General features: G+C 71.6%; 51 protein-coding genes and 1 pseudogene (1 of these 52 only partly in view). 25 read left to right on the top strand and 27 right to left on the bottom strand.

Annotated elements, in window-relative coordinates:
• From ACTYVM_RS13115 to ACTYVM_RS13085, 7 genes are all read right to left on the bottom strand, one after another.
• Positions 1–1,685 carry the 5' portion of an SCO1167/SCO6262 family helicase gene (locus ACTYVM_RS13115; RefSeq protein ID WP_445526115.1) on the bottom strand. Its footprint begins 1,279 nt before the window's first position, so only the first 1,685 of its 2,964 coding nucleotides appear in the window; it begins with the start codon at positions 1,683–1,685; the stop codon falls past the left edge of the window.
• 103 nt (positions 1,686–1,788) lie between these two features.
• Positions 1,789–2,370 carry a sugar kinase gene (locus ACTYVM_RS13110; RefSeq protein WP_445526114.1) on the bottom strand — a complete coding sequence of 194 codons (582 nt, stop codon included), beginning with the start codon at positions 2,368–2,370 and terminating at the stop codon, positions 1,789–1,791.
• Entirely contained in the window at positions 2,367–3,515 is a 1,149-nt protein-coding gene (locus ACTYVM_RS13105) for an ROK family glucokinase (protein WP_445526113.1), read from the bottom strand. Before ACTYVM_RS13105 ends, ACTYVM_RS13110 begins: the two co-directional genes overlap by 4 nt.
• 142 nt (positions 3,516–3,657) lie before the next feature.
• Positions 3,658–4,449, bottom strand: a complete 792-nt coding sequence (locus ACTYVM_RS13100) for an ATP-binding cassette domain-containing protein (RefSeq protein ID WP_445526112.1) — start codon at positions 4,447–4,449, stop codon at positions 3,658–3,660.
• On the bottom strand, positions 4,446–5,510 hold the full coding sequence (locus ACTYVM_RS13095) for an ABC transporter permease (RefSeq protein ID WP_445526111.1): 1,065 nt from the start codon (positions 5,508–5,510) through the stop codon (positions 4,446–4,448). Before ACTYVM_RS13095 ends, ACTYVM_RS13100 begins: the two co-directional genes overlap by 4 nt.
• Positions 5,507–6,511: a sugar ABC transporter substrate-binding protein gene (locus ACTYVM_RS13090; RefSeq protein WP_445526110.1), complete on the bottom strand. Its 1,005-nt coding sequence runs from the start codon at positions 6,509–6,511 to the stop codon at positions 5,507–5,509. The genes ACTYVM_RS13095 and ACTYVM_RS13090 overlap by 4 nt, the downstream gene beginning before the upstream one ends.
• A gap of 236 nt (positions 6,512–6,747) precedes the next feature.
• Complete coding sequence (locus ACTYVM_RS13085) at positions 6,748–7,497, bottom strand: GntR family transcriptional regulator (RefSeq protein WP_400027712.1); 750 nt, start codon at positions 7,495–7,497, stop codon at positions 6,748–6,750.
• Positions 7,498–7,614: 117 nt separating this feature from the next.
• Between ACTYVM_RS13085 and ACTYVM_RS13080 the strand changes: the two genes are divergently transcribed.
• From ACTYVM_RS13080 to ACTYVM_RS13065, 4 genes are all read left to right on the top strand, one after another.
• Positions 7,615–8,637: a Gfo/Idh/MocA family protein gene (locus ACTYVM_RS13080; RefSeq protein ID WP_445526109.1), complete on the top strand. Its 1,023-nt coding sequence runs from the start codon at positions 7,615–7,617 to the stop codon at positions 8,635–8,637.
• An 86-nt stretch (positions 8,638–8,723) separates the two neighbouring features.
• Positions 8,724–9,689: an NADPH:quinone reductase gene (locus ACTYVM_RS13075; protein WP_445526108.1), complete on the top strand. Its 966-nt coding sequence runs from the start codon at positions 8,724–8,726 to the stop codon at positions 9,687–9,689.
• Between the two features lie 260 nt (positions 9,690–9,949).
• The gene (locus ACTYVM_RS13070) at positions 9,950–11,449 is read left to right on the top strand and encodes a M48 family metallopeptidase (protein ID WP_445526107.1); all 1,500 of its coding nucleotides are present in this window, start codon (positions 9,950–9,952) and stop codon (positions 11,447–11,449) included.
• Positions 11,446–12,426, top strand: coding sequence for a hypothetical protein (locus ACTYVM_RS13065; protein WP_445526106.1), 981 nt, complete (start codon positions 11,446–11,448; stop codon positions 12,424–12,426). The genes ACTYVM_RS13070 and ACTYVM_RS13065 overlap by 4 nt, the downstream gene beginning before the upstream one ends.
• 147 nt (positions 12,427–12,573) lie before the next feature.
• Here ACTYVM_RS13065 and ACTYVM_RS13060 read toward each other — a convergent pair whose 3' ends face one another.
• From ACTYVM_RS13060 to ACTYVM_RS13040, 5 genes are all read right to left on the bottom strand, one after another.
• On the bottom strand, positions 12,574–12,969 hold the full coding sequence (locus ACTYVM_RS13060) for a guanyl-specific ribonuclease (RefSeq protein ID WP_445526105.1): 396 nt from the start codon (positions 12,967–12,969) through the stop codon (positions 12,574–12,576).
• A gap of 165 nt (positions 12,970–13,134) precedes the next feature.
• The gene (gene alc / locus ACTYVM_RS13055; RefSeq protein ID WP_445526104.1) at positions 13,135–14,250 is read right to left on the bottom strand and encodes an allantoicase; all 1,116 of its coding nucleotides are present in this window, start codon (positions 14,248–14,250) and stop codon (positions 13,135–13,137) included.
• 5 nt (positions 14,251–14,255) lie between these two features.
• Positions 14,256–15,602, bottom strand: a complete 1,347-nt coding sequence (allB, locus tag ACTYVM_RS13050; protein ID WP_445526103.1) for an allantoinase AllB — start codon at positions 15,600–15,602, stop codon at positions 14,256–14,258.
• Between the two features lie 208 nt (positions 15,603–15,810).
• Entirely contained in the window at positions 15,811–16,536 is a 726-nt protein-coding gene (locus tag ACTYVM_RS13045) for an aspartate/glutamate racemase family protein (RefSeq protein WP_400027388.1), read from the bottom strand.
• Positions 16,537–16,617: 81 nt separating this feature from the next.
• The gene (locus ACTYVM_RS13040; RefSeq protein WP_445526102.1) at positions 16,618–18,102 is read right to left on the bottom strand and encodes an NCS1 family nucleobase:cation symporter-1; all 1,485 of its coding nucleotides are present in this window, start codon (positions 18,100–18,102) and stop codon (positions 16,618–16,620) included.
• 235 nt (positions 18,103–18,337) lie between these two features.
• Between ACTYVM_RS13040 and ACTYVM_RS13035 the strand changes: the two genes are divergently transcribed.
• Positions 18,338–19,141, top strand: a complete 804-nt coding sequence (locus ACTYVM_RS13035) for an IclR family transcriptional regulator (protein WP_445526101.1) — start codon at positions 18,338–18,340, stop codon at positions 19,139–19,141.
• Between the two features lie 108 nt (positions 19,142–19,249).
• Here ACTYVM_RS13035 and ACTYVM_RS13030 read toward each other — a convergent pair whose 3' ends face one another.
• Entirely contained in the window at positions 19,250–19,969 is a 720-nt protein-coding gene (locus ACTYVM_RS13030) for an ABC transporter ATP-binding protein (RefSeq protein WP_445526100.1), read from the bottom strand.
• Positions 19,966–21,000, bottom strand: coding sequence for an ABC transporter permease (locus ACTYVM_RS13025; protein WP_445526099.1), 1,035 nt, complete (start codon positions 20,998–21,000; stop codon positions 19,966–19,968). The genes ACTYVM_RS13030 and ACTYVM_RS13025 overlap by 4 nt, the downstream gene beginning before the upstream one ends.
• 135 nt (positions 21,001–21,135) lie before the next feature.
• Here ACTYVM_RS13025 and ACTYVM_RS13020 point away from each other — a divergent pair, with 135 nt between their 5' ends.
• Both ACTYVM_RS13020 and ACTYVM_RS13015 read left to right on the top strand, forming a co-directional pair.
• Positions 21,136–22,323: a sensor histidine kinase gene (locus ACTYVM_RS13020; protein WP_445526098.1), complete on the top strand. Its 1,188-nt coding sequence runs from the start codon at positions 21,136–21,138 to the stop codon at positions 22,321–22,323.
• Entirely contained in the window at positions 22,320–22,958 is a 639-nt protein-coding gene (locus ACTYVM_RS13015; RefSeq protein WP_445526097.1) for a response regulator, read from the top strand. Before ACTYVM_RS13020 ends, ACTYVM_RS13015 begins: the two co-directional genes overlap by 4 nt.
• A 94-nt stretch (positions 22,959–23,052) precedes the next feature.
• Here the strand turns inward: ACTYVM_RS13015 and ACTYVM_RS13010 are convergent, their stop codons facing one another.
• On the bottom strand, positions 23,053–23,367 hold the full coding sequence (locus ACTYVM_RS13010) for a DUF5955 family protein (RefSeq protein ID WP_445526096.1): 315 nt from the start codon (positions 23,365–23,367) through the stop codon (positions 23,053–23,055).
• A gap of 191 nt (positions 23,368–23,558) precedes the next feature.
• On the opposite strand from ACTYVM_RS13010, the gene ACTYVM_RS13005 reads away from it, so the two are divergent.
• Together ACTYVM_RS13005 and aceB are read left to right on the top strand one after the other, a co-directional pair.
• Positions 23,559–24,158, top strand: coding sequence for a nucleotidyltransferase family protein (locus ACTYVM_RS13005; RefSeq protein WP_445526095.1), 600 nt, complete (start codon positions 23,559–23,561; stop codon positions 24,156–24,158).
• A gap of 223 nt (positions 24,159–24,381) precedes the next feature.
• Positions 24,382–26,007 carry a malate synthase A gene (gene aceB, locus ACTYVM_RS13000; RefSeq protein WP_445526094.1) on the top strand — a complete coding sequence of 542 codons (1,626 nt, stop codon included), beginning with the start codon at positions 24,382–24,384 and terminating at the stop codon, positions 26,005–26,007.
• Between the two features lie 61 nt (positions 26,008–26,068).
• Here the strand turns inward: aceB and ACTYVM_RS12995 are convergent, their stop codons facing one another.
• The gene (locus tag ACTYVM_RS12995) at positions 26,069–26,980 is read right to left on the bottom strand and encodes a HipA family kinase (RefSeq protein WP_445526147.1); all 912 of its coding nucleotides are present in this window, start codon (positions 26,978–26,980) and stop codon (positions 26,069–26,071) included.
• Positions 26,981–27,370: 390 nt separating this feature from the next.
• Between ACTYVM_RS12995 and ACTYVM_RS12990 the strand changes: the two genes are divergently transcribed.
• Together ACTYVM_RS12990 and ACTYVM_RS12985 are read left to right on the top strand one after the other, a co-directional pair.
• Complete coding sequence (locus tag ACTYVM_RS12990; protein WP_445526146.1) at positions 27,371–28,525, top strand: FAD-dependent monooxygenase; 1,155 nt, start codon at positions 27,371–27,373, stop codon at positions 28,523–28,525.
• Between the two features lie 43 nt (positions 28,526–28,568).
• Positions 28,569–28,979: pseudogene (locus ACTYVM_RS12985) on the top strand (Dps family protein); the annotation flags it as partial.
• Here the strand turns inward: ACTYVM_RS12985 and ACTYVM_RS12980 are convergent.
• Entirely contained in the window at positions 28,960–29,997 is a 1,038-nt protein-coding gene (locus ACTYVM_RS12980) for an amidohydrolase family protein (protein ID WP_445526093.1), read from the bottom strand. The pseudogene ACTYVM_RS12985 and the gene ACTYVM_RS12980 overlap by 20 nt on opposite strands.
• A 540-nt stretch (positions 29,998–30,537) precedes the next feature.
• On the opposite strand from ACTYVM_RS12980, the gene ACTYVM_RS12975 reads away from it, so the two are divergent.
• Positions 30,538–31,116, top strand: coding sequence for a TetR/AcrR family transcriptional regulator (locus ACTYVM_RS12975; RefSeq protein WP_445526092.1), 579 nt, complete (start codon positions 30,538–30,540; stop codon positions 31,114–31,116).
• Positions 31,117–31,136: 20 nt separating this feature from the next.
• Positions 31,137–33,101: an oxidoreductase gene (locus ACTYVM_RS12970; protein ID WP_445526091.1), complete on the top strand. Its 1,965-nt coding sequence runs from the start codon at positions 31,137–31,139 to the stop codon at positions 33,099–33,101.
• A 117-nt stretch (positions 33,102–33,218) separates the two neighbouring features.
• Here ACTYVM_RS12970 and ACTYVM_RS12965 read toward each other — a convergent pair whose 3' ends face one another.
• Positions 33,219–35,693: a DUF8508 domain-containing protein gene (locus tag ACTYVM_RS12965; protein WP_445526090.1), complete on the bottom strand. Its 2,475-nt coding sequence runs from the start codon at positions 35,691–35,693 to the stop codon at positions 33,219–33,221.
• Between the two features lie 499 nt (positions 35,694–36,192).
• On the bottom strand, positions 36,193–37,698 hold the full coding sequence (locus ACTYVM_RS12960; RefSeq protein WP_445526089.1) for an IucA/IucC family protein: 1,506 nt from the start codon (positions 37,696–37,698) through the stop codon (positions 36,193–36,195).
• 111 nt (positions 37,699–37,809) lie between these two features.
• Between ACTYVM_RS12960 and ACTYVM_RS12955 the strand changes: the two genes are divergently transcribed.
• The 8 genes from ACTYVM_RS12955 to ACTYVM_RS12920 all read left to right on the top strand — a co-directional run bounded on the left by ACTYVM_RS12955 (position 37,810) and on the right by ACTYVM_RS12920 (position 45,874).
• Positions 37,810–39,342 carry an IucA/IucC family protein gene (locus ACTYVM_RS12955; protein ID WP_445526088.1) on the top strand — a complete coding sequence of 511 codons (1,533 nt, stop codon included), beginning with the start codon at positions 37,810–37,812 and terminating at the stop codon, positions 39,340–39,342.
• Between the two features lie 9 nt (positions 39,343–39,351).
• Positions 39,352–40,617: a VWA domain-containing protein gene (locus ACTYVM_RS12950; RefSeq protein ID WP_445526087.1), complete on the top strand. Its 1,266-nt coding sequence runs from the start codon at positions 39,352–39,354 to the stop codon at positions 40,615–40,617.
• Positions 40,617–41,438, top strand: a complete 822-nt coding sequence (locus tag ACTYVM_RS12945; RefSeq protein ID WP_445526086.1) for a hypothetical protein — start codon at positions 40,617–40,619, stop codon at positions 41,436–41,438. Before ACTYVM_RS12950 ends, ACTYVM_RS12945 begins: the two co-directional genes overlap by 1 nt.
• Before the next feature lie 213 nt (positions 41,439–41,651).
• Complete coding sequence (locus ACTYVM_RS12940; protein WP_445526085.1) at positions 41,652–42,524, top strand: hypothetical protein; 873 nt, start codon at positions 41,652–41,654, stop codon at positions 42,522–42,524.
• Between the two features lie 158 nt (positions 42,525–42,682).
• Positions 42,683–43,000, top strand: coding sequence for a hypothetical protein (locus ACTYVM_RS12935; protein ID WP_400027347.1), 318 nt, complete (start codon positions 42,683–42,685; stop codon positions 42,998–43,000).
• 2 nt (positions 43,001–43,002) lie between these two features.
• Positions 43,003–44,319, top strand: a complete 1,317-nt coding sequence (locus ACTYVM_RS12930; RefSeq protein ID WP_445526084.1) for a putative T7SS-secreted protein — start codon at positions 43,003–43,005, stop codon at positions 44,317–44,319.
• Entirely contained in the window at positions 44,319–44,996 is a 678-nt protein-coding gene (locus ACTYVM_RS12925) for a hypothetical protein (RefSeq protein ID WP_445526083.1), read from the top strand. The genes ACTYVM_RS12930 and ACTYVM_RS12925 overlap by 1 nt, the downstream gene beginning before the upstream one ends.
• Positions 44,993–45,874, top strand: a complete 882-nt coding sequence (locus ACTYVM_RS12920; RefSeq protein ID WP_445526082.1) for a hypothetical protein — start codon at positions 44,993–44,995, stop codon at positions 45,872–45,874. The genes ACTYVM_RS12925 and ACTYVM_RS12920 overlap by 4 nt, the downstream gene beginning before the upstream one ends.
• 2 nt (positions 45,875–45,876) lie before the next feature.
• On the opposite strand, the gene ACTYVM_RS12915 is transcribed toward ACTYVM_RS12920, so the two are convergent.
• On the bottom strand, positions 45,877–46,122 hold the full coding sequence (locus ACTYVM_RS12915) for a hypothetical protein (protein ID WP_445526081.1): 246 nt from the start codon (positions 46,120–46,122) through the stop codon (positions 45,877–45,879).
• A gap of 138 nt (positions 46,123–46,260) precedes the next feature.
• On the opposite strand from ACTYVM_RS12915, the gene ACTYVM_RS12910 reads away from it, so the two are divergent.
• The gene (locus ACTYVM_RS12910) at positions 46,261–46,866 is read left to right on the top strand and encodes a histidine phosphatase family protein (RefSeq protein WP_445526080.1); all 606 of its coding nucleotides are present in this window, start codon (positions 46,261–46,263) and stop codon (positions 46,864–46,866) included.
• 96 nt (positions 46,867–46,962) lie between these two features.
• Positions 46,963–47,595, top strand: coding sequence for a hypothetical protein (locus ACTYVM_RS12905; protein ID WP_445526079.1), 633 nt, complete (start codon positions 46,963–46,965; stop codon positions 47,593–47,595).
• A 151-nt stretch (positions 47,596–47,746) separates the two neighbouring features.
• On the opposite strand, the gene ACTYVM_RS12900 is transcribed toward ACTYVM_RS12905, so the two are convergent.
• The 7 genes from ACTYVM_RS12900 to ACTYVM_RS12870 all read right to left on the bottom strand — a co-directional run bounded on the left by ACTYVM_RS12900 (position 47,747) and on the right by ACTYVM_RS12870 (position 53,614).
• Positions 47,747–49,168, bottom strand: a complete 1,422-nt coding sequence (locus ACTYVM_RS12900; RefSeq protein WP_445526078.1) for a nucleobase:cation symporter-2 family protein — start codon at positions 49,166–49,168, stop codon at positions 47,747–47,749.
• A gap of 232 nt (positions 49,169–49,400) precedes the next feature.
• Entirely contained in the window at positions 49,401–50,786 is a 1,386-nt protein-coding gene (locus ACTYVM_RS12895; RefSeq protein ID WP_445526077.1) for an 8-oxoguanine deaminase, read from the bottom strand.
• Positions 50,787–50,955: 169 nt separating this feature from the next.
• Positions 50,956–51,903 carry a factor-independent urate hydroxylase gene (pucL, locus tag ACTYVM_RS12890; protein ID WP_445526076.1) on the bottom strand — a complete coding sequence of 316 codons (948 nt, stop codon included), beginning with the start codon at positions 51,901–51,903 and terminating at the stop codon, positions 50,956–50,958.
• A gap of 6 nt (positions 51,904–51,909) precedes the next feature.
• Positions 51,910–52,350 (bottom strand): hydroxyisourate hydrolase, encoded by a 441-nt coding sequence (gene uraH, locus ACTYVM_RS12885; RefSeq protein ID WP_445526075.1) that lies wholly within the window; start codon positions 52,348–52,350, stop codon positions 51,910–51,912.
• A 22-nt stretch (positions 52,351–52,372) separates the two neighbouring features.
• Positions 52,373–52,882, bottom strand: a complete 510-nt coding sequence (uraD, locus tag ACTYVM_RS12880) for a 2-oxo-4-hydroxy-4-carboxy-5-ureidoimidazoline decarboxylase (RefSeq protein ID WP_445526074.1) — start codon at positions 52,880–52,882, stop codon at positions 52,373–52,375.
• A gap of 121 nt (positions 52,883–53,003) precedes the next feature.
• Positions 53,004–53,363 carry a helix-turn-helix domain-containing protein gene (locus ACTYVM_RS12875; protein WP_445526073.1) on the bottom strand — a complete coding sequence of 120 codons (360 nt, stop codon included), beginning with the start codon at positions 53,361–53,363 and terminating at the stop codon, positions 53,004–53,006.
• Positions 53,363–53,614, bottom strand: coding sequence for a YkoF family thiamine-binding protein (locus ACTYVM_RS12870; protein ID WP_445526072.1), 252 nt, complete (start codon positions 53,612–53,614; stop codon positions 53,363–53,365). Before ACTYVM_RS12870 ends, ACTYVM_RS12875 begins: the two co-directional genes overlap by 1 nt.
• 170 nt (positions 53,615–53,784) lie before the next feature.
• Here ACTYVM_RS12870 and ACTYVM_RS12865 point away from each other — a divergent pair, with 170 nt between their 5' ends.
• Together ACTYVM_RS12865 and ACTYVM_RS12860 are read left to right on the top strand one after the other, a co-directional pair.
• Positions 53,785–54,624 carry a TIM barrel protein gene (locus tag ACTYVM_RS12865; protein ID WP_445526071.1) on the top strand — a complete coding sequence of 280 codons (840 nt, stop codon included), beginning with the start codon at positions 53,785–53,787 and terminating at the stop codon, positions 54,622–54,624.
• Positions 54,625–54,691: 67 nt separating this feature from the next.
• Complete coding sequence (locus ACTYVM_RS12860) at positions 54,692–55,585, top strand: 2-hydroxy-3-oxopropionate reductase (RefSeq protein WP_445526070.1); 894 nt, start codon at positions 54,692–54,694, stop codon at positions 55,583–55,585.
• The last annotated feature ends 560 nt before the right edge of the window (positions 55,586–56,145 follow it).

Raw genomic sequence — 56,145 nt, 5'->3', positions numbered from 1 at the left:
TGCAGGGCGATGACGGTGACCGTCTTGCCGAGGCCCATGTCGTCGGCGAGGCAGCCGCCGAGGCCGAGGGAGGTCATGAGATCGAGCCAGGCCAGGCCGCGCAGCTGATAGTCGCGCAGGGTGGCGTCGAGGCCCGGCGGCGGTTCGGCGGGGCGTACGCCGGCCGTGAGCCTGTCCCGCAGGGTCGCCAGCGCGCCGACGGGCACCGCCTCGATCATCTCGCCGTCGACTTCCGCGGTGCCGGTGAGGGCGACGGAGAGCGCGTCGACCGGGTCGAGCAGTCCGAGGTCGCGCTTGCGGGCCTTGCGGACGAGGGCCGGGTCGACGAGCACCCAGCGGTCCCGCAGCCGCACCACCGGGCGGTGGGCCTCGGCGAGCGCGTCCATCTCGGCGTCGCTGAGCGGGTCGCCGCCGAGCGCCAGCTGCCAGCGGAACCGCAGCAGGTCCTCGCTCTCGAAGAAGCCGGTGCCGTCCTTGGCGGAGCCCGGCGCGGGGCGCACCACCGCGGTTGCCGTGAGGTCCTGGGCCAGGTCGCGCGGCCAGTGCACGGCGACGCCCGCCGCGGCGAGCCGGGTCGCGGCCACGCCGAGCAGGTCGCTCACCTCGCTCTCGGAGAGGGCGAGGACGTCGGGCACCTCCTGTTCGGAGAGCCGGTCCAGCGGGGGCCAGACGCGGGCCGCGCGCCGTACTGCCAGGGCGGCGTCCACGCGTGCGCGTGGGCCGAACGCCAGGTCCGCCTCGCCCGCCCACAGGGCCGCCGCGTCGGCGACGAGGGTGGGGTCGGCGAGACTGTGCACCTGGACGATCGCCGCGCCCGCACGGCGGGCCGCGCCGTCCCCTTCGTCGGCGGCGTCGGCGTCGAACAGGCCGTGCGCGGGCAGGTCCAGGCGGAGTGAGACGCGTACGCCCGCGTCCATGCCGGCGGCGACCTCGGCCGCCCAGTCGTGGGCGTGCGGCAGGCTCTGCGGTGCGTGGGCGGCGAAGGGTTTGCCGCAGGTGTGGGGCGCGGCCGGGGTGCGGGGCAGGGTGTCGGCGACCGCGTCGAGGAAGGTGCGCAGCAGCGCCTCCGGTTCGGGCAGCCGGAGCGGGCCCGGGCCGGGCAGCGGGGCCGCGTGGCCCTCGTGGGGCAGGGCGGCGGCGATCGCGCGCAGGTGGGCGATGTCGTCCGGGTCGAGGGGCCCCGCGCGCCAGGCGTCGTGCCCGGTGGCGGTCAGACCGGGCAGCAGCCGTCCACGGGCGACGAGCCGCAACGCGTGCAGGGCGGCGGCGCCCCAGCAGGCCGCGGCGGGATGCGCCGCCGGATCGTGCCGTGCCCGCACGAGGTGCGGCAGCGCGTCCTCGACCGGCAGCGACAGCGCGGGCACGCTCCTGCGCCGGACCACCGCCCCGTGCCGCCGCACGACAGTGAGCTCCGTGCGCAGGGACGTGTCGCCGCCCGGGTGCGGCCCGGGCGTGGTCGTCATCCCCTGACCGGCGCGCTCCGAACGGGCGCCGGTCGTTCGCCCGGTGCCGTCCGCGGGATCGGCGGCGGGGGCGCCCCCCGCCCATACGTCGCCGCTCGGGTCCCAGAAGGCGATGCGGCTGTCGCGGGGAAGGGGGGCGGGGAGGAAGACGGCGGCGAGGCGCGGGGACACGGACTCCGTGTGCGCCGCGCTGTCCGTCGCTTCGACCGCCGTGTCGCTCATACGTCCTGTCACCTCCCGCTCGTCGTCCGGCCCAGTCGTCCTCGACTGTACGGGCGGGGTCTGACAATCGGCTCCGGCGGCCCGGGCGGGGCCACGGTCGGCATCAGGGGACGGTGCGGGAGACGACGTAGACCATCGGCAGGACCGGGTTGGACAGGTTCACGACCACGTCCTGCGTGGGGGCGGGGTTCTTCTGGCTGTGGGTGAGACCCCACCAGGGGCCGGAGCTGGTGAAGGTCCAGCCGGTGGTCTTCTTGTCCCGGACGCCGACGGTGACGGCGCCCTCCTTCAGGTCGCTCCGGTTGGCTCCCATGGCCTCCAGGAAGGAGGTGAGGCCCGGTTCGGTGGTCCGGAACTGGACGTAGAGACGGCTGGTCTTCCAGTTGTTCGTCTCGTAGGAGGAGACCATGTCGGCCGGGTGCGGGATCGGCACCTGGTAGAGGCGGCGCTGGACCTTGGACGGGTAGCCGGGCGCGAGGCCCTTCGCCGCGTAGCGGGCCTCCTTGTCCTTGCCGCTGTCGCGGCTCTGGTTGGCGGAGATCACCAGGTAGCCGGCCGGGACGCCGATGAGCAGCCCGATGATCAGCAGCGTGAGGGCCCTGCGGCGGTTGCGGCGCCGGCGGTCCTCAACCCGTGGGGGCCGTCCGTCCGGCGGCGCCGCCTGCCGCGGCAGCGACATCGTCACAGCGCCTCCTGGGCCGCGCGCCGCGCCTGCGCGTACCGCTCGTAGCGCTCGTACCGCTCGACCCGGCGCCGCTTGGCGCGCCGGAAGCGGCGGGCGACCAGCCGGGCGAGGTCGGCGGCGCCGACCATGCCCGCCTCGGGGCCCAGCTGGGCGCGTGCGATACGGGCCTCGGGTCGGTAGCCGCGGCCGGTGAGGTGCCGTTTGAAGGCGTCCCGCGCGGGGCCGATCAGCAGGTCGTCGGCCGCGGAGACCCCGCCGCCGATGACGAAGCAGGACGGGTCGAGGGCGGCGGCCAGGTTGGCGATGCCGACGCCGAGCCACTGGCCGATGTCCTCGAGCAGTTCGACGCACATGGCGTCGCCCTCGCGGGCCAGCTCGGTGATCATCGGCCCGGTGATGTCGGCGATGTTCCCCTTGACGTGCTCGATGATCCCGTAGGCGACCGGGGAGTCGGCCGCGGCCAGCTCCCGCGCCTCCCGCACCAGGGCGTTGCCCGAGCTGTACTGCTCCCAGCAGCCGCGGTTGCCGCACGGGCAGCGGTGGCCGCCGGGCACGACCTGCATGTGGCCGAACTCTCCGGCGACACCGAATTTCCCCCGCTTGACCTGGCCGTCCTCCAGGATCGCGCCGCCGATCCCGGTGCCGAGCGTGATCATGACGAGGTGGTCCTCGTCGCGGCCCGCGCCGAAGCGCCACTCGGCCCAGGCGGCGGCGTTGGCGTCGTTGTCGACCAGGACAGGCACGGACAGGCGTTCGGAGAGGCGGTCGCGCAGGGGTTCGTTGCGCCAGGACAGGTGGGGGGCGAACAGCACGCGGTTGCGGTCGGCGTCGACCCAGCCGGCCGCGCCGATGCCGACCGCGTGCACGTCGTGCCGGTCGGACAGGTCCAGGACCAGTTCGACGATGGTGTCCTCGACGACCCGCGGGCTCTTGGACTTGTCCGGGGTCTCCGTGCGGAGCCGCTCCAGGATGTTGCCGTCGGCGTCGACGACGCCCGCCATCACCTTGGTGCCGCCGATGTCGATGCCCACCGTGGGGACGCGGGGTGCGGTCAGGTGGGAGCGCCGCTCCCGGGTACCGACCGTGCGCAGTACGGGGGCGCGGCGGGAGCCGATGGGAGCGGTGAGGTCGCGGTAGGTGCTCATCGGGCCCGATTCTGCCGCACGGTGGGTAAGGGCTTCGTACGGGGCACCGAGGGGCCGGTGCCCGGTTTGTACGGGATGCTGACGTGTGGGGTTCGTCGCGCCCGCGTTGCGGAGCGGCATGATGCCACAACCCCGCGGGCCCTCACTCCCCTTGCAGCTCATGGCGTAGATCGTCCAGGTCGCTGCCGCCGGCCATCTGCCGGGTCAGCTCGTCCAGGGTGATCGCGTCCCGTGTGTGGTGGCCGACCATGGTGCCCCGCCTCAGCAGGACGAATCGGTCACCTACAAGGTACGCGTGATGCGGGTTATGGGTGATCAGCACCACACCCAGCCCCTGGTCCCGGGCCGCCGCCACATACCTCAGCACCACGCCCGACTGCTTCACGCCGAGCGCGGCGGTCGGCTCGTCCAGAACGAGCACCTTCGCGCCGAGGTACACCGCGCGCGCGATGGCGACGCACTGGCGTTCGCCACCCGACAGGGTGCCGATGGGCTGGTCGACGTCGCGCAGGTCGATTCCCATCCGCAGCAGTTCGGCCCGTGCCGTCCTGCGCATGAGGTCGACGTCCAGGCGCTTGAAGGGGCCCACCCCCTTGCGGGGCTCGGAGCCGAGGAAGAAGTTCCGCCAGACCGGCATGAGGCCGACGACCGCCAGGTCCTGGTACACCGTGGCGATGCCCCGGTCCAGCGCGTCGCGCGGCGAGGTGAGCCGGGTCTCCTCGCCCTCGACGCGCAGGACACCGCCGTCGTGCTGGTGCAGTCCCGCGATGATCTTGATCAGGGTCGACTTGCCGGCGCCGTTGTCGCCCAGGACGCAGGTGATCTCCCCGGCGTGGACCTCCAGGCCGACGTCCCCCAGGGCACGGACACCGCCGTAGCGCTTGCTGACGCCGGACAGCTCCACGAGTGCCGTGCGTGCTTCGCTCCGCGTCACTTGGTGGCCTCCGCCCGCCTGCGGACCCAGGTGTTGAGCAGGGTCGCGAGGAGCAGCATCGCTCCGAGGAAGAACTTGAACCAGTCGGGGTTCCACTCGGCGAAGACGATGCCCTTGCTGGTCATGCCGAACAGGAGAGCTCCGACCGCCGAGCCGATGGCGCTGCCGTAGCCGCCGGTGATCAGGCAGCCACCGATCACGGCGGCGATGATGTAGATCAGCTCGTTGCCGACGCCCTCGCCGGACTGCACCGCGTCGAAGGAGAAGAGCAGGTGCTGCCCGCAGATCCAGGCGCCGAGGCCCACGCCCATGTAGAGCCCGGTCTTGGTTCCGGTGACCGGTACGCCGACCGCGCGGGCCGCGTCCTCGTTGCCGCCGACCGCGAAGATCCAGTTGCCGGTGCGGGTGCGCAGCAGGATCCAGGAGGCGAGGGCGACCAGTCCGAGCCACCACAGGATGGTGACCTTGATGTCGACGCCGCCGACGGTGAGCGTCGAGGCGAACACCGCGCGGGCGCTGGAGAAGCCCTCCATGTCGCCGATCGTCTTGGTGGAGACGGTGCCGTCGATCAGCTTGGTGAAACCGAGGTTCATCCCGGTCAGCATCAGGAAGGTGCCCAGGGTGACGATGAAGCTGGGCAGCCGGGTGCGGGTCAGCACGAAGCCGTTGAAGGCGCCGATCGCCAGGGTGACCAGCAGCGACACGCCGACCCCGACCCAGACGTTCGCGGTCGTCTGGTAGCTGAACATCGAGGAGACCAGCGCGGAGGACGTCACCATGACGCCCGCCGACAGGTCGAACTCCCCGCCGATCATCAGCAGCGCGACCGGGACCGCCATGATGCCGATCGTCGAGGACGCGTACAGGACGGTGCTGAGGCTGGAGGCGCGCAGGAAGCCGTCGGCGGCGCAGGCGAAGAAGACGAGGACGGCGATCGCGCCGACGACCGAGCCGAGCTCGGGGCGGGTGAGCAGTCTGCGCAGCGCCGGGGTCGGCAGAATCGTTTCAGCAGCGGGGGTCTCGGCGTCGGCGGCGGGCCGGTCCGTACTCGTCCCGCTCATCGGGTGCCCCGCTTCGTGTACTCCTCCAGCGCGGCCGCCTGGTCCTTGGTGACGATCTGCGGGCCGGTGAGCACCGGCCGGCCTCCGCCGAGGACGTCGCCGTTGTACTTGTAGAGCCAGAGCAGGTCGACGGCCTGGTAGCCCTGGAGGTAGGGCTGCTGGTCGACGGCGAAGCCGAGCGTGCCGTCCCTGAGCTCCGCGGCGACCTTGGCGTTCAGGTCGAAGGTGTCGACCTCGGCCCTGCTGCCGGCGTCGGCCCTCGCCTTGACGGCGGTGTCCGCGTACGGGGCGCCGAGCGTCACGACCGCGTCGACGGACTTGTCCGCCTGGAGCTTGGCGCCGATCGTGGCCTGCACGTCGGGCATGTTGGTGCCGTTGACGTAGAGGTTGTCGACCGTGCCGGAGAAGGTCTTCGCCACCCCGGCGCAGCGCTGCTCGTGCCCGACGTTGCCCTGTTCGTGCAGGACGCAGAGCACCTTCTTCTTCCCGCGCTCGTTCAGCTCCTGCCCGACGGCCTCACCGGCGAAGGTCTCGTCCTGGCCGACGTGCGTGAGGGCGCCGTACGCCTTGGACTGCGCCGATCCGGAATTGACCGTGATCACCGGGATACCGGCCTTCTCGGCGCGGGCCACGGCGGCCTTGAGCGCGTCGGGCTTGGCGAGGGTGACGATGATGCCGTCGACCTTCTTGTCCACCGCGGCGTCCACGAGCTGCGCCTGCTGCTGGGCCTCGGCGTCGTGCGAGTACAGGAAGTTGATGTTGTCCTTGACCGCGGCCTGCTTGGCACCGCTCTGCACGATGTCCCAGAACGTGTCACCGTCCCCGGAGTGCGTGATCATCGCGAAGGTCCAGCGGGGGGTGTCCACCGCGGCCCCGCCCTGGGCCGCCGCGGCCTTGCGGGCGTCCTCCGCCCGCTTGCCGCCGGTGCTGCTGCATCCCGCAAGCGACAGGGACAGTGCCCCTGCCAGCGCGATGACTACCCAGGTTGGAAACCGTGCCACGAGGCCGTGCCCTTCTCGCTGTGCCCGAACGTACGCGAGGGGCCGATGGCGATCCCACCAGCCCCGAACGTTCCATTATCGGACACCGGAATCCTTGGTTCCGCGGGCGGGGAGCGGTGACGGGTCACATTGTCCGGACATGACGAGGGGCGGCCGGAGCGCACCGGTGCCGCCGGGGGCGGGGCGGGGGCGGGGCGGTCAGGGTCGTACGGGGAGGCCAGGGACGTACGAAGGGGTCAGGGACGTACGAGGAGCTGGAACTCGAAGGAGTAGCGGGAGGGCCGGTAGGTGTGCGTGCCGTACTCCACCGCGCGGCCGGTGTCGTCGAAGGTGGTGCGCTGCATGGTGAGCAGCGGGGCGCCCTCGGCCTCGGCGAGCCGCTCGGCCTCCGCGGGCTCGGCGGCGCGGGCGCCGATGCACTGGCGGGCGCTGTGCAGGGTGATCCCGGCGGCGCGCATCAGCCGGTACAGGCCGGTGGCCTCCAGCTGGCCGGTGTCCAGGTCGAGCAGTCCGGGCGGCAGGTAGTTGGTCATGTACGCCATCGGCTCGCCGTGGGCCAGGCGCAGCCGTTCGACGCGGTGGACCTCCTCGCCCTCGGCCACCCCGAGGGCTGCGGCGACCTCGGGGGAGGCCGGGACCACCGTGTTGACCAGGACCTTCGTCGCCGGAAGCTGCCCGGCCGCCTCCAGGTCGTCGTAGAGGCTGCTCAGCTCCAGCGGGCGCCTGACCCGGCTGTGCACGACCTGCGTGCCGACACCGCGGCGGCGTACCAGGAGGCCCTTGTCGACCAGCGACTGGATGGCCTGGCGGACCGTGGGCCGGGACAGGCCGAGCCGTGCGGCGAGCTCGATCTCGTTGCCCAGGAGGCTGCCGGGGGTGAGGCTGCCGTGCTCGATCGCGGCCTCGAGCTGCTGGGACAGCTGGAAGTACAGCGGTACCGGGGAACTCCGGTCCACATGAAGCTCGAGTGGGACGGTGGGGTCCACTTCTGGTTTCGGCACGGCCCGAGCGTAGCTCCGCGGCCCGTTGACGGGAAGTCGTGTAGTCCGATTGTCCGGACAAGCGGATTGACAGGGTCCGGGGTCCGCCCTCACTTTGTTTCCATGCGCATCGGGGTCATCGGAACGGGCCGCATAGGCACCATCCACGCGAACACACTCAGCCGGCACCGCGAGGTCGGCTCACTGATCCTCACGGACGCCGATCCGGGGCGGGCACAGGCGCTCGCCCTGCGGCTCGGCGAGACGGCGGCCCCGGGGGTGGACGAGATCTTCACCTGGGGCGTGGACGCGGTCGTGATCACCACGGCGACCTCGGCCCACGCCGAACTGATCGGCCGGGCGGCGCGGTCGGGGCTGCCGGTGTTCTGCGAGAAACCGATCGCCCTGGATCTGCCGGGCACGTTACAGGCGCTCGCCGAGGTCGAAGCCGCCGGCACGGTGCTTCAGATGGGCTTCCAGCGCCGCTTCGACACGGGCTACGCGGGCGCGCGCGAGGCGGTGCGGTCGGGACGGCTCGGCCGTCTGCACACGGTCCGCGCGCTCACCTCCGACCAGGCACCGCCGCCGCCCGAGTGGCTCCCGCTGTCCGGCGGGCTGTTCCGGGACACCCTGATCCACGACTTCGACGTGCTGCGCTGGGTGACGGGCCGCGAGGTCGTCAGCGTGTACGCGGCCGGGTCCGACGCGGGCCCCGCGATGTTCCGCGCGGCGGGCGACGTCGACACCGGTGCGGCAGTGCTCACCCTCGACGACGGCACGCTCGCCACCGCCACCGCGACCCGCCTCAACGGCGCGGGCTACGACGTGCGCATGGAACTGGCCGGGGAGCGGGACCAGATCGTGGTCGGCCTCGACGACCGCACGCCGATCGCGTCCACCGAGCCGACCGGCCCACCGGCCGCGGACAAGCCGTGGCCCGACTTCCTGGAACGCTTCGGCCCCGCCTACGAGGCCGAACTGGCCGCGTTCGTACAGGTGCTGCACGGTGAGCGCCCCAACCCGTGCGACGGCCGCGAGGCCCTGCAGGCCCTGCGCATCGCCGAGGCCTGCGAGATCTCCCGCCGTGAACACCGCCCGGTGAGCCTGGCGGAGATCCCGGGCGGCGACCGGGCGATCTACCGGTGACGGACCGACAGCCACGTTGACCGCCACCCGTCCGCAGGCGCCGCCGCCGACAACCCCCGGCCCGTCCAGTGGAAGAATCGGCGATCATGCGTGCCGCCTATGTCGAACAGCTGGGGTCACCCGACGTCATCCGCTTCGGTGAGTTGCCCGCTCCCGTGCCGGGGCCGGGTGAGGTGCTGGTGGACGTGGTGGCCACCACGGTCAACCCGGTGGACACCTTCGTCCGGTCGGGGCTGTTCCGCACACCGCTGCCGTTCCCGTTCGTGGTCGGACGCGACCTGGTGGGAACGGTGGCGTCCGCGGGCTCCGGTTTCGCCGTCGGCGAGACGGTGTGGTGCAACAGCCTCGGCCACGACGGCCGGCAGGGAGCGGCCGCCGAACAGGCCGTGGTGCCCGCCGACCGCCTCTACCGGCTGCCGGCGGGCGTGCGCCCGGAGGAGGCGGTGGCCGTGTTCCACCCCGCCGCGACCGCGTATCTCGCCCTCTTCACACACGGCGGACTGCGCCCCGGCGAGACGGTCCTGGTCGGCGGCGCGGCCGGCAACGTGGGCGGCGCGCTGGTGGAGTTCGCGTACCGGGCGTACGCGCGGGTCCTCGCCACGGCCGCGCCGCACGACCACGAGCACGTCCGGTCCCTGGGCGCGGCGGAGGCGGTGGACTACCACGCCCCCGACCTCGCGGTGCGGCTGACGCGGCTCGCCCCGTCCGGCGTCGGCGTCCACGTCGACACCTCGGGACGCAACGACCTGAGGACCGCGGTCGACCTCCTCGCCCACCGCGGTCGCATCGTCGTCCTGTCCGGCGCCCGCGACGAGCCGACCCTGCCGGTCGGCCCGCTCTACATGAAGGACGGCTCCCTGCGCGGCTTCGCCATCTCCAACGCCACGGCCGCGGAGCTGGCCGAGGCGGCGGCCGCCGTCAACGACCTCCTGGCCTCCGGCGGACTGCGGCCCCGTTCGGTCGAGTACCACCCCCTGAGCGCCGCGGCGGAGATCCACCGGCGCATGGAGTGGGGCGAACTCCACGGGCGGCGTGCGGTGCTCCGTCCCTGACCGGAGCCGCCGGGCGCCCATCACCGGGATGGGGTGGCGGACCACGACGGCCTCCCCCGGCCCGATGAAGCAGACGCCGCCAGGACGGTCCGAGGCGCCGCCGCCAGAGCAACCGTCGGGGCCGGCACGACGACCCCGGCACCGCGAGGGAACCCCGCACGCCAGTTCACCCACCGCCCACTCCTTCTCCACCGGATGCCCACAAGCTTGACCTGGCTATGACAGAATCCGCCGACACCTCACGGCGCCACAGGAGTGCGATGGACGGTCGTATACCCGCAGGACCGCAGGTCTCGGCGGTCCGCACCTGGCTGCTCGTCGCGGCCATGTCCGCTCTCGCCCGGCTTCCTCTGTTCGGCCCCGTTCTCCTGATCGCGGCCGCGGGGGTGGCCTGGGGGTTCTGGCAGTTGGCCGCACTGTCGGTCCTGTGGATGCTGCCGGCCCTGCGCCAGGTCCTCCTGCCCGACGCCCTGCCGGGCAGGGCGGTACAGCCGGACGACCAGCCGGAACTGGCGGCCCTGGTACGGGACGTGGCCGCGCGGACCGGATTCGGTGCTCCGCTGCTGGTGCGGATCCTCCCGGAGCCGGTGGTGCTCACGTGCCGCGTGCGGGTCACGGGGGGACACGCCTACGCGCTGCTGCTCGGGCTGCCGCTGGTCCGGGCACTCTCGGCCACCCAACTGGCCGCGGTGATCGCGCACGAACTGGCCCACCAGCGCCACTTCGACGACCGTCGCTCCCGTGCCCTGCTCGCGGCACGCGGTGCGCTCGCCGAACGGCTGGAGTGGCGCGTGCGGCCGCCGGCCCCCTTGGCCGTTCCCCTGCTGCGGGCGACCCAACCATGGTTCTGGCAGGTGGAGTTGTCGGCCGACGCCGAGGCCGCTCGGGTGGTCGGCGGTACGGCGGTGCGCGAGGCCGTCGAGCAGGTCGCCGTGATCGAGACGGCTTTCGGCGGGATCGCGCAGGACTGGGTGGAGGACCTGGTCGAGGACGGCACGTACCCGGTGGACCTCTACGAGGCGTTCGACCTCGCCCTCCAGGATCCGCTGGTGCGGGGCCGGGCCGTCCACGAGGACGCCGAGGACCAGGCCCTGGACGTCCACGCGGCGTCCGCCCACCCGCCGTCGGCCGTGCGGATGGCCGCGCTGCCGCACTCCGGCAGTCATGCGGGGTACGGCTCGGCTCCGCTCGGCCTGCGGGACGCCGAGGCGGTCGCCCGGTGGTGCGTCCAACGCCTGGCCTGCGCGGACGGACCCGGTGGGACGCTCCAGGAGGGCGGCGGCGTCCGGGGCAGCGCTCTGCGGCCCGAGGACCTGAAGCCCGTGCGCCTGCTTGAACTCGACCCCGACAGGTTCCGCCTCCCTGCCGACGGCGGCCCCGGCGCGGCCGCGCTGCGGGCCGCGACCGGGCGGTCCTCCCCCGTCCGGGCCCTGCACGCGGCGCTGGACGCCGTCGCCGCCGCCGACTGGTACCGCCTGGCCCGCCGGATCGACTCTGGACTTCGGTGGCGGCCGGCCGCCGTGCGCAAGGCGGTCGGCCGCCAGGTCCTGGCCGGTGCCATGGGAGCGGCCCTGGCGCCGTTGCTGCTGGAGGCCGGCTGGTCCTACGCCGGCCGTTGGATGAGCACCGTGCTCAGGGCGCCGGACGGCGCGGTCGTCGACCTGTACGAGGTGCTCGTCACGGCCGTGGACGGCGGCGACCCGGCGCCCGTCCACGCCCTGCTGGAGAAGGCCGGGACCCAGAAGGCGGAGAGAACATGAGACGCCCCGGCCCCGCCCTGCGCGTCGCCCTGCTGGGCGTGACGGCCACCCTGACCGGATTCGCCCTGCTCGCCGGCTGGCTGGGTTTCCACGCGTACGCCTACGACAAGGCTCGCGAGCGCGCCACGGCCCGCACCACCGGCGTGGTCGTCGAGGACGGTATCGGGCAGGACGAGGACATCCGGGTGCGCTGGAGGGACCGCACGGGCCGGGAACACGTGCAGCGCTTCGGAATCTACGACACCGACCGCTACGCCAAGGACCGTGACTTCGCCGTCGTCTACGACCCGGACGAGGCGAACCCGCGGGGCTTTCCCGGCGACCCGGAGGAGACGTCCGCCGAGGACGACCTGCTCGTCCCCATCCTGCTCGCCGGGATCGCGGCCGCCGTGCTGTGCTCGGTGTGGGCCCGGCGTGGGGTGCGGTTCCGGCGGGCGGCGCGGCGGCCGGGCCGCCCGATGACCGCGACGGTGCACTTCGGTGTCCGGCCCGTCTCCGCGCAGGCGCTGTCGGAAACCCTGTGGCTGGCGCTCACCGAGGCGGGCGGGAGCGACCGGCCGAAGGCCTGGCAGCGGATCATGTGGCATCCCGCCCTCGACGATCTCCGCGGCCCGGTCGAGGTGAGCGCCCATCACCGAGCGGGCTCGCGCGGGGCGGTGGTGGTGCGGCTGCCGGACGGCACCCGGCTGGTGCCGCTGGGGCGCCTGCGGCGCCGTGCGCCGCGGCGCGTGTTCCTGGACGAGTACGCGGCGGTCCGTACGACGTTGAAGGACTCCTTCACCCCAGTCGACACCGCGGCGCTCTCCGCGCGGCCCTGGTGGTGGACGGGTGCACAGGGGGCCGCCGGCGGACTCGTCATGGGCGGCGTGGCGGGGGCCTTCCTCATCGGCGGGACCGCGGTGGCCGCCGTGGGCATGGCACTGTGCGCGGCCACGCTGCTCGCCGCACTGTGGGCGCTGAGCGCTCCGCTTCCCTGACCCGCACCGCCACCGGCGGCACGCACGACACCCACGGCGGCCGCCTGGCACACCCGCCCCGTCCGGGGCGGGTCCGGGCAGCAACTCGCCCCGCGGCCGGTGTGCGAGGGGGGTCCGCGGGGCGAGGGTGTGCGGTGGACGCGTGGTTCAGCAGCCGAAGTTGACGAGCTTGAACGTGACGTAGTGGTCCGCGGTGTAGTAGTCCTCCCGGGTCTTCTGGCCGGTGACTATGCGTCGGGCGCCACGGTCGGAGGCGCCGGGGGTGACGACCGTGTACTCGTGGTAGTACCCGTTCGACTGCTGGGGCAGGACACCTTCGCGGTTCTGGAAGACGACGCCGTCCTGGGAATACGGGAACGGACCGCCCTTGTCGATCAGACGGAGCGTGTCGTACGCCTGGGAGGGCAGCGCGCTGTAGCAGATGCTGCCGACCGCGGTCGCGGCGGCGTCAGCCGGGGCGGCGGCGACGGTACCGCCGACGAGGAGGGCGGACAGGAGGGCGCCGGCGGCGCCGATGCGGGTGCTGCGTGGGGGGAATCTCATGCGCCCATCATGACGCGCGTAGACACGGACATGTCAATGACAGGTTCATGGAATTCACCGTCAAGTTCGGTGAATTCGCGGGACGTTAATCCAGGCACGAGCCCTGCCTGGGGCGGGCGGGGCGTGCCGGTCCGTGCGGCCGGCCCGCCCCGCGGGTACGGACGGTCAGCCGCCCAGTTCCTGGTGGCGGGCCGCCAGAGCGGCCGCGCCCTGCTCGGTCAGCGCGCCGAACAGGCGGAGCCGGGAGATGCCCCCGTCCGGGAAGATGTCCACGCGCGCGTGCGTGCCGACGGCCACCGCGGGCAGCACGAAGCGGTGGTTGGTGTCGGGCTGGAGCCGGGTGCGCGGCAGGATCTCCGTCCACTCGCCGTCCTCACTGTCCTTGACAGAGACCGACGCCCAACCCGCGCTGTTGCCCTTGAGGTAGGCGGTGTCGATCTCCAGGGCGCGGATCCCGGTGTGCCCGGCGAGGCGGTAGCTGATCCAGTCGTGGCCCCGGTCACGGCGGCGGCGGGTCTCCCAGCCGTCGTCCATCTTGCGGGAGCGGCCCGGCTGGATGGTGTTGGTGGCGGGCGAGTAGAAGAGGTTGGAGGCGTCCTCGACGCTGCCGCCGTTCTCCAGCGCCACCACGTCGAAGGTGCCGAGCGCGGCCAGCCACGCCGGGTCGGGCACGACCTCGCCGTACACCCGCAGGCGCGCGATGCCGCCGTCGGGGTGCTGCTTGAGACGAAGGTGCGTGAAGCGCTGCTCGGCGTTCACCTCGAAGCCGTTGGCCGCGTGGCCGCCGACCTCGGTGCGCGGGACGAGGGTCGTCCACTTGACGTCGCCGGCGAGGAGTTCCTCGGGCGTGGGGGCGCCGTCGACCGAGGTGCCCTCGACGGAGACGGCCTGCGGGTAGTTGCCGCGGAAGTGGGCGGTGTCCACGACGACGCCGCGGACGACGCCGGGCGCGCCGAGCCGGATCAGCGCCCAGTCGTGGTCGTCCTCGGTGGGCCAGGGGTGCTCGGCCGACACACCGCGCCGGCGACGGGTCTCCCAGCCGTCCATGACCTTGCCCTTGTGCCCGAAGTCCTCGGGGTCGAACTCGGCGCGCTCGGGCACCAGCAGGTTCTCGCGCTGGGCGAAGAACTCGTCGTTGGCGGCGATGACGCCCGCGCCGAGCCGGCGGTCGGCCAGGTTGGCGTGCCTGGCGAAGGGAAGGTCGGTCGTACGGTAGTCGGCGTAGGGGTCGCCGCCGCCGTAGGGGTTCGCGTCGCCGGTGAAGCTCAGGGTCGCCGTCACGGTGATCAGTTCGTCCTTTCCAGGAGTCGGCCGGTGGGTTCGGTGAAGTGGTCCTCGAGCGCGGGGTCGTAGACGCGTTCGCCGCGCAGCCAGGTGGATTTCACGACGCCGCGCAGGGTCCTGCCCGCGTACGCGGTGATGCGGTTGCGGTGCTGGAGCGCGGCGGGGTCGACGGTGAAGGTCTCGTCGGTGGCCAGGACCGCGAAGTCCGCGTCCCGGCCGGGCGCGATGGCGCCCTTGCGGTCCAGACCGGCGAGGTGCGCGGTGCGTTCGGACATCCAGCGGACCACGTCCTCGATGCCGTGCCCGCGCCGGGACGCTTCGGTCCAGATGGCGGACAGGCTGAGCTGGAGCGAGGAGATGCCGCCCCAGGCGGTGGCGAAGTCGGAGGTCTTGAGGTCCACGGTGGACGGCGAGTGGTCGGTGACGACGCAGTCGATGGTGCCGTCGGCGAGCGCGGCCCAGAGCAGGTCCTGGTTGGCGGCCTCGCGGATCGGCGGGCAGCACTTGAACTCGCTGGCCCCGTCGGGCACTTCCTCGGCGGTGAGGGTGAGGTAGTGCGGGCAGGTCTCGACGCTGAGACGGACGCCCTCGCGCTTGGCGGCGGCGATCAGCGGCAGCGCGCCGGAGGAGGACAGGTGCAGGATGTGGACCCGCGCGCCGAGCCGGCCGGCCAGGGCGACGAGACCCTCGATGGCGCTGTCCTCGCAGGCCTGGGGGCGGGTCCGGAGGAAGTCGGCGTACTTCGGGCCGCTCAGCCGGGGGGCGATCCCGAGTTCGTGCGGATCCTCCGCGTGCACGATGAGCAGCCCGCCGAAGCCCGCGATCTCCGCCATGGAGGCGGTCAGCTGGTCGTGGTTCAGCTCGGGGAACTCGTCGACCCCGGACGGGGACAGGAAGCACTTGAAGCCGAAGACGCCCGCGTCGTGCAGGGGCCGCAGGTCCTTGACGTTGTCCGGGAGCGCGCCGCCCCAGAACCCGACGTCGATGTGCGCCTTGCTGCGGGCCACCTCCCGCTTGACACGCAGATGTTCGACGGTGGTCGTCGGCGGCAGCGAGTTGAGGGGCATGTCGACGAGGGTGGTGATGCCTCCGGCGGCGGCCGCCCGGGTGGCGGTCCAGAAGCCCTCCCAGTCGCTGCGCCCGGGGTCGTTCACATGGACATGGGTGTCGACGAGGCCGGGCAGCAGCGCGTCGTCGCCGACGTCCTCCAGCCGCGCCCCCGCCGGCACCTCGGCGTCGTGGGGCAGTACGGCCGCGATCCGGCCGTCGGCGACGGTGACGGACGCGGGGCGCACGCCCTCGGGGGTGACGACGCGTGTGGAGCGCAGTACGAGCTGTACGTCGGGCAACGGACGCCCCTCCTCTGGTGCTGTTCCTCTGTTCACTGTCGTTCACCTTCACTGTCGCCCACCCGCGAAATTCCGGAGAGCGGAAACGACTTTCCTGTAGACGGAGTCTTCATGGCCGAACCTCGTGAGTCAAGACCTTCTTGGCGGAGCGGACCTGGCCACCGACGGCCCGCGCGGGCCATGCGCGACCCGCGTCGCGCGGCCTGCGTCAACGCGTGCGCGGGGGCCAGTTGACCATCCGCTTGGGCCGCGGCGGCGCGTATGTGCGCACCTTGGAGGTGGACAGGCCCAGCCGGACGAGGGACTCGGCGATCGTCACGGCGGCGGTCACCCCGTCGACGACGGGGACCCCGGTGCGTTCGGCGACGCGCTCGGTGAGGCCGGACATGCCCCCGCAGCCGAGGCAGATCACCTCCGCCCGGTCCTCCTCCACCGCGCGGGCGGCCTGTTCGGCGATCGCCGCGACGGCGGCCTTCTCGTCCCGTTCCAGATCCAGTACGGCGAGCCCGCTGGCGCGCACGGAGGCGCACCGGGCGCTCAGCCCCGCGACCTGGAGGCGTTCCTCGATCAGCGGGACCGTGCGGTCCAGGCTGGTGACGACGGAGTAGGTACGGCCGAGAAACTGGGCGGTGCTCGCGGCGGCCTCGGTGATGTCGACGACGGGTACGTCGAGCAGTTCCTGGAGGCCCTCGCGGCCGTGCTCGCCGTATCCGGCCTGGATCACGGCGTCGAAGGGTTCGGGGTGGGCGCGGACGGTCTCCATCACGGCGACGGCCGCGAGGTAGCTCTCGTAGTTGCCCTCCACGGACTCCGCCCCGAAGGAGGGGGTCAGCGGGACGATCTCGGTGCCGGGTGACGCCGCAGCCGCCGCCTGCTCACCGATCGATTCGGTGATGGACCGGGTGGTGTTGACGTTCACGACGAGGATGCGCATGGTCGGCTTTCTGGGTGGTTCCGCTGGGGTGGTTCCGCTGAGTGGATCTGCCGGGCGGCTCGTGCGCGGCTGGTTCGCGGCTCATTCGGCGGCGACCGCGAGGGCCTCGCCGTCCACGTCCCGGATCAGGACATCGCGGTCGGCGACGGCCGCGTAGAGGGCGGCGGCGAGGATGGCACCGACAAACCAGGAGAAGCCGGCCACCGCGTGGAAGAAGGGCACCAGGGCGAGGACGACGGCGATGGCCGCGGAGGGCACGAAGGCCCAGACGGCCCGCGGGTTGTAGCCGTGGCGGTAGTGGTACTCGCCCCGCGCGTCCTCGGTGTAGAGGTCCGGCACGTTGACCCGGGCCCTGCGCAGCAGCCAGTAGTCGGCCATGATCACGCCGAAGAGCGGCCCGAGCAGGGCGCCGAGCCCGCCGAGGAAGTACTCCACCGCGATCGGGTTGTTGTAGAGGTTCCACGGCGTGATCACCAGGCCGGCGATCGCGCTCACCAGGCCGGCCCGGCGGAAGTTCAGCCGACGCGGGAAGAGGTTGACCAGCGCGTAGATCGGCGCCACGAAGTTGGCCAGCAGGTTGACCGCGACGGTCAGGGCGATGAGGGCGAGCGAGGCCGCCGCCAGCAGGATCATGTTCGGGATGGTGCGGACGATGTCCGTGGGGCTGGTGATGATCTGCCCGTCGAGCTTGAACTGCGCTCCGCAGAGGACCGCCACGATGACGGCGAAGAAGAGCATGTTCACCGGGATGCCGATCACGTTGCCGCGGACGATCGAGGCGCGGCTCCTGGCCGACCGGGTGAAGTCGCAGAAGTTCAGGACGAAGGTCCCGTAGATCACCACCCACAGCGCGGCCGCCTGGAGGACGTGCAGCCACATCGCGCCGCCCACGAGCGGGTGGCCGTCGGACAGGGAGATCGAGCCGCCCGCCCGGAAGAACATCCAGGCGGCCAGGGCGGACATGGTGATCAGGGTGGTGGGCGCGGCGAAGGCCATGTAGCGCCGGATCATCTGCATCCCGTAGCTCACGATGAGGACCTGGAGGAGCCACAGGGCGGTGAAGGTGAGCCAGCCGAGCAGGGTCTGGCCGAGCACGGAATGCGCCTGGAGGCGGCCGAGGCCGGGGAACATGGCCACCAGCAGCGCGCTCAGGACGGAGGAGGCGAGGTAGGTCTGGATGCCGAACCAGGCGATGGCGACGGCGCCGCGGACACCGGCCGGTATCTTCGCGCCCTTGATGCCGAACGCGATGCGGCTCATGACCGGGAAGGGGACGCCCGTTTTGTGTCCCATGAACCCGGACAGGGTGAGCAGGAGGAAGAGCAGAACGGAGGCGAGTGCGAAGGCGGCCAGGATGCCCCACACGTTCAGGCCGAGCGCGAACAGACCGATCGCGAAGGCGTAGTTTCCGAGGCTGTGCACATCATTGGCCCAGAGCGTGAAGACGTTGTAGGCGCCCCAACGGCGCCCTTCTTTCTTCGTGGGGGCGAGATCGTACGTGTACAGGCCGGAACTGGCAGTGCTGCCGGCATCCACGGACGATCGGTCATCCACAGCAGGAGGCATAGGGGGCTCCCGGGGAGGGAAGGTGGGGAACGTTCGGTGTTTTCCACAGAACGGAAGTAAACTTCCGGTGGACAGAACGTAGTTTTCGCCGAGAGCACCGTCAAGGGTTCGCCCGAAATGCAGACAAGGATATGGACAAACCCTTGCTGACCGCCAGGAACGACCCATGACGGACCTCGGTGGGTATCCGACCGGGCCGGTAGCATGCGGCCACACCCGCAGAAAGGAACGCGACGTGCCGCCGTCAGACGAGCGCAAGTCCTCCGCCTCCGCCGGCCCCACTGCCACTGGTGGGGTCCAGTCCCTCGAGCGTGCCTTCGACCTGCTCGAGCGGATGGCGGACGCCGGGGGCGAGGTGGGTCTGAGCGAGCTCTCCGCCGCGAGCGGGCTGCCGCTGCCCACCATCCACCGGCTGATGCGGACCCTGGTCGCCTGCGGCTATGTGCGGCAGCAGCCGAACCGGCGGTACTCGCTCGGTCCCCGCCTCATCCGCCTCGGCGAGTCCGCCTCGCGGCTGCTCGGCACGTGGGCCCGGCCGTATCTGGCCCGGCTGGTGGAGGAGACGGGCGAGACGGCGAACATGGCGCTGCTGGACGGCGACGAGATCGTCTACGTGGCGCAGGTGCCGTCCAAGCACTCCATGCGGATGTTCACCGAGGTGGGCCGCAGGGTGCTGCCGCACTCCACGGGTGTCGGCAAGGCCCTGCTCGCGCACACGTCCGACAGCGAGGTGCGCGCACTGCTGGCCCGCACCGGTATGCCGGCCGCCACGGACAGGACGATAACCACCCCGGAGGGGTTCCTGGCGGCGCTGGAGGAGGTGCGCCGGCTCGGCTACGCGGTCGACGACAACGAGCAGGAGGTCGGGGTCCGCTGCCTCGCGGTCACCGTCCCCGACAGCCCCACCGCCGCGGCGATCTCGATCTCCGGCCCGGCGGGCCGGGTCACGGACACGGCGACGGAACGGATCGTCCCGGTCCTCCAGCAGGTGGCGATCGAACTCTCCAAGGCCCTCGCCAGTTCGGGCCCGGCGGCCTGACTCCCGCCGGGAGGGCCGGCCCCTGCCCCCGGCTGATCGACTCACGCGCGACCTCGGCCGGCCGGCTTCTCCGCCGGCCCGGTTCCCGCTCCGTCGGGGGCCCCGCGTTCAGGCCTCTCCTCGCTCGCTCGGGCGACGTCCCGCGGCGCCGGGGAGGTCGGCGGTCGGAGGGGTCAGCCGTCCGTCTCTCATCTCCCGTACCGCGTCCACCGCACCCAGGTGCGCGCGGTCGTGGGTGACGAGGACGGTCGCCGTGCCTCGGGCGCGGGTGAGGCCGGTCAGCAGGTCGAGGACGGCGGCGCCGCGTTCGTGGTCGAGGGCGCTGGTGGGCTCGTCGACCAGGAGGACGGAGGGCTCGTTCACCAGCGCACGGGCGATGTTGACGCGCTGGCGCTGACCGCCGGAGAGCTGATGCGGACGCCGGTGCGCCAGGTCGGCGAGGCCCACGGCGGCCAGGAGTTCGCGGACCCGGCCCGCCACCGCCCGACGGCCGTCCAGACGGGCCATCACCTCCAGTTGCTCCGCGGCCGTCAGCGACGGCAGCAGGTTGGGCTGCTGGAAGACGATCCCGATGCCGCGGCGGCGCAGTACCGCCCGCTCCGCGGCGCTCAGCTCCCCGGTCGGCGTACCGTCCACACACACGCGTCCGCTGTCCGGCGTGATCAGCGTGGCCGCGACCGCGAGCAGGCTGGACTTGCCCGAGCCGGACGGCCCGGCCACCGCCGTGACCGTGCCCGCGGGCACCTCCAGGCTCACCCGGTCCAGGGCGGTGAGCCTGCCGTCGCCGTCGGGATAGGTCAGGGTGAGGTCGTCCAGGAGCAGACTCATCGCACGCCTCCCAGCGCGGTCAGCGGGTCGACGGCGGTGATCCGCCGGACGGAGAGGCCGGCGCCCAGCACGCCCAGGGCGGCCATCACCGCGGCGGGCAGCAGGACGGTCGGCAGATCGAGTACGAAAGGCACCGCGCCGCCCCGCACCAGCGCACCGGTCAGGGCCGCGAGCCCGGTGCCGAGCAGCGTCCCGGCGGCGAGCAGCGCCGCGGCCTGTCCCAGCGCGTCGCGCAGCAGGTGGCCGGTGGACGCCCCGAGCGCCTTCAGCACGGCGATGTCGGGGGACCGCTGGATCGTCCACACCGTGAAGAACGCCCCGACGACCAGCGCGGAGATGGCGAACAGGAAGCCGCGCATCAGTTGCAGCGAGCCGTTCTCCGCCTGGTAGGAGCCGATCGCGATCAGCGCGTCCTCCTTGACGAGGGACTTCGTGCCGGCGGCCCGGTCCCCGGCCGGGACGTCGGCACCCCGTGTGCGCAGCGCGATCACGGTCGCCCGGCCGCCGTCCCACGCCGTCCACACCACGGGCGTGTGGCTGTAGGAGGCACCACCCGCGACGGCCGCCACGGTCCAGGTGGCGGGGCCGAGACGGACCCGGTCCCCGGCGGCGACGCCGAGCTCGGACGCCGCCTTGGCGGAGAGCACGGCCCGCCCGGGTGCCACGCCGTCCGGTGCGATGCCGGCCGCCGGACGGACCGCGAACACGGACACCGCCGCCGTACGGCTTCCGGCGGTCGCGTCGAGCGTGCGGATCGCGACCGGCTCCGCGTACGGGACACGCTCCGCCCACCGCCGGACGGCCTCCGGCGGCAGCGAGGAACCGGTGAACGACACCGGCCGGCCGCCGGGCGGCGCGGCGAAGGCGAGATGGTCGGCGGGCAGGCCCTCCACCGCCGAGACGTTCTCCTGGGCGAGCCCGGCGGTGAGCCCGGACAGCAGCCCCACGAGCAGGGTGATCAGTGTGACCACGGCTCCCATCAGGGCGAACCGCCCCTTGGCGAACCGCAGGTCTCTCCATGCGACGAACATGTCCTCCACCCTGCGCGGCGCCGCCCCCGCCGGGCATCGCGCCGGGGCACGGCTGTCGCGGATCCAAGGACGCACCTGCCTTTCGAACTTTCGGTTGACCGGTGTCCCGCCCGGTCCGCCTACCCTGGATCCGTCATGGACGTCCGCCCCCACTCCCCCGTCGTCGTCACCCTGCGCCTGTGTCTGTACGCACTGTTCGCCGGTCTCCTGGTGCTCGCCGCAGCCCGCGCACACGGCCCGGCCACCGTGTCGGCGGCGCTGGGCACGGGCGCGGTGTTCGCCTGGGGGGTGCTGAGCCCGGCCACCCACCGGTCCCGGCGCGCGGCCGCGGTGTGGCTGGCAGCGCTCTGCGCGGCCTGGCTGGTGCTGCTCGCGCTCTCCCCGGAAGCCCTGTGGGCGGCCTTCCCGCTGTACTTCCTCCAGCTGCACCTGCTGCCGGTGCGCTGGAGCCTGCCCGCGGTCGGGGCGACCGCGGGCGCGGCCATCGCCGGTTTCCTCGGACACGGGGAGCGGCTCACCGCCGGCGCCTTCATCGGCCCGCTGCTCGGCGCGGGGGTGGCCGTCGCCACGGTCCTCGGCTACGAGGCCCTGTACCGGGAGAGCGAGCGGCGCCGTGCGCTGATCGAGGAGCTGGTGGCCACCCGCGCCGAACTGGCCGACGCCGAGCGCACCGCCGGCACGCTCGCCGAGCGGGAGCGGCTGGCCCGGGAGATCCACGACACGCTCGCCCAGGGCCTGTCCAGCATCCAGCTGCTGCTGCGTGCCGCCCAGCGCGCGCTGCCCGACGGCTCCCCGGCCGCCGCCGCGCACATCGAGCAGGCCCGCGCGACCGCGCAGGACAACCTCGCCGAGGCCCGCCGCTTCGTGCACGCGCTGACCCCGCCGGACCTGGAACGCGGCTCGCTGTCCGGAGCCCTGGAACGGCTGTGCTCGAGCGTGGCCGCCCCGCCCGAGGTCCGTTTCACGGTGAGCGGCACTCCGGCCGAGCTGCCCACCCCGTACGAAGTGGCGCTGCTCAGGATCGCCCAGTCGGCGGTCGGCAACACCCTGCGGCACGCCCGCGCCCGCCGCGCTGAGATCACCCTGAGCTTCATGGACACGGTGGTGGCGTTGGACGTCGTCGACGACGGTTCCGGTTTTGATCCCGGCGCCGAGCACACCGCCGCACGGAACGGCCGGGCGGTGGACGGCGGCTTCGGACTGCCCGCGATGCGCTCGCGGGCCGAGGCGCTGGGCGGGACGTTCGCCGTGGAGTCGGCCCCCGGCCAGGGCGCCGCGGTGGCGGTCACGCTGCCGTACCCGGACTCCGAGGGCGGCGCATGACGATCCGGCTGCTGCTGGCGGACGACCATCCCGTGGTCCGTGCGGGCCTGACGGCGGTGCTGTCCACCGAGCCCGACTTCGAGATCGTCGGGGAGGCGCCGACCGCGGAGCGCGCCGTGGAGCTGGCCGCGGCGGGCGGTGTGGACGTGGTGCTGATGGATCTGCAGTTCGGCACCGGGGGCGCGCACGGCGCGGAGGCGACGGCGGCGATCACCGCCCGGCCCGGCGCCCCACGCGTCCTGGTGCTGACCACGTACGACACCGACGCGGACATCCTCGCCGCGGTGGAGGCCGGCGCGGCGGGCTACCTCCTGAAGGACGCGCCGCCGCAGGAGCTGGCCGCCGCGGTGCGCACCGCCGCCTCCGGCCGCTCGGCCCTCGCCCCCGCGGTCGCCCACCGTCTGATGGACCGCATGCGCACGCCCGCGGCCGCCCTCAGCCGCCGCGAGCTGGAAGTGCTGGAACTGGTCCGCGACGGCCTGTCCAACCTTCAGATCAGCAAGCGCCTGTTCCTGAGCCAGGCCACGGTGAAGTCCCATCTGGTGCACATCTACGCCAAGTTGGGCGTGGAGTCGCGTACCGCGGCGGTGGCGGCGGCGACCGGGCAGGGCCTCATCCGGCGCCTGAGACCGTGACGGGGCACGAGCGGGCCCGGGCCCGGGCGCGGGTACACGCTCGGACGGGCCCGGGCGGCGCGGGCTCCGGCGCCGACCATGGCTGACGGGCCCGTCAACCGCGGGGCGGCTCCGCGAACAGGTCCACCGCCGCACGCACCTGGGACAGTCCGCGCGCCAGGGCGCTGACCGAGCCGATGGCTCCGGCGATCAGCAGCAGGGAGCGGCGCAGCCGCGGGATCTCGGGAGTGCCGTGGGCGGCCATCGCGGCAAGCGCGGCCAGTTCGTCCTCGGCGATGGCGCGGTCGGAGAACTCCGCCGGATGCGCGGCGAGTTCGCGGCGCAGCCGAGCCACGGCGGTCCGCAGCTCCGTCACCCTGGGGTCCTCTTTGCCGCCGGTCACCGGCCGTCGGTCCAAGCTCCGCAACACAGCCCCTCCCCCTCGCACGCCGTTGTGCGCCGTCCCCTCCGTGGTCCCGTCGGACATCCCTGTCGAGCGGGTAGGGCGCCGGGGGACGCCGATCAGTAAACGCCACGCGGACCGGGGTGCGCCACAGCGGGGACCGAAATTCAGCCCCCGCACAGGGGCGCGACCGCAGGGGGGTCCGGTATGCAGGACCCATGACACGCGCAGAGGACGAGATCGCGGGACTGGTGCTGGCGGCCGGTGGCGGGCGGCGGCTCGGCGGACGGCCCAAGGCGCTGCTCACGCATCGGGGCCGGCCACTGGTGGAGCACGCGGTCGGGATCCTGCGGGCGGCCGGGTGCGCGCGCGTCCACGTGGTCCTGGGCGCGCGGTCGGCCGAGGTGCGGCGGCGGGCGGCACTGGCCGGCTGTGTGCTCGTGGACAACCCGCGCTGGGAGCAGGGCATGGGCTCCTCGCTGCGCGCCGGACTCGACTCCCTGTCCGGCACGGGGGCCCGGGCGGCCCTGGTCCTGCTCGTGGACCAGCCCGGCGTGGGCGCCGAGGCGGTGGCCCGGGTGCGGGCCGCGTACCGGGACGAGGGCTCGCTGGTCTCGGCGGCGTACGACGGGGTGCGCGGCCATCCGGTCCTGCTCGGGGCGGCCCACTGGGACGGCGTCGCGGCGAGTGCGACCGGCGACCGGGGGGCACGCGCCTATCTGAGGGCGCACGAGAGAGCGATCGTCCTCGTCGAGTGCGGGGACGTGGCGCGGGCGTACGACATCGACACCGAGGCCGATCTGGACCACCTTGAGTGAGGGGGATGGCACCGAGCGCCACCTTCCCTCGACCCGAAGAATCTCGACGTCAACACATCTTGAACTTCCACCATGAGGAAACTACTATCCACATTTCAGAAGCTCCCGCCTGCCCCGCGGGTGCGATATGCCGCATTGATCGCTCTTGGCACCCGGTGCCGCGGCATGGTGGCACCGAACACGTGGTTCGCTGAAGAAGCTCCCCCGAAGGAAGTGACAGCTCATGTCCGCACCAGCGCCGTCCCCGCTGGCCATCGTCGACGCCGAGCCCCTGCCCCGGCAGGACGAGGTCCTCTCCGACGCGGCGCTCGCCTTCGTGGCCGAGCTGCACCGGCGGTTCACGCCGCGCCGCGACGAACTCCTCGCCCACCGGGCGCGGCGCCGCGCCGAGATCGCCCGCACCTCCACGCTCGACTTCCTCCCGGAGACGGCCGCGATCCGCGCGGACGACTCCTGGAAGGTCGCCCCGGCCCCCGCCGCCCTGAACGACCGCCGGGTCGAGATCACCGGTCCCACCGACCGCAAGATGACCATCAACGCGCTCAACTCGGGCGCGCGGGTCTGGCTCGCCGACTTCGAGGACGCCTCCGCCCCCACCTGGGAGAACGTCGTCCTCGGCCAGCTCAACCTGATCGACGCCTACACCCGGAACATCGACTTCACGGACCCCGGCTCCGGCAAGTCCTACGCGCTGCGCCCGAACGAGGAACTGGCCACGGTCGTCATGCGCCCGCGCGGCTGGCACCTGGACGAGCGCCACCTCGTCGACGCGGACGGCACGCAGGTGCCCGGCGCCCTCGTCGACTTCGGCCTGTACTTCTTCCACAACGCCCAGCGCCTGCTCGACCTCGGCAAGGGCCCGTACTTCTACCTCCCGAAGACGGAGTCGCACCTGGAGGCGCGACTGTGGAACGACGTGTTCGTCTTCGCCCAGGACTACGTCGGCGTCCCGCAGGGCACCGTGCGCGCCACCGTCCTGATCGAGACGATCACGGCCGCGTACGAGATGGAGGAGATCCTCTACGAACTGCGCGACCACGCCTCCGGCCTGAACGCGGGCCGCTGGGACTACCTGTTCTCCATCGTCAAGAACTTCCGTGACGGCGGGCCCCGGTTCGTCCTGCCGGACCGCAACGCGGTCACGATGACGGCCCCGTTCATGCGCGCCTACACCGAACTCCTCGTGCGCACCTGCCACAGGCGCGGCGCGCACGCGATCGGCGGCATGGCGGCCTTCATCCCGTCCCGCCGGGACGCCGAGGTCAACAAGGTGGCCTTCGAGAAGGTCCGCGCCGACAAGGACCGCGAGGCCGGCGACGGCTTCGACGGCTCCTGGGTGGCCCACCCCGACCTGGTGCCGATCTGCCGGGAGTCCTTCGACAAGGTCCTCGGCGACAGGCCGAACCAGAAGGACCGGCTGCGCGAGGACGTGCACGTGGAGGCGGCCGACCTGATCGCGGTCGACTCGCTCGACGCGAAGCCGACGTACGCGGGCCTGGTCAACGCCGTCCAGGTCGGCATCCGTTACATCGAGGCCTGGCTGCGTGGACTGGGCGCGGTCGCGATCTTCAACCTGATGGAGGACGCGGCCACCGCGGAGATCTCCCGCTCGCAGATCTGGCAGTGGATCAACGCGGGCGTGGAGTTCGAGAACGGCGAGAAGGTCACGCCGGAGCTGGCCCGCAAGATCGCCGCCGAGGAACTGGAGAACATCCGCAAGGAGATCGGCGACGAGGCCTTCGCCGCCGGTCACTGGCAGCAGGCCCACGACCTGCTGCTCCAGGTCTCCCTCGACGAGGACTACGCCGACTTCCTGACCCTGCCGGCGTACCAGCAGCTCAGGGGCTGACGACCACACCGCGCGCAGCGGCCCCGGAACGCTCCGGGGCCGCTCGCCGTCGTGCCCCGGCTCATCCCAGGTGCACGGACCAGTCCTGGGACGCGGCCGGTCTGCCGTGCAGATCGGGGACGTGCTTGAGCCAGTCCGGCCGGCCCGCCCGGGTCCGCGCGGCCCGCCGGGACTCCTCCGCCGCGAGTTCCTCGCGGGTGGGAAAGCCGGTGGGCAGCCAGTCCGCGGAGGCCTCGACGCGGGCGGCGAGGTAGTCGACGTAGGCGTGCCGGGCCTCGTCCGGGCCGGCGAAGCCGGGCTCGTCGGCGAGCCAGGCGTCCGGCACCTGGTCGAGGACGGACCGCAGCAGCTCGCGGGTCACCCTGGGGGCCAGTTCGGCGTCGGCGGCCCGCACGTCCGGTGCGTACCGGCCGAGGGCGTGGTGGCGGAAGTCGTAGGCCTTTCCCGGTGTGGACGCGTCCCAGCGGTGGTGGAAGACCAGGGCCGCGCCGTGATCGATGAGCCACAGTCGGGGCGGCGCGGTGCCGAAGGTCGGCCAGACCATCAGGTTCGAGCTGTGCACGGTACGGTCCACGTTCACGGTCAGCGCGTCCAGCCAGACGATCCGGCCCGCCTCCACGGGGTCCACCGGGAAGTGCTCGGCGACCTCAGGGGTGAAGTCGGCGGCGCCCGGCAGGAAGTCCATGCCGAGGTTCACGCCCGGGCTCGCGTCGAGCAGGTCGCGCACCTCCTGGTGGGGTTCGTGCGCGGCGAGCGCGGGGTCGAAGTGCACGAGGACCAGCTCGGGGAAGCGCAGCCCGAGGGCGCGCGCCAGCTCCCCCACGATCACCTCGGCGACCAGCGCCTTGCGGCCCTGCGCGGAACCGGTGAACTTCACCACGTACGTGCCCAGGTCGTCGGCCTCGACGACTGCGGGCACCGAGCCGCCGGTCCGCAGGGGTTCGACATAGCGGGTTGCGGCGACCTCTCTCAACGTCTTCAAAGGTCCCGTCACTCGTCCACCTCATATTCCACGACCGCCTCCAAGGTGCTGCCATCCGGGGAAACGTCCACGATCACCCGGGGGACAATCTGGGGAGTTTCAACCGGCGCGCTCGTCTCCTTTACTCCCCAGCAGTCCGTCGATGGCGGTACGCCCCTTGCTTCCGGCCTCCGGCATGAACTGAGCATAGTAACCGAGCGTGACAGTCGGCGAGGAGTGCCCGAGCCACCGTGCCGAAGTCACCACGGACTGCGCGATAGGCGCGCAATGCCCTTCCCGCCCCTCGCTCTCACCTCTGCCTGACACGCTGCCGTTGGCCCAATGGCGGGCTGCCGCACCGCAGTCACTGACGATGTGCACGCAGGTTTTCCGAATGCCTTGGTGAAGGTGGGAAAGGGGTTCCCGGTGGTCGGAGTGCGGGTGGTGATCGTCGGTGGTGGTATCGGCGGTCTGGCCGCGGCGGTGGCACTGCGGGCCAAGGGTGTCCAGGCGGACGTGTACGAACAGGCTCACCGGTTCGGTGAGGTCGGGGCGGGTTTCATGCTCGCGCCCAACAGTCTGCGGGTACTTGGGCGGATCGGCCTCCACGACAGGATCACCCGGGTCGGGGCGCCCTTCACCGGGGTCGAGATCTGCGAGGCGGACGGCACCGAGGTGTCGTCGTTGTCGCTCGGTGAAGGCGGCGAGTACACCATGTTCGGCATGTACCGCGCGGACATGGTGGACCTGCTGGTCTCCAGTCTTCCGGGGGACGCGTTGCACCTCGATCACCGGTGTGTGGCGTTCACGCAGGACGACGACCGTGCCGTGGTGACGTTCGAGAACGGGGAGAGCGCCGAGGGCGACATCGTGGTCGGCGCCGACGGCATCCACTCGGTACTGCAGCAGTACGTCGTGGAGCCCAACGACCCGGTGTTCTCCGGCTTTGCGGCATACCGTGGCGTGATGCCCGCCGAGCGGGTGCCGGACTGGCCCGATGGCGCCGTGCGGGACTGGAGCGACGGCACCAAGAACCTGCTGGTCTACCCCGTGCGCAGGGGTGAACTGATCAACTTCGTGGCGTTTACCGCTGCCGACGAGCGGATGCGTGAGTCCTGGTCGGCGCCGGGTGACCCACGGCAGTTGCGCACCGATTTCGGCGACGGCTGGGATCCGCTGGCACGCGAGGTCGTCTCGCAGGTCGACGTGACCTTCCGGTGGGGTATCTACGACCGGGAGTCACTGCGTCAGTGGTCGAACGGGCGGCTGGCGCTGCTCGGCGACGCGGCCCATCCGATGCTGCCGAACATGGGGCAGGGCGCCAACCAGGCCATTGAGGACGGTATGGGGCTGGCCACACTGCTGGAGGGGGTGAGTAGCGCCGACGTGCCCGGTGTCCTGGTCCGCTACCAGACGCTGCGGCGCGATCGTGCGGCCCGGTTCCAGCAGGGCTCCCGGCTCAACGTCGCGCTCAAGGCCATGGGCAAAGCCCCGGTCTTCGGCATGCCCTGGATGTACGACTACGACGTCGAGGCCGAGGCCCGCACCCTGCGCTGAGGACGGAGCGGGGTGTGCGGGACCGAAGCAGCAGGCCCACTGGAACGTTGTCGGCCACAACTTCCGGGATCTGCATCTGCAGTTGGACCAGATCGTCGACGACGCCCGGGAGGCGGCCGATACCATCGCCGAGCGCATCCGGGCTCTGCAGTCCGTTCCCGACGGGCGTTCCGACACCGTCGTGGCGACCACCACGCTGCCGCCGTTCCCGGAGGGCGAGCAGAGCGTGAGCGCCGTGGTCGATCCTTTCAGGGCACATGGTCCTCAAAGGGGCTCCCCGAAAGGGGCAAAGCCCGGCTCTGCGCAGCCGAACCGCACCAGCGCTGGTCCTGGTGGAGACGCCGACACCAACACCGGGCCGCCGCCTGCCACGGCCGCTGGAAAGGCAAGATCAACCAGCCTTGCAACAGCCTTGCGGGGGTCCGCTTGTCTCGCTACGCGTTGTCGAGTTTGAACAGCCGGATGGCGTTTCCGCGGCGGATCTTCCTCAGGTCGGCTTCGCCGAATTCGACCTGGTCGAACCAATGGCCCGCTTCCTCCATGTCTTCCATGGGGTAGTCCGTGGCGAAGATGATCCGGTCCACGCCCATTTCCACGATGGCGTCGACCAGTGTGGGGGTGCGGAAGTTGCCGCTGGTGGTGACGTAAAAGTTCTCGTGCAGGTAGTGCGCGAACGTGTGCTGTACCGAGAGGCCGCGGGGCAGCTTCCGGAGCCAGTGATCGGTGCGCCAGATGTTGTACGGCAACAGTTCGCCGAGGTGACCGAGGATGACCTGGACTCGCGGGTAGGCGTCGAACAGGCCACTGCCCATCAGGCGCAGTGCGTGGGTGCCGGTCTCGTGGGAGAAGGCCCAGCAGGCGCCGAGGAGCCAGGGGTGGCCCTCGTAGATCTGCCGCTGTCCCTCGGCCGGGTCGCGGGGGTGGAGGTAGACCGGTACGTCCAGCCGCTGGGCGGTCTCCCAGAACGGCCAGTACTGCTTCTCGTCGAGGTAGTGGACCGAGTCCTTGTCCCCGACCTGGGAGAAGCCGTTGATCAGCGGGCCGAGGAAGCCGAGGTCGTTGACGCAGCGTTCCAGTTCGGCACAGGCGGCGTCCGGGTCCTGCATGGGGACCGCGGCGAAGCCGGAGAACCGGTCGGGGTGTTTGGAGATCTGCTCGGCCAACAGGTCGTTGGTGCGACGAGCCCAGTCCACTGCCTGGTCACGGTCGTAGAAGCTCTGGACGACCGGTGCGTTCAGCGAGATGATGCTGCGCTCGATGCCGCTGGCATCCATCTTCTTCAGCCGTATGTCATTGAGGTCCAGCAGTTCTTGCCGGGCCTCGGGCCACTTGTCCGTGGCGAAGTATTCCTCGGACTGGCAGACGGTGTCGGGATCGTCCGTGGCGAAGTGTTCTTCGATGGCGATCTTGTCTCGCATGAGATCCTCCGCAGGGGGATGAGCATGGGCCGTCGCGAAGAGTCCGGCTGCCACAGGCGGGGGGATGCCGCTGTGGCGGCATCGCGGCGGAAGCCTCTCCGGGCGGTCCCCTGGGGTATGGCGGGATGCGGAAGACGGCCCGTTGCCCACCTTCACACGCTGCTCTCACAGCCGCCAGTCAGCCACGGCAGCTGCAATCGGCAGCGGCGCGGTGCTGGTCAGCGACCCAGGGGGCTGGCTGCGGGCATGGGTACGGCCACCGCAATCACGATCTGAGCGTCGGGGTGTTCATGGGGCTGGTGGCGGGCACATGGGCCGCCGCCCGCCTGCCGGCTCGTGTCCGCATGGCCGCACGGCCGCGCTGCCGTCCCGCTGAGGGGCCGCCGACGAGGTCTACGGCAGGCACGCCTTCCGCCCGTAGATACGCGAACTCGGTTTCGACCACGCCCTCGTGGCCCCCGTCGGCCACCGCGTCACCACCCACATCGGCCGCCTGAGCACCGCCACGACGTCCGGTTTCCCGGGAGCAGGGGATTGTGCCAACGGTCACAATAATGCTTTATTACTGCCGTAACCGAGGGGTCGGGGAGCGGCATGGACGAGCAACGGGAACGCATCCTGCGGGCGGCAGCCGAAGTGCTGGCCGAACGGGGCTTCGACGCGGGCCGGTTGCGTGACGTCGCCACCACGGCCGGCCTGTCCATCGGCTCCCTGCAGCACTACTTCGAAACCCGCGACGCCCTGTTCCGCGAAGCCTTCGCCTGGTCCATCGACGACCTGATCCGGCGCTGGCGGACGGCCGCCGTGGAGGAGACGGGGGCGTGGCGGCGCTTCGAGCTGCTGGTCCAGGCGCTCACCTCCGATCCGCATCTCGCCAGACGCTGCGCCACCTGGATCGAGTTCTGCGCCAGCGCCTCCCGGCGGGAGGAACTGCGCGACGGAGTACGCCGAGTACACGCCGAGTGGCGGACGATGCTCTCCGAGATCGTCCACGAGGGCCTGCGCAGCAAGGAGTTCACTCCCGTCCTGCCGGTGGACCTCGCGATCGGGTCGCTGATCGTGCTGGTCGACGGCTGCGAGATGGCGGTGGCGGCCGGGTCCGGGGTCACCGCCGAGAGCTACGCCGAGCTGATGCTCGGCACCGCGCGCGCCGTCCTCGGCGTCCGCGACTGAGCTTCAGGAAGGGACGTTCCATGGGAGTGCTGTTCCCGCATCTGTTCAGCCCGCTCCAGATCGGTCGGGTGACGGTGCGCAACCGGATCCTGTCCTCCGGGCACGACACCGTACTGGTCCGGGACGGCTCGGTCACCGAGGATCTGGTCGCCTACCACGAGGCCCGGGCGGCAGGCGGCACGGGCCTGATCGTGCTCCAGGTCTCCGGGGTGCACGAGTCGGCCCGCTACACCACGCACGTACTGATGGCCACGGACGACGACTGCGTCCCGGCCTATGCCCGCCTCGCACGGGCGGTGCACCGGCACGGAGCGAAGGTCTTCGGCCAGCTCTTCCATCCCGGCCGGGAGATCCTGGAGTCCAGGGACGGCAGCGCGCCGGTCGCCTGGGCGCCGTCGGCCACGCCGAACGAGCGCTTTCACGTCATGCCGCGTGCCATGACCGACGCCGAGATCCACGAGGTCCTGGACGGTTACGGCCAGGCGGCCCGCCGGCTGCACGAGGCCGGGCTCGACGGCGCCGAGGTCGTGGCCAGCCACGGCTACCTGCCCGCGCAGTTCCTCAATCCCAAGGTCAACGTCCGCACCGACGGTTGGGGCGGCGACGGACAGGGACGGCTGCGGTTCCTGCGCGAGGCGCTGCGCAGCGTACGACGGCAGGCCGGACCCGACTTCGTGGTGGGTCTGCGCATCTCCGGCGACGAGTTCAGCCACGACGGACTGCACACCGGGCTGGTGCTTGAGACCGTCGCCGAGCTCGACGCCGAGGGACTGCTCGACTACGTCTCCGTATGCGCGGGCAGCTCGGCCAGCCTGTCCGGAGCCGAGCACATCGCCCCGCCCATGTTCCGCCCCGCCGGCTACACCGCGCCGCTCGCGGCCCAGGTGCGCGCCGTCGTCGGTGTCCCGGTGATGGTGGCCGGCCGGATCAACCAGCCGCAGGAGGCCGAGCAGATCATCGCGGGCGGACAGGCCGACGCGTGCGCGATGACCAGGGCGCTGATCTGCGACCCGGAGCTGCCGGTCAAGGCGGAGCAGGACCGCACCGAGGAAATACGGGCGTGCATCGGCTGCAACCAGGCGTGCATCGGCCACTTCCAGCAGGGACATCCGATCTCGTGCATCCAGCACCCGGAAACCGGGCGCGAACGCCGCTTCGGCACGCTGCCGCCGCTCACACGACGCAAGAAGGTACTGGTCGTGGGTGGTGGGCCGGCCGGTCTGAAGGCCGCGGCGGTGGCCGCGGCCCGCGGCCACGAGGTGGAGCTGCACGAGGCGGACCGACGGGTGGGCGGTCAAGTGCTCCTGGCGCAACTGCTCCCCGGGCGAGCCGAGTTCGGTGGAGCGATCACCAATCTCGAGGGCGAGGCACGGCGTGCGGGAGTCCGCGTCGTCGTCGGCTCCCGGGTCGACGCACAAACCGTGACCGCCGCGGCACCCGATGCGGTGATCCTCGCGACCGGGGCGCGGCCGCGGCGCCCCGAACTGGAGCTGATGGACGACCCGGTGGTGCTGGACGCCTGGGCGGTGATCCGGGGCAGTGAGGTGCCACGGGGGCGGATCGTGGTGGCGGACTGGCGTGGCGACTGGATCGGCCTGGGCGTCGCACTGCACCTCGCGGCCCGGGGACGGAAAGTGACGCTGTGCGTGACGGGCTTCGCGGCGGGTGAGCACCTGCAGCAGTACGTGCGCGCCGCCATGCTGGCGCAGGCGGCACGGGCACGGATAGACATCGTGCCCAATGCACGCATCCACGGCGCGGACAGTGACACCGTCTACCTCCAGCACACGCTGACCGAGGAGCCGGTGCTGGTCGACGGCGTCGCGGCCGTGGTGCTCGCGCAGGGCCACGAGCCGGTCGTCGACCTCGAACCTGTCGCCACCGGTCTCCCGGCCGACCGCGTCTTCGCCGTCGGGGACTGCGTCAGCCCTCGGACCGTGGAGGAAGCGGTACTGGAGGGCCTGACGGTGGCGGCCGAGCTGTGACGCGCCGCTTCACCACCTGACCGGATCGCGCACCCCAGGGCGAAGCGATCCGGCACGCGAAAAGGCCCGCCCGCCCCCGCCGTACAGGGCGCGGGAGCGGGCGGGCCTGGGCCGGCCTTACGGCTTCACACGCAGAACCTGCGGGTCGTGGTCGCTGACCTGGTCGGCGAACTCGGAGTTGATGTGCACCACGTCGTAGGTGACGCTGTTCAGCATGCTGGGGTTGACCAGCATGTGGTCCAGCACCTGCGAGTTGCCGTCGAAGACGTAGGAGTAGCGCTCGTCCACCGGCAGGGTGTTGATCATGTCGGTGAGCTGCTTGCCGTCACCGGTCAGGGTCTTCAGCGCGGTGGAGAACTGGTAGTCGTTGTAGTCGCCCAGGGAGACGATGAGGGCCTTGGGGTCGGCGGCCTCGAGCTTCTTGACGAAGGCGTTCTCCAGCGTGGCCTGCTTCACCCGCTGGATCTCGGAGCTGCGGACCGGCTCCTGGAAGCGGCTGGTGATGTCCTGGTCGCCGCCCTTGCTGTTGAAGTGGTTGGCGATCACGAAGATCTTCTTGTTGTTCTTCGTGAGGAACTCGCCGACCAGCGGCTTGCGGCTGCTGTTCCACGCCTCGTCGTTCGGGGCGATCCGCCCGGGCGAGACGGTCAGCTGGGTGTCCTTGCCCTTACCGACGACGTCGACGGCGGTGGTGGAGTCGCCACCCGGCCGGTCGACGAAGCTGATCCGCTTCGGGTCGAACAGGAAGACGGTGCGGATGTTGCCACCGGGCTGGCCACCGTCCTTGTCGTTCACCGGGTTGATCTGACGGTACTCGTAGCGCGGGCCGCCGGCCGCGACGATGGCGTCGGTGAGCTTGGCCAGCGTCTTGTCGGGGTCCACGGTGCCGTCGTCGACGGCACCGCTGTTGTCCTGGATCTCCTCGACGCCGACGATGGCGGGGGCGCGGAGGTTGGTGACCAGGTTGTGGCCGAGCCGGTCGAACTTGGCCTGCGGGTCGCTCGGCGCGAGGTTCTGCACGTTGTACGTGCCGATGGTGACCTCGTTGGACTTCGCCTCGCTGGTGACCTCGGGCTTGAGGCCGTTGTCCTTGTGGGTGCCGAGCTGGCGCGCCTCGAGGATGTAGGTGCCGGCGAACTGGCTGTAGTCCAGCGGGCCCTCGGTGACACCGGTGAGCTCGTCGCCCACGTTCGCCATCGGGAACGCGTCGTTGGTGTTGATCGCCTGGACCTGGAGACGAGCCACGTTCGGGTCGTCGTACGACGGGTAGTAGACACCGCCGCGCTTGGTCTTGTTGTGGTCGGGGTCGGTCGTGACCCACATCTCGTGGTAGGCGTCCGTGGCGCCGACGACACGGACGTCGGAGATCTGGACGTTCATGCCCTCGAGGGACTCGTAGAAGTCCAGGGCGTACTTGGTCGGCTCGAGGTCGAGGTACTCGATGTTGCCGGTGCTGTCACCCTTGGGGGCCCACGCGGTGGGGACGCTCTTCTTGTCGATGACGACCGGGGCCGGCAGCGGGTTGCCGCTGGACAGCACGGTGACCATCGGCTTGATGATCTCGGTGATCGACTGGATGCCGCCGTCGTAGCCGCCCGGGTAGTACTCGGAGACCACACCGGCGACGGAGACGCTGTCGCCGACCTTCACCGTGGGGGTGGAGCTGGTGTAGACGAAGATGCCCTCGCTGGTGCGGGGGTCGTTGTCCGCGTTGGGGTCCTGCATCCAGAAGCCCTTGGACGTGGAGGACGTGCTGGTGGTGCGGACACCGGTGACGATGCCGGTGACGTCCTTGACGTCCTTGGTGGCGAGCGGGGAGCGCCGGGTGGTGCCCTGGATGTCGTGGATCTTCGCCGAGATCGCGTCCGCGGGAGGCGTCTGGGTCGGCTGCGGGGAGGGGTCGCCACCGGCGGTGTCGCCGCCGGAGTTCTCCGGGGTGGGGGTGCCGAAGGTGAAGTCCTCGGCGTTGTCGTCGGTGTCGACCAGCGTCTTGCGGGCGACCGAGTCGGTGTTGCCGGCGCCCACGGCCGGGCCGGAGCCCTCGTGGACGACGGCGGTGCCGAAGCCGACCAGGTCCTTGATGCGGGAGTCGGCGGCGCAGTCCTCGGCGGTCACGCAGGTCAGCAGGTCAGTGCCCTTGACCAGCGCGACGGTGCCGGTGGTGGCCGACATGTTGATGTTGCCGCTGGCATCCGGGGTCGGCAGGGCGGCGGTGCCGCCGGCGCCCGGGGCCTCCTGGATCAGGTAACGGCCGTTGCCGGCGAGGGTGCCGGTGAGGGGGGTGGCCTGCCACTTGGTGGTCGGACCGGGGTTGCCGGACAGGTACTGGACGGAGTAGCCGGAAAGGTCCAGGTCGCCGCCGCCGGCGTTGGCCAGTTCGATGAAGTCGTTCGTGAGCGTGGCGCCGGAGTTGCCGCCGCCGCCGTAGACCTCGGAGATGACGGCGTCGGCCGACGGCGTGGCGAAGGCGGAGTGGACGCCCACTCCGGCCAGCACCACCGAGCCGGTGATCGCCAGCGGTATCAGTCTCTTACGCAGAGGAGCCGCGCGGTGCTTCGCGGGGCGGATCGTTTCTTCGCTGGGGTGCGACACAGGAACGCTCCTTGGGGAACCGGGAAAGGATGAGGGCGCGTTGGGGGAAGCGCCGACCGACCCGGATCCGCTCTCAACGGACGGGGTCTGGCACGCGCTTAAGCTACGCGCATAGACCCGTCTTGCAAGAGGCCTGGGGCTGGATCTTTGGCAAACTGTTGCCAACATCGGATTGCCCGGCGTCCTGGGCGTGTGCGCCGGCCGCTCCACGGAGCGGCGGCGAGGGGGATGGGGTGACATCCCGTCCGGGTGGTCCGGTCCCCACATTCCAGCGCCGGAAGATGAACGGCGGTCGACGAAGATCCACTCGTCCCGAAGCCAACGGGTGAGCGGTTGGTCGCGACAGGGGGTGGTGCGGGGTTCGGCTCGGCGAAATGCCCGTCGTTCGCAGGCCGTTCGGCATCGACAACCGCCGGCACGGACCCGCCGGGGACCCGTTGGCGACTCGTTGAGGGCCCACCGGGGATCCACCGGGGATTCACCGGGAATTCACCGGGGATCAGCCGGGGATTCCGGCGCTCACCAGCGGGTTCGGCAGCTGCCGGTAGCGGGCCGCGGCACCGTCCGCGCCGGTCCAGCGCAGCAGCAGGTTCGTCTTGCCGGGCACGGTCGGCGAAGTGAGCAGGGCGGCGGCCTCGGGCACGTCGTGGCGCGCGAGTTCACGGCGGGCGGCGGGCCAGGGGTCGAGACCCGGGTGGCGCTCGGCGAGGGCGGCGGCGATCTCAGTGAGGTGGTTGACGACCAGGCAGTACACCAGCCGCTCCCATCCGGCGGCGCGGGAGACATCCGGCAGCAGCTTGACGCCCTCGGCGTCCCGGAACAGCGCCTGCACGGGGATGCCCGAGGCGTCCACGGCGACCAGCGAGTTCTGCAGGTGGGCCTCCAGGACGACGCCGTGCCGCGCGAAGGCCCCGAGGGCGGGGGGTACGACCTGGCGCAGATACGCCTCCCACCACAGCGCCGGGTCCACCGGACCGTCCAGCGGGTTGCCGTCGAAGCCCTCGGCCAGGGCCGCGGCGAGCAGCGGGGTCGCGCCGGGCACCAGGTGCCCGCCCAGTCCGTCGCGGACGACGACGGCCAGTTCCTCGAAGGCGAAGGAGGCGGTGCGGTAGCCGCGGTCGGACAGCCAGGCCGCCGGGCCCGGCAGATGCGCGAAGGCGGCCTCGACCGCCGTGTCGGTGCGGCGCAGCCGGCGCAGGTCGTGCCGCCACAGCCGCCGTACGTCGTTGGTGATCCGCACGTCCAGGCTGAACTTCAGGAAGAGGTCCGCGTCGGGGACGTGGACGGTGCGGACCGCCGCGGTGGGCCATACCGCGCGGGCCGTCGTGCCCAGCCGCAGCAGCCGCCCGTCGGCGAAGGCCCCGGCGAGGCCGCGGCCGACCAGTTCCAGCTGCCAGGGGTGGGCGGGCAGCAGCCGGTAGCCGGGCGGGGCCTGGCCCAGCGCGTCGAGTGCCGAGGTGTCGCCCTCCTCGGCGACCACGTCCTCCCGCACCCCGAGCAGCACCAGGGGGAAACGGGCGTGCGCCTCGGGCGCGTACGGCAGCCAGGAGGCGACCGGCCCGCCACCGCGCGCCTTGGGCGCCGGGTGGTACGGGTGGCCGGTGACGAGCGCCTGCTCGGACCGCAGGTACGGGTCCTCGGGCGCCGGCGCGCGGTCGCGGGCGGCGAGCAGCGCCGCCACCGCCTCCCGGCTGTCGATCATCTCGGCAGGCAGCTCGTCGTTGGACAGGCCCGTGTGCCGGCGCAGCTCCTCGGCCACGAGCTTGACCAGTTCCGGGTGTTCGATCCGCTGCCAGCCGCCTGCCGCGTACACCTCCGGCGCGGTGGGCCGCCGCCCGTCGCGCACCCGCAGCAGCCGGTCCCCACCCGGCAGCCGGTACGTGCGGCGCCCGCCCCGATCCGGATGGGGCTGCGCGACCTCGCGGATCAGGCAGTTCAGCAGGGGCGCGGCCGCATACGCGTCGGCGCGCTCCGCGATGTCGTCGGTGGGGGGTGTGAGCTCCATGCGTTTTACTCGGTCCGTTCGGTCCATAAGTCCACACGGTGCGAAGGGGATCAGTATGTCTGCCCGGCACGCGCCGACGTGACGCCCGCCCGCTATCGGAGGAGTCCGACCGTGCACCGTCCCCCAGCCATCGAGACCGCGGTCGCCGAGGAGCTGGCCGCCGTGCGGCCCGACCTGGTCTCACGGTACGCGGCGCTGCTGCACGGCGCGCGGGCCGCCGTACTGACCCGGCTGTGGCGCGCGCTCGCCCACGAGCCGCTGCCGTGGATCACCGGCCGGGAGCGCACGCGGGACGCGCTCGTGCTGCGGCTGCGCGACGGCCGCCGGCTGGAGGGGCCCCCGTGCGACCCGTACGCCACCTCCGCGTACGTCACCGCCGTACGTCTGGCCGGGACTGCGCACGAGGATCCGGCGCGGCTGATGAGGGACCTCGCCGTGCCGCACGGCGACGCCCTCGCCGCCGAACTGGCGCACAGCGTCGCCTCGCTGGCGCTGTCGCGGGCCGATCAGCCCCCCGGTGAGGAGGCGCACCGCGAGGAGTGGCCGGTGGCGGACTGGCAGTGGGAGCAACGGGTGGTCGACGGCCATCCCTTCCACCCCAACTGCCGTTCCCGGCCGGGTTTCTCGGTCGCCGAGCAGCTCGCGTACGGGCCCGAGCACCGGCCGTCGGTCGAACTGGGCCTGCTGCCGGTACCGGAGCGGGAGTGCCTGGTGAGCGGGGAGTGGCCGCAGGACCTGCGGGACGGGGGGCGGTTGCTGATCCCCGTGCACCCCTGGCAGGCGGCGCACGTGCTCGGGCAGCCGCGCGGGGAGCGTGTCCTCGCGGCCCGTCCGCTGATGTCGCTGCGCACCCTGGCCGTGCCCGGCGGGCCGCACGTCAAGACCGCGCTCAGCGCCCGGCTCACGTCCTCGGTGCGGGACATCTCGGTCGGCTCAGTGACCGCCTCCGCCGCCCTGTCGGCCTTCGCCGTGGACCTGGCGGGTCGTACGGACGGCCTGCTGCACATCACCCGCACCCTGGGCGCGGCGACCTCGGGCTCCCCCGACCTGGCGGCCCTGTGGCGCGAGTCGCCGCGGACGTACGCCGCACCCGGGGAACACGTCGTGCCGGTGGCGGCGCTGCCCACCACCGGCCTGCCCGACTCACCCGCCTGGGCAGGCGAGTTCGCGCGCCTGGCGCTGAGCGTCGGACTGCGTCTGCTGGACCTGGGGGTGGCCCTGGAGGCGCACGGGCAGAACCTGCTCGTCGTGCTGTCCGGGTCCGGCTCCCCGCTGCGGCTGGTCTACCGCGACCTCGCCGACATCCGGATCAGTCCCGCCCGGCTGACCCGACACGGCATCACCGTACCGGAGTTGCCCGCCCGGAACCTCACCGACGACCCGACCGCCCTGCGCCGCAAGCTGTTCGGCTCGCTGGTGGCGGGCGCGCTGGCGCAGACGGCCGGATCGGCGGCCGCGCTGCGGTCGGCGCTGGGCCCGGCCGTACGGGATCTGCCGCGCACCCCGGACCTCGTGGCGCTGTGCGAACAGCCGCTTCCCGCGAAGGCGTTGACGCTCATGCGGCTGTCTCCGCGGACTCCCGGCGACCTGTGGACCGGGCTGCCCAACCCGCTCGTTTTGGTCCCCGGTACATCCGATCAATAGGATCCGCCGATGATCACAAGACAACGGCTGGCGGCAGGAGTCTGTGCTCTGCTCGCCGCCCTGACGGCCGGGATGGCCTGTCCCGCCGGTGCGACAGCCGACGAGATGGAGGGGCAGGACGCCCCGAAGGTCGAACTCGTCCTGGACGTCAGCGGATCCATGCGGACCCGCGACATCGACGGCGGGACGCGGATGGCCGCGGCCAAGCAGGCGTTCAACGAGGTGCTCGACGCGACCCCCGAGGAGGTCCAGCTCGGTATCCGCACCCTCGGTGCCAACTACCCCGGCGACGACCGGAAGGAGGGCTGCAAGGACACCGCACTGCTCTACCCGGTCGGCCCGCTGAACCGCACCGAGGCCAAGACGGCGGTGGCCACGCTGGCGCCGACCGGCTGGACGCCGATCGGGCCCGCGCTGCAGGCGGCGGCCACCGACCTCGACGGCGGCGACGGCATGCGCCGGATCGTCCTGATCACCGACGGTGAGGACACCTGTCAGCCACTGGACCCGTGCGAGGTGGCCCGCGAGATCGCGGCCAAGGGCATCGGTCTGACCATCGACACCCTCGGCCTGGTGCCGGACGCCAAGACCCGCGACCAGCTCATCTGCATCGCGGAGGCGACCGGCGGCACCTACACCTCCGTCCAGCACAAGGAGGAACTCAGCGACCGCGTCCGTCAGGTCGTCGACCGCGCCGCCGACCCGGTGGTGACGCCGGTGGCCACGGAGGGCGCCACCGAGTGCGCGAAGGCGCCGACGCTGAAGTCCGGCCTGTACACGGACCGCGAGGAGTTCGGGCAGCAGCGCTGGTACCGCGTGGACGTCAACCCCGGGCAGGAGCTGCGGGCCTCGGTGAGCGTCGCCGCGGACCGGGCCGTCGGCCCGGACTACGGCCTGCTGGTGCGGGCCGTGACCGAGCGCGGACGGGAGATCGTGCGCGGTGAGGCGGCGGGCAACGGCCGCACGGACGTGATCTCCACGGGCCTGCGCTACCCGAAGCCCGAGAGCGACGACGAGAGCGCCCCCGCCGAGACCGTGTGCCTTCAGATCACCAACGCGTTCTCGCCGACCTCCGGGGTGAAGACCTCGCCGGGTCTGCCGCTGGAACTGACCGTCGACGTGGTGGACGGTCCGGGCACGTCGAGCGACGTGGCCTCGTTCGGACTCGGCCGCGGCTGGTGGCTGCTCGGCGCGCTGGTGCTCACCGGCTTCGTCGCGGGTCTGCTGTGGGGCTGGGTCTCGCGTTGGCGGGTCGCGATCTGGAGGACGAACTGATGCGTACCACCCGTGTGTTGAGTGCCACCCTGCTGGCGCTCGGGCTGGCCGCGGGTCCCGCGGCGGCCGACTCGTCACCGTCGGCGGACCCGTCCGGCGACAGCGGGGCGCCCAGCCAGGCGGGCACCTCGTTCCGTACCGCGACCGAGATCGAGCAGGGGCAGCAGGCCACCGCCAGCGGCTCCACCGGCGACTACCTGTACTGGTCGTTCGCCGCGGACGCCGGGCAGCGCCCCACCGTCAAGGCGACGGTGAAGCTGCCCGAGACGCACGCCTCGCAGACCTGGCAGATCGACGTCTACGACGGTCTGCGGCGCCGCCAGTCCTGCCAGTACGGCGCCCAGACGCGCACCGCCGCCGAGGGCACCGCCTCGATCGACCTGGCCTGCGTCCTGCGCACGGTCCGGGCCTGGTCGGAGCCGTGGGCCAACGACCCGCTGCCGGGCACGTACTACATCCGGCTCACGGTGGTCGGCCTGCCCGCCTCCGACCTGGGTCTGCCGGTGAGCGCCGAGGTTCGGACCGACTCCAAGGACATCGGCGGCGCCGCGGCGGTCGACGGCTCGCTCGCGCAGCCGCTGACCCCGGGCATCGCGGTCAAGTCCGAGCAGGACGGCGGCGGTTCGGACGACGGCGAGGGGTCGAAGAAGCCGGCCGTGCTCTCGAGCATCGAGCCGGACGGCGGCTGGTCCGGCGGCTGGTGGTCCGACCGGTGGGTGTGGACCGGCATCGGCGGCGTGCTGGCCGCGCTCGCGGGCATCGGCGGGTACGCGCTGACCCGCGGCTCGGGCCGCCCCTCGCGGGTGCCGCAGGGCTACTGACGTACGCCTCCGCCCGGCACTCCCCTTCTTGAAGGCCCGCCCCCTGGTGAATTACGGGGGGCGGGCTTCTCTCATGCCCGGGCCTCGCGCAACGCCTTCGCCCCTGCCTGGGCAGCCGACCGGCACTCCCTTGCCGGGGGCGGCCGGGCAATGGCTGGACCACTGGCGCCGGTACCGTACCGAAAACCCCTGACCAGAAAGGGAGAACAGGACATGAGGGCAGCCCCGGAGGCCGAGGCGCGCAGAAGGCGTACGCGGTATCCCGTCACCCTGGCTGTCGCCATCGGCTGCTATGAGCTCGCGGCGATCACGGGGATGTTCTTCCTGACGAACCACGTCGGCACCGTTGTCCAGGTCCTTCTGTGGATTGTGCACGGCGTCGTGCTCATCCTGCTCATCGAGAAGCTGGGGGCCACGGAATCGGCCCTTTCCGCTGCACTGTTCATCACGATCGTGTCTGCGATGTGCGTACACGTCATCGGCATGGCGCGCGACGACCTGACCGTCCAACACCGCGGTGAAAGGGTCAGCGCCACAGTCGTGAAGGAATGGCTCGACCCGCCGCAGGGACGTAAGGGCCAGCTCTCCCACTACAGGCTGGAACACCAGGACGGCACCAGGGTCCCGGGACCCGACATGCAAACGACGTCCGACCTCTACGACGTCGGCCAGGTCTTGACCGTCATCGAGGACCCCGAGGGAGAACTCGGCCCTCGCACGCCCGGACAGGCCGACCCCACGGCCGAGTTGCTGGGTGCCGGGGCACTCGCCCTTGCCGCACTCGTCGCCGTCGGCTGGACGGCTTGGCGGGGATCGGACACGGCAGGACGGCGGGACGCACGGAAAGCGGCGACCAGCGAACACAAGGTCCGTGCCGAGCAGGAGGAGAAGCTGCGTGAGGCCCTGCGGACCTGTCCCCCTGACCGCCATGGGTACATCAAGCTGCGCTCGGAGGACTACCCCGCCCTGTCGCAGCAGCAAGCCGCCCGTATCGCCTGGGAGACGGGGCTGCGTGCCGAGGCGTGGGGGAACCAGGGCTCGTGGCGGTTCAAGGAGACCGTGGTCGAGGAAGTGCCGCTCGACTGACAGCCGTGGATAGCATCGCCTTGATCAAGAAACCTCTGGCCCCACCTGGAGTCCACACGTGAACCGCCACGCCCGGCCGCCCACGGCCGCGCACACCTCTTGCGCGTTACGTATCAACTCACCTGCCGTGTCGCAGGCATCGACGAACCGGGGGCGACATGAGTGACCTGTCGATCGACTACGCGGTGCTGAACCGAGTGAGGCACAACCTCGACCACATAGCCCACCTGATGAAGAAGCCGGGGCGGGACATGGAGCGGGTCACCGGGGACTCCATGGGCGTACCCGAACTCGCCAAGCGCATGGACGACTTCGGTGACGAGTGGTCGTACGGCATCAAGCAGCTGACGAAGTTCTCCGGAAAGGCGTCCAAGGCACTGCTCACGGTCAAGCAGGCCTTCGAGGACCTGGACGCCGAACTCGCCGAAGCGAACCGGAAGAAGGGCAAGGACGGCGGCAAGGGAGCGGAGAAGTAGCCATGGCCGAAGCGAAACTGGAGGACTTTCCGGGCCTGGGCTTCGTGCCCTGCCCCGGCGACCACACGGTGGCCGACGACGTGGCCAAGACGGTCCGCAGGACGGCGAAGGCCCTCGACGAGATCTGCCAGGTACTGCACGGCACGGGCGCCGGCGACTGGGAAGGCGAGGCGGCGGAGGAGTTCCGGAAGAAGTTCGACGACGAATTCCGCCCGCGCATGGACGACGCCCGCGACTCGTTCCAGGACTCCGCCACTGCCCTGGAGGACTGGGCGGCGTACATGGAACGCAAGCAGACGGCCGCCAAGAAGCTGGAGGCCCAGGCCGCTGAGATCAACGACCAACTGGGCAAGGCGTACGACAAGGTCAACAAGCTCAATCGGGCCGACCAGGACACGAAGGACTCCCAGGACCACAAGGACAAGGTCCAGGACGCCAACCGCGCGGTGAACACCAAAACGCTGGAGCTGGACGAACTGCGCCGCAAGGGCCGCAGCCTGGCCAAGAGCTACCAGGGGTACGGCAAGGGCACGGCTGAGCGCCTGAAGACCGCGATGGACATCGCCCCGAACGAGCCCGGCACCTGGGAGAAACTCGGCCACGCCATCGAAGACCTCGGCAAGGCGCTGGCCGATCTGCCGGGCCAGGTGGGAGAACTCCTCACCGAAGTCGGCAACTGGCTCAAGGACCACGCGGACTGGATCACCGTCGCGGCGTCCGTCGTCGGCGTCATCGCCATCTTCTGCCCCGCACTCGCTCCGCTGGCCATCGGGCTGAGCGCCGTCGCGCTGTTCGCACATGCGGCGTCCTACGGCAAAAAGGATCTATGGCCACCTATCGGCGAGAACGCCGGCAACTGGCTCACGCTGGGCGGTGACCTGCTCGGCATGGTGCCGGGCGTCGGCGCCGCGAAAGCAGGCATCGTGGGCGGTCTGAAGGCGGGACGCGGAGCCGGCGGTCTCGTCGCGGGCGCCAGGGTCGGCATCAAGACAGCCGGAGTGACGGCGAAGAACGTCATGAAGGCGGCCGACCCGGTCGCCCTCGCGATCGACAAGCCTGTAATGGCCCTGGCCGGCAAGTTGGGGCTCTCCCGCGGTGCTGCTCTGACCGCTACGGAAGGAGTCCAGGCCGCCGCGGCACTCACCTGGACAGCACCGAGCGCGATCAACGCCTATGAGACAAGCAAGGGGCGTGCCAGTGTCTCCGCATGGGCCACCGGCGCTGCCAACATCACCACCGGAGTCGGCGGCGGCAAGTTCGGCGGGTTCATGGCCATCACCAGCGCTGTCGGCCTGGGCGCCAAGGAGTTGCGCAACTGATGAGTACGACCGACGCGGAGACCTCATCGACTGTCAATCCCTCCGCCGACGTGCCCGACCTCTGGTTCGAACTGCCACCGGGCTTCATGGAGTTCGACCTCAGCGAGGATTCCGAGGAACGGATGCTGAGAATGGCGGACGCGGTCGATCCGCTCTTCGCCACCGCTACACCGGAGCAGAAGTTCAGCCTGATCGTGTCAGGCGAGTACATCCTCCAGACGATGATCGCGGCAGGCGCCGAACACGTGTCGAGCTGCCTCCTGCGCATGTCCGACGGGGAGTTGTCCCAGGGCACACTGTGCGTGCTCGTCGAGAGGCCGGACACCGGCCCGAAGAACCAGGACAGGCAGAACTCCGCGAAGCGCACGGCTTTGCAGTGGCGCGATCTGTATCCGGACGCCGAGGTCGGGCTCGGCACGTTGCCGTACGGCCCCGCCGCGCTGTGCATCCGCGAGCAGAATCTACTCATCCCCGGTGCACTCTTCGGCCTGGACGAGCCCATACCCGCCACGGTCCGGCAGGCGCAGTTCTGCGTGCCGCTGACCACAGGTCCCGGGTCTGCCCTCTTCGTCTTCATGACCGAGGACATCGGACACTGGTCCGATTACCTCGATGTACTCAACGGCATCATGGAGTCCGTCTCAGCGGATGAACCGCAAGGGGAGAAACAGGTATGAGCGGCGTCACGGAGGACGAGGCGCGAAAGAAACGGGCGCGATACCCCGTCACACTGGCGGTCGCCATCGGCTGCTACGTGCTCGCAGCGATCGTGGGGATGTTCTTCCTGACGGACCACGTCGGCACCGTTCTCCTGGTCCTTCTGTGGATTGCGCACTGCGTTGTCCTCACCCTGCTCATCCAGAAGCTGGGGGCCAGGGAATCGAGCCTGTACACCGCGCTGTTCATCGTGGTCACCTCGCTGCTGTCCGTATTCGTCGCCGGCATCGCCCGCGACGACCTCACTCTTGAACAGCGAGGCGAAACGGTCACGGTCACGGTTGTGAAGAAGTGGATCGACCCGCCCGGTGTGAGCAAGTCCCGCGGCTACAACTACGAACTGGAGCATCAGGACGGCACCAAGGTCCTGGGCCCCGCCCTGAGAACGGCCCAGGATCGTTTCGACGTCGGCGCGGTGCTGACGGTGATCGAAGACCCCGCCGGCGAACTCCGCCCTCAGACACCGGATCAGGCGGGCGCGACGGGCAACGTGCTCGCTGCCGGGGGGTTCGCTCTCGCCGCGGTCGGCGGCGTCGGCTGGATGACCTGGCGGGGCTCGGACGCCGCGAGGCGACGGGACCGACGGAAGAAGGCAACCCCCGACCACGAGGCTCTCGCCCGGCAGGCGGAACAGGAGGAGAAGCTGCGCGAGGCTCTGCGTACGTACCCCGTCGACCGTCGTGGCTACATCAAGGTGACCCCGGAGGACTACTCCGACCTGTCGCAGCAACGGGCGGCCCGGATCGCCTGGGAGATGGGGCTGCGGGCTGAGGCGTGGGGGAACAAGGGCTCGTGGCGGTTCAAGGAGAGCGTCGTCGAGGAGGTGCCTCTCGACTGACCTCAGTGGGGATCGTCCGCGTCCTGGGGCGTCTCCCATCGGAAGGACGCCAGGGTGGCGTGATCCTCGTCCCGTTCGGTGTCGTCGTCCCGTTCGCTGCTGGTCAGGCGGCCGAGGGCGACGAGCGCGCCGAGCAGCAGGCCGATCAGGCAGATCAGGGCGAGTACGAACACGGCCAGGCCCAGCAGGGTGTTGCCGACCAGATCGGCCAGTATTCCGATCGGGTCCAGACATCCGCACGCCAGCATGCCGCTACGTTTCCCGCCGGCGGCGCGGTCGGGACGCCGCGTTGCCGATCCGTGCTCCGAAAGTGGCCCGGCCGCGATGCCTCGCCGTGGGCGCGCGAGTCCGCCGGAGCGCGGGTGCGGGCTCGTAGCCTATGACGCATGGGTGATCTCTATCTCGTACGGCACGGGGAGACCGAGTGGTCGCGGTCCGGGCGGCACACCGGGTGGACGGACGTGCCGCTCACCGAGCACGGACGGGAGGAGGCGCGGCGGCTGGTGCCGCTGATCCGTTCGCACCGCATCGGGGCCGCGTTCGTCAGCCCGTCGCAGCGGGCGCGGGAGACGGCCGAGCTGATCGGGATCCACAACGCGCGGGTCGACGCGGATCTGCGGGAGTGGGACTACGGCGGCTACGAGGGCGTCACGACCGTCGAGATCCAGCGGACGCGGCCCGGCTGGTTCCTGTTCACGGACGGGGTCGCCCCGGGGCCGCCCGAGCATCCCGGGGAGAGCGTGGAGCAGGTCGGGGAGCGGGCCGACCGGATGCTGGGCAAGGTGGACGCCGCGCTGGCCAACACCGAGGGGGCCGTCGTGCTGGTGGCGCACGGGCACTTCCTGCGCGTGCTCACCGCCCGGCGGCTCGGGCTGCCGCCGTCGGCGGGCGCGCTGTTCCAGCTGGCCACGGGCACGGTGTGCCGCCTGGGCACGGAGCACGGGCGGCCGGTGGTCGCGGGCTGGAACATCCGGGCGGCCCCGTCGGCGTGAGCGGCGGCGGCTCGCGGCGGCTCGTTGTCGGACCCGGGTCGTACTCTTCGCATGGGCCGTTCGAGGACTGTTCCTACGATGCGGGGAGGCCGCGCCGTGACACGACCGCCGACCGCCGCGCAGCGCCGCGTCATCGACGCCGCCGACCCCGTGACCGGCCGGCTCAGGGGTACGCAGGCACAGCTCGCGGCGCTGGTGAAGCGGGGGCTCGCGTTCCGGCACCCGCGCCCTCCGCACGACCACTTCCTGACCCCGGCCGGGCATCGGATACGGGAGGAGGAGACGGCGGCAGTAAGCGCGCCCGAACCCGGAAGGGCTCCCGCCCGTACCGGCGTGTTCGCCGCTCGCGTCGGCGGTGAGGAGGACCCGTACGACGGTCCCGGGCGGGTGCGCGAGGTGCACAGCGCCTGGCAGGGGCTGCTGGAGCTGCGCCGGATGACCAACCCGGACGGTTCCGTCGAACGGCCCTGCGACTGGGAGCGCGCGCACCTGGTGCGGGCCGCCGCGCTCGCCCTGGAGGCGGCGGGCCTGCGGCCCGCGGCGCCGGACGCGGACGGCTACCGGGTGCGGGAGACCCCGCAGCCGGAGGCGGTCGCGGTGCACGGACCCGACGCCGCGGCACTGCGGGCGTGCGCGGCGGCGCTGGAGCGGGCGGGCTGGCAGGCCGGGGAGTACACCGAGCCCCGCACGAGGGTCCGCTACCTGCTGGCCTCACCGCGCAGGGTATGACGAAGGTGCTGACGGACGTGCTGACGGACGTGCCAGGACCGGTGGGTCCGAGCGGCGCACGAGAAGTCGGCGCGGAGAGCGGCGGGAGGGGCACGGCACACGGCCGTGCCCCTCCCGAGGACCGGTACGGCGGCCGTGCCCCTCCCGGGGCTCAGCGCACGACCGCGATCTCCTCCCCCGCCTCCATCGGGTGAGTGACGTCCTGGGCGTCCACCGACCGCTGCCTGCCCAGGTGGTTGAAGACGAAGTTGAGCAGCACGGCCGCGACGCAACCGGTGGAGATGCCGGAGTCGAGGACGATCCGGGCGGTCTCGGGGAAGGCGTGGTAGAAGTCCGGCGCGGTGATCGGGATGATGCCGACGGCGATCGAGACGGCGACGATCAGGACGTTGTTGTCCTTGTCGAGGCCGGCCCGGGCCAGGGTCTGGATGCCGCTGGCGGCGACCGAGCCGAACAGGACCACGCCCGCGCCGCCGAGCACCGGGCGCGGTACGACGGCGATGAGCGAGGCGGCCATCGGGCACAGGCCCATCAGGACCAGGAAGCCGCCGCCGAAGGCCACCACGAAGCGGCTGCGGATCCGGGTCATGGCCACCAGACCGATGTTCTGCGCGAAGGCGCTGCACATGAAGCCGTTGAACAGGGGGCTGAGGGCGGAGCCGAGGGTGTCGGCGCGCAGGCCGGCGGCGATCGTCTTCTCGTTGGCCGGGCGTTCGACGATCTCACCGAGGGCCAGCATGTCCGCGGTGGACTCGGTCATCGAGACCACCATCACCACGCACATCGACAGGATCGCGGCGAGGTGGAACTGCGGCGCGCCGAAGTGGAACGGGGTCGGGAAGCCGACCACCTGGGCGTCCGCCACCGGGCCGAAGTCGGTGACGCCGAACGGGATCGCGATGACCGTGCCGGCGATCAGCCCGAGCAGGACCGCGATCTGCTTGACGAAGCCGCGGGTGAAGCGGCGCAGCAGCAGCACGATGACCAGGGTGAGGCCGGCCAGGGTGAGGTTCGTCGCCGAACCGTAGTCGTGCGCGGCCGGGTTGGGCCCTTGGGCCCAGCCGAAGGAGACCGGCAGCAGGGAGACTCCGATGAGGGTGATCACCGTGCCGGTGACCACCGGTGGGAAGAAGCGGATCGCCTTGCAGAAGATCGGCGCGGCCAGGAAGCCGAGGACGCCCGCCACGATCACCGCGCCGAAGATGACGGGCAGGGCGTCGGACTTGTCCTTGGTGGCGGCGACGATCGCCGTCATCGGGGCGACCCCGGCGAAGGTGACGCCGTTGACGAAGGGGAGCCGGGCGCCGATCTTCCAGATGCCGAGGGTCTGGAGGAAGGTGGCGAGACCGGCCGTGAACAGGCAGGCCCCGGTGAGGAAGGTCAGCTCGGTGCCGGACAGGCCCACGGCCGCGCCGACGATCAGGGGCGGGGCGACCACGCCCGCGTACATGGCGGCCACATGCTGAAGGCCGCTGGTCGCCATCTTCAGGACGGGGAGTTTCTCGTCCACGGGATGGGTGGTGGACTCGGCTGGTTGTTGTGCCTCGTCGCGGGACGTGGGGTGAGCGGTCACGTCGGCTCCTCCGGTCGGTTAACACGCCGTCTTCGACGTGGGTGTCATGGAGGTGGTGCGTGTGGTCGTGCGGGACCGGGACGGGCCCTGGGGCCCGCGGAGCGAACGGAGACCGTTCCGGGACGCGCGCGTCCATGCGCGCCCCGGAGCCGGCCCGCCGCGGACCCCGTTCGGGGCCACGGCTACCGACCGGGAGCCGTCCCTCCCGGCCGGAGTTCCCTGTTTGTTTCGGTCAGCCCTGCGCGGTGATCCGCGCCAGCCGCTGTGCCTCGGCCCGTGTGGCGCGGGCGACGGCGTCCTCGTCGGCGGTCAGCAGCCGGCCGTCCTCGACGATCTGCCGCCCGTCGACGAAGGAGGCGGTGACCGGTGCCGCCGCGCCGAGGACCAGGGCGGTCACCGGATCGGCGATCGAGGCGTGGGCGAGCGTGTCCAGCTTCCACAGCACCAGGTCGGCCAGCTTGCCCGGCTCCAGCGAGCCGATCTGGTCGGCCCGGCCGAGCACCCGGGCACCGCCGTAGGTACCCAGGCGCAGTGCCTGGCGGGCGTTCAGGGCCGCCTCGCGGTGCGCGCCGAGGCGGTTGATCAGCAGGGCGTTGCGCAGTTCGGTGTGGAGTTCGCCGGACTCGTTGGAGGCGGTGCCGTCGACACCGAGGCCGACCGGGACGCCGGCCGCCAGCATGTCGGGGACCCGCGCGATTCCGGCCGCGAGGCGGGCGTTGGAGGAGGGGCAGTGCGCCACACCCGTCTTCGTACGGGCGAAGGCGGCGATGTCGGAGTCGTTCATGTGGACGCAGTGCGCCATCCACACGTCCTCGCCCAGCCAGCCCGTGGACTCGAAGTAGTCGGTGGGTCCCACGCCGAACAGCTCGTGGCAGAACTTCTCCTCCTCGACCGTCTCCGAGCCGTGCGTGTGCAGCCGTACGCCGAGTCGGCGGGCCAACTGCGCGGCCTGCTTGAGCAGTTCGGTGGAGACGGAGAAGGGGGAGCAGGGGGCGACGGCGATCTGCGTCATGGCGTCGAAGGAGGCGTCGTGGTGCCGCGCGACGGTCTCCTCGGTGGCGGCGAGCGCGCCCTGGAGCGTCTCCACGGCGAAGTCCGGCGGCAGTCCGCCGTCCTTCTCGCCGCGGTCCATCGAACCGCGGGCGAGGGTGAACCGTACGCCCATCTCGCGGGCCGCCCGGATGATCGCGCCGGACAGGTCCCCGGAGCCGTGCGGGAAGACGTAGTGGTGGTCCATGGCGGTGGTGACGCCGCCGCGGGCCATCATCGCCAGCGACCCCTGGGCGGCCGCGTACACCATCTCCTCGTCGATGCGCGCCCACGTCGGGTAGAGCGCGACGAGCCAGTCGAACAGGTTGTGGTCGGTGGCCAGGCCCCGGGTGATCCACTGGTAGAAGTGGTGGTGGGTGTTGACCAGGCCGGGCGTGGCCAGATGGCCGCTCGCGTCGATCCGGCGCACCACGTCCTTCAGCCCCTCGGGGGCCTTGCCCGCGCCGACCGACTCGATCCGGTTGCCGGCGAGGACGAGGTGTCCGAAGGCGTACTCGGTGTCGTCCGCGTCCACGGTCGCGATCGCGCAGTTCTCGATGACGACGCGCTGGGCTGCCGATGGTGCCATTGCGCTTCCTTGTCTTCGGTGGCGGCCCGTGGACGGGGCGCGTCCACGGGGAGGGCACGGCAGGACCCTGGGAGGATTTGAGTGCCGGAGCGGTGCTGCTCCGGGTGCCGAGGTGGTGGAGGTCGGCGCGCCACCGCTCCGCAGCGGGTCCGGTGGCGCGCGTTGCGCGTCAGAGGTTGGTCAGGTCGACCGGGATCCGTGCCGCGCAGCCGTCCCGGAGCACGGTGGCCTCGATCAGACCGTAGGGCCGGTCGGCGGCGTAGTACACCTCGCGGTCGTTCTTCAGCCCGAACGGTTCCAGGTCCACCAGGAAGTGGTGCTTGTTCGGGAGGGAGAAGCGGACCTCGTCGATCTCGCCGAGGTTGTCGATGATGCGGGCGCCCATCTGGTAGAGCGTCTGCTGGAGCGACAGGGAGTAGGTCTCGGCGAACGCCTGGAGCATGTGCTGCTTCACCTGTTCGTAGGACTTCTCCCAGTTCGGCGTCTGCTGCTCGTCGTCGGTCCAGTTGAACCGCCAGCGGGCGGAGACGTCCGTGGCCAGGATGCGGTCGTGGTCCTCCTTGAGGGTGGTGTACTTGTCCTTGACGAAGCCCCAGAACTCGGAGTCGGTCGAGTTCATCACGGTCAGGTTCTTGAGGCCGGAGACGACCTCCCAGCTCTCGCCGTCGTAGGTGATCTGGGTCAGCCGGGTCTCCTGGCCCTTGCGGACGAAGGAGTGCCCGCCCTGGTCGGCGCCGCCGGCCGCGGAGTCGGCGTCGGCGGTCCCGATGCGCTCCCAGGCGTACTCCTCGATGCGGATACGGGCCCGGTGGATGGACTCCTGCGAGGTGACGAAGTGGCGGGCGAGGTGGATGCCGAACTGCTCGGCCGACTCGATGCCGTGCTCCTTGGCGAACGCGAACACCGTGTTCTTGGTGGTGTCGGTCGGCAGGACGTGGGCGTTGGAGCCGGAGTAGTGGACCTCCTCCATGTCGCCGGACAGGGCGACGGAGACGTTCAGGTCCTTGATGTGGTGGGTGGTGCCGTCCCGCGTGATCCTGACGACTCGGTTCTCGGCCTTGCCGTACTGGTTCTGTCCCAGAACCACAGGGCGGGCAGGGCTGGAGTGGGTGGTCATGTGTAGCTAGCTCCCTCGGTAAACGGAGTAGCCGAACGGGTTGAGCAGCAGCGGTACGTGGTAGTGCTCGCCCGGTACGACGGCGAAGGTGATCGCCACCTCGGGGAAGAACACGGACCGTGCACCGCTGTCCCGATTCGCGGGGGCGTCCTGCTGCGCATCGGCTTGCTTCTCGGCGAAGTACGGCTCTTGCTTCTGGACGAAGTACGGCTCCACGGCGAACTCGAGCCGTACGTGGGTGGTTCCCTCCGGCGGCACCGGAAGGTCCTTGCACCGCCCGTCGGCGTCGGTCGAGGAGCCGCCGAGCGCCTGCCAGTCACCTCCTTGCCCGTAATGGGCCGCTCGGCCCGAGCGGGCCAGGAGGTTGACGGCGACGCCCTCGGCGGGGCGGCCGGCGGAGGTGTCCAGGATGTGCGTGGACACGGAGGCGGTGGTCTCGGTGCTCATGGTTTCCTCTTCGGGCGTCTTCTCAGGCGTCTTCGAGCAGGCGGGCGAGCCGGATGCGGTTGATCTTCCCCAGTTCGCTGCGGACGATCTCGCGTTCCTGCTCCGGCGCGTTGCCGATCCGCTCCTTGAGCGCGTCGCGCATCTGCTCTCCGGTCCGGCCGGTGGCGCAGATGAGGAAGACGTGGCCGAACCTCTCCTGGTAGGCCAGGTTGAGGTCGAGCATCTCGGCCCTGAGTTCCTCGGAGGCCCCGGCCATGCCGCGCTGTTCGCGGGCCGAGGCCGGGTCGCCGGGCTTGGGGCGGCCTATCGGTGGGTGGCCGGCCATCGCCTCCTCGAGGTCCGCGGGGGTCAGCTCCGCCATGGCGGCGTCGCTCGCGGCTTCGAGGTCGTCGGGGGTGTCGTAGGGGCGGGCCGCCAGCAGTCGGTCGGCCCACGCCGTGCTGGCGCACGCCTCCAGAAGGGCGGTTCGGGCCGCGTCTTCGGGGAGGGCGTTGAATCGGGCGAGGCCCGGCGGCGTTGAGGTCGAAGTCACGGGAGCCTCCGTGGGCTGTTCACGGCCTGCACGTGGAACGGGCTGCGGATAGCTAACGCCCTGACGAACACCGCGTCAACAGTTTGTTGAGAAATCCGGGACACCGGTTCCCGGCGGCGGCTCAGCCCCGCTTGTCGCGGTTGAGGTAGTTGTAGACGGTGAAGCGGCTGACGCCCAGTGCGCTCGCCACGGTCTCCACGCCGTGCCGTACGGAGAAGGCGCCGCGCGCCTCGAGCACCCGCACGACCTCCTGCTTGGACTTGCGGTCCAGGTCCGCGAGCGGCATGCCCTTCCGGCGCTCCATGGCGGCCAGGATGTGGTCCAGCGAGTCGGCGAGCTGCGGCAGGCGTACGGCGACGGCGACGGCACCCTCCCAGGAGAGGACGACATCGTCGGGGCCGGCCTCGTCGGGCGGGAGCATCCGGCCGCCGATCGCGTCGACCAGCGGCTTCAGGGCCGCGATGAACGGCTCCTCCCCCATCACCTCCCGTCCTCCCCGATCACGGTGACCTGGAGGGAGATCCGGGTGGCGCCGGCCCGGAGGGCCCTGCGGAGCAGGGTGTCCACGGCGTCCAGGACGACGTCGGCACCGCCCTCGGCCGTGTTGCCGAACGGACCGACGTCCACGGCGTCCAACTCGGCGACCTCGACGACCTCCCGCGCCACCAGCGCGTGCGCCGGAGCCTCGTCCAGGTCGAAGGGCTCGGTCGTGAACTCCACTCTCAATCGCACGCGCTCAACCTAACGTGCGGGCCGGTTTCCGGGCAGTCCCCGGCGGCCGGGATCCACCCGGAAACCCGCACCCCCTTGACAAGCCACCACACCCCCGGCAGTCTTCCATTACGCAGAAACAAACTTCCGCCATACGGAATACAGCGACAACGGAAGGGAGCGCGGCCCTGATGGGATTCGCAGACCAGCGCTTCAACGTCAACCTGTCGATCCTCTTCACGGAACTCCCGCTCCTGGAGCGGCCGGCGGCCGCCGCCGCGGCCGGCTTCACCGCGGTCGAACTGTGGTGGCCGTGGATCGACTCCCCCACCCCGGAGCGTTCCGAGACCGACGCCCTGAAGAGGGCGATCGAGGACGCGGGCGTCCAGCTCACCGGCCTGAACTTCTACGCCGGCAGGCTCCCGGGCCCCGACCGCGGCGCGCTGTCCGTCCCCGGTGAGGAGGCGGAGAGGTTCCGCGCCAACATCGACGTGGCCGCGGACCTCGCCCGGTCCCTCGGCTGCACGGCCCTCAACGCCCTGTACGGCAACCGGGTCGAGGGCGTGGACCCGGCCGAGCAGGACGCGCTCGCGCTGGACAACCTGGTCCTCGCGGCCCGGGCCGCCGACCGGATCGGCGCGATCCTGCTGATCGAGGCGCTGAACAAGCCGGAGTCGCCGCTGTACCCGCTGGTGAGCGCGCCCGCCGCCGTCGAGGTGGTGGACAGGGTGAACACGGCGTCGGGACTCGGCAACGCCAGGTTCCTGATGGACCTGTACCACCTGTCCATGAACGGCGAGGACCTGCCGTCGGTGATCGAGCGGTACGCGGCGAGGACCGGCCACGTCCAGATCGCCGACAACCCCGGCCGCGGAGCGCCCGGCACGGGCTCGCTCCCGCTGGAGGACCTCCTCGACCGGCTGGGGAAGGCCGGTTACGACGGCTGGGTCGGCCTGGAGTACAAGCCCGGCGACAGGCCGAGCGCCGAGGCCTTCGCATGGCTGCCGGCCGCGGCCCGAGCGGCCCGCTGACCCGCCGTACTCCTTCCCCGGGCCCCGACTCCCAGACGCAGCACAGAAGTTAGAGAGGCACCCGCACATGACCACCACCCTTCCCAAGGTTGCCTGGATCGGCCTCGGCATCATGGGCTCCCCCATGTCCGAGAACCTGATCAAGGCGGGCTACGACGTCACCGGCCACACGCTGGAGCGGGCGAAGCTGGACCGGCTGGCCGCCGCGGGCGGCACCGCGGCGGGCTCGATCGCCGAGGCGGTCCGGGACGCCGACGTGATCATCACGATGGTGCCCGCGTCGCCGCAGGTCGAGGCCATCGCGTACGGCCCGGACGGCATCCTGGAGAACGCGCGCTCCGGCGCACTGCTGATCGACATGTCCTCGATCACCCCGCAGACCTCGATCGACCTGGCCGCCGCCGCCCGGGACAAGGGCATCCGGGTCCTGGACGCCCCCGTCTCCGGCGGTGAGGCGGGCGCCGTCGAGGCGGTGCTGTCGATCATGGTCGGTGGCGAGCAGGCCGACTTCGACGCGGCCGAGCCGCTGTTCGAGGCGCTGGGCAAGACCATCGTGCTGTGCGGCCCGCACGGCTCCGGCCAGACCGTGAAGGCCGCCAACCAGCTGATCGTCGCCGTGAACATCCAGGCGTGCGCCGAGGCCGTGGTCTTCCTGGAGAAGTCGGGCGTGGACCTGAAGGCGGCGCTGGACGTCCTGAACGGCGGCCTCGCCGGTTCGACCGTGCTGACGCGGAAGAAGCACAACTTCCTCCAGCGGGACTTCAAGCCGGGCTTCCGGATCGACCTGCACCACAAGGACATGGGCATCGTGACGGACGCGGCCCGCACCGTGGGTGCCGCCCTGCCCGTCGGCGCGGTGGTCGCCCAGCTGGTGGCCTCCCTGCGCGCGCAGGGCGACGGCGGCCTGGACCACTCGGCCCTGCTGCGGGCCGTGGAGCGCCTCTCCGGCGCCCAGGTCTGACCGACCCCCCAGATCTCCGGACGGCGCCGCCGCCGACACCTGTCATGTCGCGCCCAGGCGGCGGCGCCGTCCGGAACCATCCCCCTCGTGCAACGAACTGTGGACTACGGCAGGCGCGTGGAAGCGGTGTGCGCTCCACGCGCGGACCGGCACCACGAGCCGCGTACGGGGTCCGCCGGAAGGTCATGCCCCGGACCCCGTACGCATACGGCCCGCCCGGGCCGTCGGGCGACCCGGATGAGGGGTGGCCGCCCGACGGCCGTGCGGGCGCGGGACCGCGGCGGTGTGTGAGCCAGTGCGGTGGTGAAAGCGACGGTGCGTTCTCTCGACCCGAGGGAGGGCGTCCCGAAGCCGTCGCACCCGCCGCGGTCCCGGCCGGCCGCCTCGCGTGCACCCGGCCTGCCGCGAGGCCCCCTGACCCCGTCCGGCGGCGCGAATGTCCTGTCGCGCCCAGCCTCGCGCCGCCGGACGGCAACCAGACAGACCGGAGGAGGAGCGGGGGGGGGGAGGGGGGGAGGAGGGGCTGTAGCCCTCCTTTTTTTTCCTTCTCCTCCCCAACT

This window comes from Streptomyces cyslabdanicus (assembly GCF_052663305.1).
Note: the sequence above shows the minus strand (reverse complement) of the source record. Positions and strands in the feature narration are given on the sequence as shown.

Excerpts from the sequence above, each read along its gene's own strand:
- ACTYVM_RS13105 (WP_445526113.1), bottom strand. The coding sequence starts at position 3,515 with ATGAGCACCTACCGCGACCTCACCGCTCCCATCGGCTCCCGCCGCGCC.
- ACTYVM_RS13095 (WP_445526111.1), bottom strand. The coding sequence starts at position 5,510 with ATGAGCGGGACGAGTACGGACCGGCCCGCCGCCGACGCCGAGACCCCC.
- ACTYVM_RS13080 (WP_445526109.1), top strand. The coding sequence starts at position 7,615 with ATGCGCATCGGGGTCATCGGAACGGGCCGCATAGGCACCATCCACGCG.
- ACTYVM_RS13075 (WP_445526108.1), top strand. The coding sequence starts at position 8,724 with ATGCGTGCCGCCTATGTCGAACAGCTGGGGTCACCCGACGTCATCCGC.
- ACTYVM_RS13070 (WP_445526107.1), top strand. The coding sequence starts at position 9,950 with ATGGACGGTCGTATACCCGCAGGACCGCAGGTCTCGGCGGTCCGCACC.
- ACTYVM_RS13065 (WP_445526106.1), top strand. The coding sequence starts at position 11,446 with ATGAGACGCCCCGGCCCCGCCCTGCGCGTCGCCCTGCTGGGCGTGACG.
- ACTYVM_RS13060 (WP_445526105.1), bottom strand. The coding sequence starts at position 12,969 with ATGAGATTCCCCCCACGCAGCACCCGCATCGGCGCCGCCGGCGCCCTC.
- ACTYVM_RS13045 (WP_400027388.1), bottom strand. The coding sequence starts at position 16,536 with ATGCGCATCCTCGTCGTGAACGTCAACACCACCCGGTCCATCACCGAA.
- ACTYVM_RS13040 (WP_445526102.1), bottom strand. The coding sequence starts at position 18,102 with ATGCCTCCTGCTGTGGATGACCGATCGTCCGTGGATGCCGGCAGCACT.
- ACTYVM_RS13030 (WP_445526100.1), bottom strand. The coding sequence starts at position 19,969 with ATGAGTCTGCTCCTGGACGACCTCACCCTGACCTATCCCGACGGCGAC.
- ACTYVM_RS13025 (WP_445526099.1), bottom strand. The coding sequence starts at position 21,000 with ATGTTCGTCGCATGGAGAGACCTGCGGTTCGCCAAGGGGCGGTTCGCC.
- ACTYVM_RS13020 (WP_445526098.1), top strand. The coding sequence starts at position 21,136 with ATGGACGTCCGCCCCCACTCCCCCGTCGTCGTCACCCTGCGCCTGTGT.
- ACTYVM_RS13015 (WP_445526097.1), top strand. The coding sequence starts at position 22,320 with ATGACGATCCGGCTGCTGCTGGCGGACGACCATCCCGTGGTCCGTGCG.
- ACTYVM_RS13005 (WP_445526095.1), top strand. The coding sequence starts at position 23,559 with ATGACACGCGCAGAGGACGAGATCGCGGGACTGGTGCTGGCGGCCGGT.
- aceB (WP_445526094.1), top strand. The coding sequence starts at position 24,382 with ATGTCCGCACCAGCGCCGTCCCCGCTGGCCATCGTCGACGCCGAGCCC.
- ACTYVM_RS12975 (WP_445526092.1), top strand. The coding sequence starts at position 30,538 with ATGGACGAGCAACGGGAACGCATCCTGCGGGCGGCAGCCGAAGTGCTG.
- ACTYVM_RS12970 (WP_445526091.1), top strand. The coding sequence starts at position 31,137 with ATGGGAGTGCTGTTCCCGCATCTGTTCAGCCCGCTCCAGATCGGTCGG.
- ACTYVM_RS12960 (WP_445526089.1), bottom strand. The coding sequence starts at position 37,698 with ATGGAGCTCACACCCCCCACCGACGACATCGCGGAGCGCGCCGACGCG.
- ACTYVM_RS12950 (WP_445526087.1), top strand. The coding sequence starts at position 39,352 with ATGATCACAAGACAACGGCTGGCGGCAGGAGTCTGTGCTCTGCTCGCC.
- ACTYVM_RS12945 (WP_445526086.1), top strand. The coding sequence starts at position 40,617 with ATGCGTACCACCCGTGTGTTGAGTGCCACCCTGCTGGCGCTCGGGCTG.
- ACTYVM_RS12940 (WP_445526085.1), top strand. The coding sequence starts at position 41,652 with ATGAGGGCAGCCCCGGAGGCCGAGGCGCGCAGAAGGCGTACGCGGTAT.
- ACTYVM_RS12935 (WP_400027347.1), top strand. The coding sequence starts at position 42,683 with ATGAGTGACCTGTCGATCGACTACGCGGTGCTGAACCGAGTGAGGCAC.
- ACTYVM_RS12930 (WP_445526084.1), top strand. The coding sequence starts at position 43,003 with ATGGCCGAAGCGAAACTGGAGGACTTTCCGGGCCTGGGCTTCGTGCCC.
- ACTYVM_RS12925 (WP_445526083.1), top strand. The coding sequence starts at position 44,319 with ATGAGTACGACCGACGCGGAGACCTCATCGACTGTCAATCCCTCCGCC.
- ACTYVM_RS12920 (WP_445526082.1), top strand. The coding sequence starts at position 44,993 with ATGAGCGGCGTCACGGAGGACGAGGCGCGAAAGAAACGGGCGCGATAC.
- ACTYVM_RS12915 (WP_445526081.1), bottom strand. The coding sequence starts at position 46,122 with ATGCTGGCGTGCGGATGTCTGGACCCGATCGGAATACTGGCCGATCTG.
- ACTYVM_RS12910 (WP_445526080.1), top strand. The coding sequence starts at position 46,261 with ATGGGTGATCTCTATCTCGTACGGCACGGGGAGACCGAGTGGTCGCGG.
- ACTYVM_RS12895 (WP_445526077.1), bottom strand. The coding sequence starts at position 50,786 with ATGGCACCATCGGCAGCCCAGCGCGTCGTCATCGAGAACTGCGCGATC.
- pucL (WP_445526076.1), bottom strand. The coding sequence starts at position 51,903 with ATGACCACCCACTCCAGCCCTGCCCGCCCTGTGGTTCTGGGACAGAAC.
- uraH (WP_445526075.1), bottom strand. The coding sequence starts at position 52,350 with ATGAGCACCGAGACCACCGCCTCCGTGTCCACGCACATCCTGGACACC.
- ACTYVM_RS12875 (WP_445526073.1), bottom strand. The coding sequence starts at position 53,363 with ATGGGGGAGGAGCCGTTCATCGCGGCCCTGAAGCCGCTGGTCGACGCG.
- ACTYVM_RS12865 (WP_445526071.1), top strand. The coding sequence starts at position 53,785 with ATGGGATTCGCAGACCAGCGCTTCAACGTCAACCTGTCGATCCTCTTC.
- ACTYVM_RS12860 (WP_445526070.1), top strand. The coding sequence starts at position 54,692 with ATGACCACCACCCTTCCCAAGGTTGCCTGGATCGGCCTCGGCATCATG.